The organism is uncultured Negativibacillus sp., assembly GCF_944388365.1.
Classification (GTDB): Bacteria; Bacillota; Clostridia; order Oscillospirales; family Ruminococcaceae; genus Negativibacillus.
The window spans coordinates 1-57,671 of sequence record NZ_CALXIN010000004.1; the positions used below are offsets into that span (position 1 = coordinate 1).

Here is a 57,671-nt window from a genome sequence, read left to right on the forward strand (position 1 = left end):
ATCACTTTCAGCGAGATACAGGAAGCCTCTAAAAGGGATGCTTCTGGTTCGGATTTGGAATGCTCACCGGCACCATAGAAGAAAAAGCCCTCCTGTTTATCAGGAGGGCTTTTTCTTCTATCATGAATACTCCAGGAGGAAGTATAGCGGTTTTGTCAAAGATAACGAAGCCAATTTGAACCAGAACCAACAAAAGTTTCGGAGCGCAGGAGGCTTTATTCCTGTATATACAATCCGCTTAGAGCGAGAACGGTTTCTCTTACACCTATTTATTCTACAAAAAGATATCTTCAACGATATTTTTCTACATTTTTTATATATTTTCGCTATTTTTTTACAAAATTTGCGAATATTTGATGATATACTACAACCAGGCTTTTCATCAAGGCCCAGCCCACCTTACGATATCAATGAACTGCAAAGGAGATGGTTCTATGAAAACAAACTGGATTGAAGATGTAAAAAACAACCCGCTGTTTGCCTATCAAGAGTATATGCCAAGTTCTCTGGATATTGCGGCTGATACGAAAATGCGTCCGGGATTTGCGGCTGTTCTCTATCAGGCTACCCGTGAGGACATCGCCAAGTTCCATCAGATCTTATCGGTAAACGCAGGAATTGATTCTGTGGAGGATATGGAGTGTGTACCGACCTACGCCATTTATCAGGACACTCGTGGACATATTCACCAGCTGTATTCTTATCTGGAAAAATCTGTCGATCAGCAAGACGGAGAAGGTTTGCCAGATCACGTTGCAACCTGGCTGGATCAGGGCAGAACACACACCGCTGAAGTCCTTCACCGACGACAGCAGCTCTCTGGAGATTTTGGTTCAGGCGCAGTGCAAGACCATCCAGTTCTCTCATACCCTGTCCAGGTCGGATTATTATGACAGCAGCAAATGCCCATCCAATCCTACTGCTACCTACACGATGTCCTATAAGGTTTACGCCGTCCACAACCTCGACGATGAAACTGATTATTACCTGGTGGAACAAGAGGGAATGTACCCCTTCAAAAATGTGTGCGCCTCTACCTATAAAAAGAGCGTGGGCGGTGCTTTGAGCAAAATCCAGGAATATTATGGCGGACATATTGTCGAAACATGTCGTCCGAAGAATATAATGAATGCTCAACACTGCCATATAGAGCGGACTTCGCCATCCACCACCACCACTTCTACTACAGTTAGTGTGGGACTTGATATCAACTTGGCTGGTTCTTACAGTTATTCTTCTGCTGATGGTCACACCGCTTCGGTTTCCGGCGGATTGAATATCAAAAACGACAGAAGCTACCAGATTTCAGATATTACGATAAGCAATCAGTCTGAGGGCAGCACACCTAAGGCGGAGTGGAATTATGACTTCAAACGTACCATCTCTCACTTCAATTTCTTTAGCTATGGTCAGGTGGAGATAGATGACTGTGCTCTGTCTGCCCGCAGTACTTTCGTTAGTGAGAGTGAATGGCTATTTCATGTGTCTAAGGATGGTATCTCAGGAGATGAGCTTCAGTTGGAGGCTTCCATCAGCGTGGATTTGGTTTCCAGCCGTGCTCGTTTGGACTATCCCTGCCACACTGGCTGTGTCCACAAAACCAATAACGCCCAGAAGAGCGTGGTTTTGTCGGTGAAACGGCCTCCGGTTATCTCTCAACAAAAATAAAAGCAGAACATCGGTGAAAGATTATTTTTAGGATTTTCACCGCTTTCACATAAAAGGAAAAGCACCTCGTCTTTGACAGGGTGCTTTTCCTTTTATCCTGTTTTTGCCTGCTTCTATATTTAAATGAGCAGAGCACTTGACTTTATCAAGTAAGAGTGTTATACTTGACCAAGTCAAGAAAAGGAGTTGATTGTTGTATGTTCCAAACTCTGGCCTACTATGCTACCGTATTTCACCGAAGCTTTACTGCCTACACCACTCAGCAGCTGCAACAGCTGGGGCTTAATTTCGGCTCTCTGTTTCTGATTATTTATGTTGGAAAACATCCCGACTGTACGCAGGCGCAGCTGACCCAGGCGCTGGGTCTGGACTGGGGATATTCTCAGCGCAGCGTCACCAAGCTGGTGGAAGAAAATTTTCTGATACGGGAAAAATCAGGAAGAGCTTATCATTTGAATTTAAGTTCTAAGGGGCAGGAAGCCTTCCAAATCAGTCATCAGGTCTTTTTTGACTGGGATCGTCAGATGCTGGAAGGACTGACGGAGGAAGAACAGACGCAGTTGTTTGCCATCTTGGAAAAAGTTACCAGGAAAGAAGCGAATTTGCCATGTATGAGATGATTAACAGCCCCATCAATTATGGGGGGCTTCCTTTAAAAAACCGTATTATCTTTGCACCTACGACGTTGGGATTGCCGCAGGACGAACTGATGAAGCGGATGAAAAAGATCGCTGCCGGTGGTTGTGCGATGATCATTGTCGGTGATGTTCCGGTGCTGCCTCACGGCTTTGGACCTTCGCTGTATACCAAAAAAGGATTTCAATTTTACAAGGAGCTGGCCGATACAGTTCATCAGGAGGGATGCAAGCTGTGTGCGCAGCTGCATCAGTCTGATTCTAACCTGAAAGCGATGCTGAAATATATCCCTGGCGTCCTGACCAAACGCATCTCTATGGAGCAGCTGCGACCGCTGTTGAATCAACAGGTGGGACCCTATATCACAGAGCTGCCGGTAAAAAAGGTGAAGGAGATCACCGATGCCTTTGGAAAGGCAGCAGAACTAGCACTGCAGGCAGGCTTTGATATGGTGCAGGTCCATGGAGACCGAATGTGCGGCAGCTTCAGCTCGACACTGTTCAATCAGCGCACCGACTGCTATGGAGGAAGTCAGGAAAATCGGGCACGGTTTGCGGTGGAAGCGGTGTCGGCTATCCGCCGCCGTCTGCCGGATGTACCGATTGATTATAAGCTGGCCGTGCGACAGGAAGATCCCCACTATGGCAATGCCGGCGTGTTGGAATCGGAGCTGCCTGTCTTTGTACCGCTGCTGGAAAAAGCAGGTGTCACCAGCTTTCATGTGACGCTGGCAAACCATGGTGAATTAAGCGATACCATCCCTCCAAAGAATCACCCGGAGTTTGGAGCGGAAGGATGCTTTTTAAAGTTTTGTGACCAGGTGCGTGCGCTCACCAGCCTGCCCGTCTGCGGCGTAGGCGGACTTACAAACCCCGATTTTGTGGAGGAGCAGCTGAAGTCTGGGAGGATCGACTGTGCAGCAATGAGCCGTCAGCTCATTGCTGACCCAGAATGGCCAAATAAAGTCTGCTCGGGACACAGCGGAGAGATTCACCGCTGCGTTCGCTGCAACAAGGAGTGTCTGGGAGGCATGATGGCACATCGAGGCGTTCATTGTATTTATGAAAGGGAGGAAACAAAATGAGTTATGCAATCGTTTACAGCAGCCGTACAGGAAATACCGCTCAGTTGGCACAGGCCATCAAAGAAGCGCTTCCGCAGGAAGACTGTCTCTATTTTGGACAACCGGATGCAAAAGCATTGGCTGCCCAGACGATTTATGTGGGTTTCTGGACGGACAAAGGAACCTGTGATGAACCGACAGCCGAATTTTTAAAAACCCTGACAAATCAAAAGGTATTTCTGTTTGGTACCGCAGGTTTTGGAGGATCATCCGCCTATTTTGAGCAGATTCTCGACCGTGTACAGCAGAATCTGGGTCAGGAGGTAGAGGTCGTCGGAAGATATATGTGCCAGGGCAAGATGCCGCAGGCTGTTCGCGACCGTTATGCGTCGATGGAAGATAGTCCGCGCCGCACCTCGATGCTGGAAAACTTCGATAAAGCATTGAGCCACCCTGATGAGCAGGATCTGAAACAGCTCAAAGAAAAGGTTAGACCATAACCGGAAAGAAAAAAAGCAGCCATTTTGGATGGCTGCTTTTTGCTGTTTTATCCAGCAGGTGTGGGAGCGTCGGTAAATTCCTCTACAAAAGAGAAGTGAATGCCGTCGTCCGAGACAAAACGAGCTTTGAGCAGGTTGCCGTCTTTGGCGTAGTCGCCGTCCTCTCCTTGGCCGAGGACAAAGTAGATTTTTCCGTCCGCAAGGTAGACCTGCTCCAGGCTGTCATAGGGATTGAATCCCAGCGAAGCAATAAGCTCCTCATCCTGCGGCAGATCATACAGCTGGTAGCTGGCTCCGCCGTCGGTGGTCATGTAGTATTGTGCGCCCGAGCTGTAAAAGCCGGTGTTATCATCTGTCCAGGAGCAGCAACTTAGATTGGAAATAAAGCCGTTTGGAAGCTCTATCCGCTCCCAATGCTGAAGATCACTGCTGCGGAAGGTGCCGTAGTAATCGCTGCCGCCGGTGCGGTCGAGGGCAAAGGTGGCATAGCAAATGCTGTCGGTTTGGGAGAAAAAGGTGTTTGCACGAAATGCACCCTCGGTGTAGATGGGACTTTGCTGCCAGCTTGCACCTGCATCGGTGCTGTACAAAAGCAGCGCACTGCCATCGGAATAACCGACAAAGGCGGTCAGTTCAGGGGTGACCAGATAACTTGTACTAGGAAGATATTCGTCGTACTGATCGTTGGGAGTTGAGCACACCAGTTGATAGCCGTCTGGAACCTCGGTGAGATGCTCTCCGTAATCATAGGTGACATACAGCGTTTCGTCCTGTACAAGGTAGCTGCATTCCTCCTCCAGATTGGCGGCATAGTGTTCTGTTTGAGGAATCTGAGTTTCTTGCCAAAATTCCTTGCTTTGCAGCTGATACTGGACCGGACTCATTGAAGCGAGCAGCGTCCAGACACCATCTTTCTGCCGCCATTGCAGTACCCATTGTCCTTGATAGCAGTTTTCCTCATCGGTGGAGCTCAGTTCCAGATTGCTGACGACCTCCTTGTTCCAACCGGAGATGGCAGTGGTGTAGTGAATCTCGATCATCTCCGGTTCCAACACCTCCAAACTGGTGATGGAAGCTGTTTTGATGCGCTGCGACGGCGGCACCTTCCAGCCCTGGTGCTGCTGCGACCACTGTTGGAACCAGCGCTCGGTGACGCTCTCGAGCGATTCATATTCGGATTTTGCCTCCAGCTGTGCGCCCACAATCTCTGGCGGCTGATACTGCGACCAGATGAGCAGGAGAAGGCCGGTACAGACTGCCAGCAGAAGAAGGACGGCGAGGATGATTTTGGTGCGGATTTTCACAGAACCCCCTCCTTTCAGGGCGGATAAACAATGACAAAAAAGGCGCACCCCGTATGGAGTGCGCCTTTGGCGGGAACGTGTGGGAATTGAACCCACCTATGCAGCTACTAACTACAATTACTGGTTTTGAAGACCAGAGGGCACACCAGCACCCATCCGCTCCCAGATACCCAAATATTATAGCACAAACAAAAGGAGTTGACAAGCTGTTTTTTGGATTATAAAAGAGGATTAGTAGGTTGCACAAAATAAAGCGGGCAAGCCGCATGATTCTTGGGAAGATAGAAACCCCCGCACGAAAAATCCGCGCGAGGGTTGTTCTGAGAAATTTACTCATTGTATCATAGAAGAACAGTCTCCATCTTCAAACGGCTCAAGCTTCAAGGTAATGCCGTCAAAAATCATCCACCGGATAATTTTTGAGGACAATAACCTACAAGTCGGCAGTCTTCGAGAACTTTTTTTCTTGTAAAAAGTTCTCGAGCTTTCAAAAATACGCCTTACGATAAGGTTTTCGCTCACTGCGGTGAGCGACCAGAGTTTCACTCTGGACTGGACAATTTTTTGAAAAAAATTGAGTAAAACTTTTGTTCTTATCCTTTTGCTACCCGTCTTTGCGACGTAGCCGAACTGCTTTGGTACTTTCTCAGAAAGTACTATCTAGCTACTTCAACACGCGGGCGTCGCCGACCTTTTTGGTGATGTTGCGGCGGTCCCAATATTCCAGTACAGCGACTGCAAACTTTCGGGAAGCACCCATCAGGTCGCGCATCTCGGCAAGAGTGATCTGTCCGTTTTTGGCGATGTGCTCCTTGGCCATCTCCAGCGCCTTGTTGTAGTAGTCGACGTGCAGCAGGATCTTGTCCTCCACACGAACCAGCTTGCCGGAGTTGACCAGTGCTTCCAGCACCGCCTTGAAGTTTTTGATCTTCGGGAAGCGGGCAGCGATCTGATCTGGAGATTCCGGCGAGAAACCGCCCTCATAGAAGGCTTTCTCGATCAGCTCCTGATTGTTGTCGGTCTGCGCCTCAAAGTCGTACAGGGCGACACAGCCATTGACAATCTTGAGTACTTTGCGGTTGACCAGCGAATCGGTAATCTTGTCAACCACTGCCATGTCCTCATATTTGATGAACTTGCCGCGGAACTCGTCGCGCTTCATACCGTCGCGCAGAGGATTTTCTGCATGGTAGGCGGTGAGCATTTTGACGGCGACATCCTTGAGGTGGTTGAGGTAGTCAACATGGATGACCACATTGTCGCTGATGCGGAAAGCGATTTTATCCTTGATGAGCTTCTGAATCTGCTGGTCGAACTGCTCCTTTGGAATGGCAGTCTGTACCTGCAAGAAGTCCAGCGTTTCAAAGCGGGAGGAGTAATCCTTCAGAGCAGCGCTGATCTTTTCCTTGTCCGAACCATTTTCCTTGATATTCAAAGATTCCAGCACCTGTGGGTCGTTGCGCTTGTGCTTGAACGGATTGGAGTCGAGGACGACACCGCCGCCGATCGTTTCCAGCGGAGAATAGAAACGCAGAACAAAGCGGTCGCCGGTCTTGACGGCGATTTCCTCCTCCAGACGCAGCTGAGCATAGCAGCTTTCACCGGCGCTGATGCTGTCGCGGTCAAGCAGGACGATTTTACACAGCACGTCCCTTGCACCGTGGTACAGATGCAGACGGGTGGCATTGAGAATTTCTCGCTCGCAGTCCTTGAGGACGGTCAGTTTGATGTCGATCATCATGGTGGTGTGCATCGAGTTTGGAGCAGCGACGACGTCGCCCTTGTTGAGGTCGGTCTTTTTTAGACCTGCAAGGTTGACCGCCACACGCTGACCGGCGTAGGCTTCCTCCACATCGTGGGAGTGTACCTGCAGGTTACGGATGCGGCTTTCCAGACGGGAAGGATAGATGGTGACCGGATCGCCGACCTTCATCTTGCCTTCGATCAAGGTGCCGGTGATGACAGTGCCGAAGCCCTCGACCGAGAAGATACGGTCGATCGGAATACGGAACGGGATATCCAGATTTTTGATCTGGGTTTTCTGGTCGATGAGCTGGAAGATGGCCTGTCTTAATTCCTCGATGCCTTCGCCAGTGTAAGAAGAAACAGCGATCATCTGTGCATTTTCCAGGAAGGTGCCCTTGACCTCGTTGCGGATATCCTCGCAGACGACCTCCAGCCAGTCCTCGTCCACCATATCCTTTTTGGTGATGACGATGATGCCTTCGGGGATGTTCAGCAGCGACAGGATTCCCAGATGCTCACGGGTCTGCGGCATAAAGCCCTCGTCCGCAGCGATGACCAGCAGGGCAAGGTCGATGCCGCCGGCACCTGCCAGCATGTTTTTGACAAATTTTTCGTGGCCAGGCACATCGATGATGCCGGCCTTTTCTCCGTCGGGCAGGTCGAGGTAAGCAAAGCCCAGCTCGATGGTGATACCGCGTTTTTTCTCTTCTTTGATGCGGTCGGTTTCAATGCCGGTCAGCGCCTTGATCAGGGCGGTTTTTCCGTGGTCGACATGGCCGGCAGTTCCGATGATAATATTTTTCATGTTCGATCCTTCTTTAAATCAATCAATAGGGTTGGACAGCGTTATTGACAGCATTCTTTGATGCTCTGTGCTACATACTCAAAGTGATGTTCCTCGATGGTGCGCACATCCAGCAGCAGGCGCTCCTTGGAGATGCGGGCGATAATTGGGAGCGACAGCTCGCGCAGACGTTTTTCCAGCTCGTCGAGCGATACATGGTCCGGCTCAATGGCGACGACCGAGCTGCGGATCATCTGGGTCGGCACCGAACCACCGCCGACCTGTCCGAAGTCCTCGGTCAGGCTGACACGGAAACTGCCGTCGCAGACCTTCTGCATGCAGGCAAGCAGGCGTTCGCCCTTTGGCTGAAGGGTCTCCATGGTAGCGGTAATCATGCGCAGGGTTGGATTGTGCTCCAGTGCATCGGCAGGATCGAGGTACTCGCGCAGAGTGGCTTCCAGCGCTGCCAGTGTCAGCTTGTCGATACGGAAAGCACGAGTCAGCGGATTTTTCTTCATCGCCTCGATATACTGGCGTTTGCCGATGATGATACCGGCCTGTGGACCGCCCAGCAGCTTGTCACCGGAGAAGCTGATGACGTCTGCGCCGGATTTCATCGCATCCAGAACATTTGGTTCATCCAGAATACCGTAGTCCTCCAGTCGAACCATCGCGCCGGAGCCCAAGTCGTAAATGACAGGGATGTTTCTTTCGTGTCCAAGGGTGACCATCTCATCCAGAGAAACTTCTTCGAAGAAGCCCATAATTTTAAAGTTGCTGGTGTGAACCTTCAGGAAGGCACCGGTATTTTCGGTGACAGCGCGGACATAATCGGAAGGATGGGTTTTGTTGGTGGTGCCGACTTCGACCAGAGTGCCGCCCGACTGTGCCATGATCTCCGGTACACGGAAGGCACCGCCGATTTCAACCAGCTCGCCGCGGGAGACGACAACCTCTTTGCCTTTTGCCATGGTGCTCAGGACCAACATGACGGCAGCGGCGTTGTTGTTGACAACCATGGCATCCTCAGCACCGGTCAGCTTGGAGATGAGGCTTTCCACATGGGCGTAGCGGCTGCCGCGGCTGCCCTTTTCCAGATTGTATTCGAGGGTGTTGTAGTCCTGCGCAACGCTCTGGATCGCGCGGACAGCAGCATCGCTGAGTTTGGCACGACCGAGGTTGGTGTGCAGCACGATGCCGGTGGCATTGATGACAGGGCGCAGGCTCATGGTTGTTTTTTTGGTGACACAGCGGATGACCTCATTGCAGATGCTGTCGATCTCCATCGAAGGTTCCTCACCAGCCAGAATCTGCTGGCGCAGTGAGTCGATGACTTCGCGGACCGCTTCGGTCAGAACGGTGTGCTGACAGGACAGGGAAGAAAGCTGTTCGTGGCGCAGCAGCTCATCCACCTTTGGAATCTTTCTTAACAGTTGGGAATTGACGCTCATATTGTCGACCATACCTTTCACGGCTTGAAAACAAGCACAGTTTATGTTTGGATTTGATGGTTCTGCAAGGTGCAGAGGAGGTGGGAAAAGGATGGGCTGCTTTGTGCGGCATGATCAATTTCCCAAAATAGTTTTCAGCAGGATTGCTGTATGCCATTATTGTATCAAAAAATCACCGAAGGCGCAATGAGGAGAGCTTTTGTTTCTTGTAAGAAAGTTTGGGTTTTGATTGAGTAATATCGCCAAAGATGGTATAATAAGTTCAAATCAAGGTGTGGATTTGAAGGGAAAACAAACTGTTGAAAAAGGAATGATAGCTATGTTGAACCGCCTGATGACCTCCAGAAAGGTGAGAGGCTTTCTGCTGATTCTGCTGATTGTGTCGGCGCTTGTAGCTGTGGTTTCGGTGGCAGTGCCGCTCAACCGGAAAAAGGAAGCCATCACGACCCTGGGAACACAATCCCTTTCGGAGGCAACCTCGCTTGCTCTGTCGCTTGAATATTACAATGGAACCCGCATCGAAGCGCTGGTTTCTTATCCCGATACGACCGCCTTTTATCAGAATCTGTGCGCGTTTTTGTCCCGTGCAAAGGATACGCTGTCCTACGATCGGGTGTATCTTTTGTACCGAGGCCTGGAGGGAAGAATCGCCTATCTGGCGGATGCTGATTATGGAGAATCGCTGCAGGCGGAGGTGGATTATCGGGAAATCGGCGCTGATTATGACGATGAACGCTACACCAACCGCTGCACCTCCATTCTGGAAAACCAGTTTTCCAGCCGTCAGGGTGCTGTGTATGTGCCGGAAATTCTGGACAGCAATTATATCACCACCTATCTGCCGATCAAAAATTCATCCGGTCAGGTGATTGCAGTGCTGGGCGTGGATGCCAAGCTCAAGTATTCCGACTTTACCAAGTACGGCCCGATCAACTTTGAACGCCTGACCACCGTCAGCGGAATTTTGTTTGTTGTCAGCCTGGTGCTGTTTGTTGTCTGCATGGACAAGGGACTCAGCGAAGAAGAGAAGGAAAACCGCTGGAGAAAGCGCCGCGGTTTGCCGCCAAAACCGGTGAAGAAGGATAAAATTGTCGTGGACCCGTTGGACGACATCGATCCAAACGACTATCTGTAACAAGGAAAGGTGGAAGGAACCATGGATGAGCAAGCGGACAAACTGATTCAGGAAACAGTAGATAAGATTGTGGAGCTGTTTTCGCCGAGCAAGGTCATCGAATACAACACAAAGTATGGGATGGATGGACGATTGCTCTCCTTTAAGCTGTGCATCGTCGGAAAAATTACGGATAAACGCCGGATGCTGACCAGAATTTTTGATGAGGTGGACAGCGATATCCCTTACGACGTTTTGCTGTATACCGACGAACAGTTCGAACAGCTCAAAGACAGCAGTGATGCGTTTGCGTCCCGCGTCAATCAGAGGGGCAGGGTGCGCTATGGGAAATAGAAGCCGGATGCACAATGGAAAGGACAGCCGACGATACTATGACTGGCTGGAACATTCCAGCCAGGACCTGATTGCTGCCAAGATCCTCTCGGAGGATGACCGCTGTTATCGTCTGGCGGCATTTCACTGCCAGCAGGCGATCGAAAAGGCGCTCAAGGCGTATATTCTCCTCAAATCGGATGTACTGGTGGATGGTCACAACCTGACCTGGCTGTGCCGGCAGGCAAAAAAATATGACAAGGGCTTCCACCAGTGGTTTGATGAAAGTGCCGACCTCAACCAGTGCTACATCGAAACCCGATACCCTGCCGATATTGAAAAAGAATATACATACAAGATGGTCAAAAACTTCTATCGCATGGCAAAGGAGATGTATCAATACATCTTTGCAGAGATTGATAAGGAGTTTGAACGGCGGGAAAAAGCCGAGGAAGATGCCCCGTTTTACGGAAGATGATAAAAAGCGTTCTGCGGTCAAAGAACCGCAGAACGCTTTTTTGACGTGGTATATACATCCGGTGAAACAAGAAAAGGGTTTTGTGCATTGTCTTTTTGCTTGACTTTCCGAATGCTTCAGGATACAATAAGAGGGCAAAATTGTACCATTTGGAACAATTTTAAGGACAGAGATGGAGGGAAATAGCATGACAGCGTCGGATGCAGCCTTCAAAGCAGCCTGTGGCTGTATGTTGTTTGCCCAGCTGCCAGTGCAGCAGGCAGAGGAAATTTTGCGAGGGGAATCCAGCCAAAAGCAGTTTTCCCGAGGGGAGATCATCTATTCCCCAGAAAATTACCAGCGTGCGCTGGGAATCATCGCACGCGGAACAGCCATCGTGGAAAAGGAAAATGGTGTGCTGCTCAACCGTCTGGAAGCAGGAAGCTGTTTTGGAGCAGCGGCGCTGTTTGCTCAGGAAGAGCGGTATGTGACCACCATCCGCGCCAAAAGCGAATGCACGGTGCTGTTTTTGCCCGCTGCATCCATGGAGCGTATTTTGATGAACTATCCACAGATTGCACTCAATTACATCCGTTTTCTGTCCGGCAGGATCCAGTTTTTAAACCGCAGGATCGACAGTTTTGTCGCGCCAAACGTCGAGGAAACACTGCTTTCCTACCTTCGTCAGCAGCCACAGGGAAAACTTGACCGTGTACCGATGGCGAAACTGGCGGAGATTCTCAACGTGGGACGAACCTCACTGTATCGTGCGGTGCAGCATCTGGAGCAATGCAATATGATTACAAGGGAAGGAAAAACGATCTGTTTGACCTCATCAGAGGATAGACAGGACAACTTCCCTGGAAAAGAGGAGATTGTATGAAAAGCATGAAGATCAGCAAGCTGCTGGCAATGCTGATGGCATTTACAATGACCGTTTCGCTGGCAGCTTGTGGAACAACCACACAGACAGGGGAATCTACCGAGTCTCAGCAGACCGAAGAAACCACCGAGGAAACCAAACCGGAGGAAGAAACCACCGAAACACCGGCAGAGGAGACCGAGGAAACAGCAGAAGAAACAGCTTCGGCTGAAAAAACCGAGATCAATCTGGGAATCATCAGCGGTCCAACCGGTCTGGGTATGCTGGACCTTTTGGAAAAGAATGAAAACGGTGAAGCTGCCAACAGCTATAATGTGACTCTGGCAAGCGCACCAGACGAGATTACCGGCAAGGTCATCTCGGGTGAGCTGGATATTGCGGCGGTTCCAACCAACGTTGCTTCCACCCTCTACAACAAGACCGAAGGCGGCGTTCAGATCGCTGCACTCAATACCATGGGTGTTCTGTATGTGCTGGAAACCGGCGACACCATCCAGTCGGTAGCGGATCTGGCAGGCAAGACCATCTACGCCACCGGACAAGGCTCCACACCGGAATACGCTCTCAACCTGGTACTGGAGAAAAACGGTCTGACACCAGGCGAGGATGTCACTATCGTATACAAGGATGAAAATGCAGAGATCGCACCGCTGCTTGCTTCGGGAGAAGCTGAGGTTGCTCTGCTGCCACAGCCATTTGTTACCTCGGTCACCATGCAGAATGAAAATGTCCGTGTTGCACTGGACCTGACCGAAGAGTGGGACAAGGCAGTGGAAGGACAGAGCGGTCTGACCATGGGCTGTGTTGTTGTCCGCACCGAGTTTGCACAGAACAACAAGGAGGCACTGGACAGTTTCCTGGAGGAGTACAAAGCTTCGGTAGAAACAGTTACCAGCGAAGAAGGCCTTGCCCATGCAGCAGAACTGGCTGAACATTATGACATCCTCAAGGCAGCTGTTGCACAGAAAGCGATCCCAGAATGCAACATTGTCTTTGTAGAAGGCGATGAGATGCAGCAGATTGCCAGTGGATTCTTGCAGGTATTGTACGATGCAAACCCACAGTCGGTAGGAGGAAATCTCCCGAATGATGACTTCTATTACAAGAGATAGAGCCAACAAAACAAAACAGAAGCGTCCTCGATGGATGCAGGTGTGTGCGGTGCTGGTCTGGCTGCTGTTGTGGCAGGCTGCTGCCGCCGCCGTTTCGCTGCCCCTGCTTTTGCCGTCGCCGGTTTCGGTGGCGGCACGGCTGGGGCAGCTGTGCATTACGCTGGAGTTCTGGAGTACGGTGGCAAACTCGCTGTGGCGCATTTTGCAGGGATTTGTGCTGGGAATGCTGATAGGCACCTTGCTTGCCTGGATGGGATGGCGATGGGCGTTTGCACAGGCGATGATCCGCCCGATGATCGGCGTGCTCAAGGCGACGCCGGTGGCTTCGTTTATCATTCTGGCGCTGGTGTGGATCAAAACCGAACAGCTGGCGATGGTCATCTCGTTTATCATGGTGCTGCCGCTGGTGTACAACAATATGCGCGCGGGCATCGACGCTGCGGACCAAAAGCTGTTGGAGATGGCGCAGGTGTTCGGACTTTCCCGCCGCAAGGTGTTTCGATACTGCTATCTGCCGGCGATCTGGCCGTTTTTCCTCTCGGCGCTGACCAGTGCCTTGGGTTTTGCCTGGAAATCCGGCATCGCCGCCGAGGTGCTGGCACGTCCCACCAAAGCGATCGGCAAGATGATCTATGATTCGAAAATCTATCTGGAAACAACCGACCTGTTTGCCTGGACACTGGTGGTGATTCTGATGTCGGTGCTGCTGGAAAAGGTGGTGGTCCGGCTGGTACAGTGGGCAGGAAAACGGTCGATGAGGGTGAACAGCAGATGAAACTGGAACATTTGACAGTGAACTATGATGGTTTGACCGTTGCACAGGATTTGACGCTGGAACTGCCGGACCGCGGGATGATCTGCTTTTTTGCACCGTCAGGCACCGGAAAAACCACCTTGCTCAACGTGCTGTGCGGGCTGCACAAGCCACAGAGCGGGCAGGTGCTGGGATTGGAGGGCAAGCGCTTTGCCTTTGTCTTTCAGGAGGACCGGCTGATTCCAGAGCTGTCGGCGCGGGATAACGTTGGCTTGGTGCTGGAAAAGAACCGTCAGGAGCTGGCGGAAACATTTCTTACGCGGCTGGGACTTGGCGGCTGGGAAAAGGCGTATCCTGACGAACTGTCGGGCGGAATGCAGCGGCGGGTCGCCATTGCTCGGGCGCTTGCCTATGGAGAACAGCACCGCGGCGAGGTGGTCTATCTGTTCGATGAGCCGCTCAAAGGCTTGGACGAGCAGACCGCAGGAGAGGTGTTGGAAGTTATCCGTACCCAGACAGCGGGAAGTTTGAGCTTTTTTATCACCCATGACCGTGAGGAGGCACAACGGCTTTCGGATGTGATTGTCTGTTTTGCAGGACCTCCGCTGCAGGTCACGCAGGTGATTGACAATCGAAAATAACCGTAAAGAAGGAAGGACTGTAAAAAAACAGCCCTTCCTTCTTTACTTTGCGGATAAAACTTGCTATAATCATAAAAATTTAGAACTGAAAGAGGTGGCAAGATGTTATTACAGGAATATGACCCCAATAAGGATGCCGTTATCAATCCCGAAATGCTGGTGGAGAAGGTCGAGAATTTCCCCGATGTGACCGTCTCCTGTTTCTCCAAAAAGCTGTTTGAAAGCGTCCTTGCATTTTTTGAGCCGAAGAAAATTGTGGAGGTGCGCTCAGCGGTCGGAGGCAATCCCATTTACGAGGTGGAGTATAAAGGAGAACGCTTTGCGTTTTTCCAGTCCTATGTCGGAGAACCAAAGTGTGTGGGCGATTATGAGGATATTCTGGCGATGGGCAGCCAGTGCCTGATTTTACTGGGCAACTGCGGTGTATTGGACAAAACCATCGAGGACTGTGGTATCATTATTCCCACCCAGGCCATCCGCGACGAGGGATGCAGCTACCACTATGCGCCGCCCAGTGATATGCTGGATGTCAACAAAAAGTATGTGGAGCTGTTCTGTCAGGTGCTGGAACAGTACGGCTATCCCTATGTCAAGGGAATCACCTGGACGACCGACGCCTGCTATCGGGAAACAAGAGAAAAGGTGGAGCGTCGAAAAGCTCAGGGCGCCATCTGTGTCGAGATGGAATGTGCAGGAATGCAGGCGCTGTGCGACTTTCGCGGAAGCGATTTTTTCCAGTTTTTCTATGCCGGAGATAACCTCGACCACTCCGAGTGGCAGCCGAGAAGCCTTTCAGGGGAGGCACGTCTGGACGACAAGAGCAAAATCGCATTGCTGGCCTTTGAGCTGGGTTTAAAAATCAAGGAACAGCGCAGAAAAGAACAGGGATAAACAAAAGGAGATGCTGTAAAAACAGCATCTCCTTTTTATGATAGCTGGTATTTTGAAAGCAGGGTTTGATGCGCTGTCATCCGGCTGGAAATACACATCGACAAAATCAGCCCAAGAACAGAAAAGCCTGCAAGATAGTTGCTGTAGATTCCCAAGATAAAATAATAGAGGTATGTTGGGAGCTTGCCAGGTAAAAACGGAGCAAAGTAGTGGATGGTAAGAAGAATACCCGTTCCAAAAAAGACTGCCAGAAGGGCGATGACAAGAATCAGCGCCGCTCTTTCAATCGTCTTGTGCAGAGACAGTCTGGCTTTAAACAGCATCAGCTGCCCGATCAGATAACCGCCCAGCAGGTAGGCAATAGGGAAGAAATAAAACCAGTAGAACAAAACTTTGTCGTAGGTATAGGTGGTGAATTGATGCTCCTGTGCCTGTCCGTAAGTGAGCAAAATGAGCAGGTCGATCACAAACAAAGCCAACAGAAATAGGTTTATCTTCTTCATAATAACCCTCTTTTCGCCAGGAATTTTGATATGCTAAGGCCAGAGTATCAGGCAATCCATTCCCAGGGCTGCACCTTGTCAAAATAGATGCTGTCGCCCGCCTGTTCAAATTGATAGACAGCCTCGATGGTGTGCTGCTCATTTTCTCCGCCAGAAAGGTAGATGAAAAAGGAAATCGGCGTATTGTTGACAAAGCGGGCACTGCGCTGGGACAGACAGTCCCGATAAAGTCCGCGAAGAAACGGGTCGGAGTCGAGCAAGGAGGATATATCCTCATAGGCCTGTTGAAACTGTTCGGTGCGGGCAGAGCGTTTCAGCTGGCAGTCGACCGAAAGCCCGCTGCCGCCGATAAACAGGCGAACCTTTTGCAGGTCGGAGTTTTGGTCGTGCAGCTGGTGGATGGCCGACAGGGAGTGCATACTCCAATAGGGTCGTCGGTCGGAAGGAAGCAGCAGGTTGAGAAGGTCCGACCCATAGCCCCACAGCAGAACAACCAGCAGAATCAGCAGGAATTTTTGCAGGAAGGAACTTTCGCCGCGGCTGAGATATTGTTTCATCGACCTCACCTCCGGTGACGGGAAAACAAGGGCAGAAAAAATGCCCGTCCTTTCTATCAGTATAACACATAGAAAGGGCGGGCTGCAATTATTTCTGTAAGAATTCCAGCAGCTGCGGGAAGGCGGCTTTGGCATCGTCATATCCCTGCGCATAGAGGGCACGCAGCGATGCTTCGTCGGCGCGCATCGAGCTTAATTGCAGCGGCTGTTTTGGCTGAAGGACAAACGCCTGACCGGTTTTTGCCAGCAGCGCACAGGTCTTGCGCTGACGGTGGTCGATGATGTGGCGGTTTTCCTCGGTCTGGATAAAGTTGGGGTATTTGCGGTAAACCCGACGGATCAGCGGCAGATTGGCAGCGGATTTTCGCACAAAGGAAGGATTGCGGGTCAGAATGACAATCTGTTTCTGACTGCCGTCGCGCATCGCCTCAAAGATAGGAATCGGGCAGGAAATACCGCCGTCAAGATAAGGAGTGTTTCCCAGGTAATAAATGTAGGAGAACAGCGGAAGTGCCGCAGAAGCGCGGACAGGGAACATCCGCTTGTCCATCTGTTCTTTTCCAAAGAATTCACACTTGCCGGTGAGAAGATTGGTGGCTCCAACGTGGACTTGCACCTCGGAGGAAAAGAAGGTATCATAGTCGAAAGGAAGATATTTTTGGGGGACAGTATCAAAGATAAATTCCAGATTGAATGCACAGTGATATTTGAGCATGTTGCGTGCACTGATGTAGCGTTTATCCGAGCAGAAACGGAAGTTGACCTGGGCGTTGCGTCCTGGCTGCTTGGCCGCATAGCCGATGGCGTTGAGTGCGCCGGCAGAAACACCATAGACATGGGGAAGATACAGGCCCTGCTCCATGAAATAATCGAGGACGCCGGTGGTATAGATGCCGCGGAATCCACCGCCTTCCAGAACCAGCGAGGTTGTGCTGAGATCAGGTAAATTCATAAAACCCATCCTTTCTTTTCATCATCATTTTGTATCATACCATGCAGAACATGGGGAATTTTGGAATCTTGTGACGATTGGTCACTTTTTATTTTAGACACTTTGCAGGAGAAAATCAAAGAACCAAATGTAAATTTTAAAGACAGTGATTTCCACACTTTCCATAGAGGATTGTGGAAAACAGAGGGAGGCGGGACGATGGAGCGAAACTTTTGGGAAAACAACAATTTCATCCAGCAGGTGCGCTTTGAACTGCCGGAAGGAAAGGAAGGAAAACAATACCCCTTTTCGATTCCGGCAGTGCGCGCCTGTCAGGAAATGAACCTGGAGGCACCGGTGACCATCTTCACCGGAGAGAACGGCAGCGGCAAATCGACCATTCTGGAGGCAATCGCCGTCGCAGCCGGATTAAACGCAGAAGGCGGCTCACAGAACTTTACCTTTTCGACCGAGGCAAGCCACTCTGTTTTGCATGAGTACACTCAGTTGGTACGGGGAATCTATCGACCGAAGGACAGCTATTTTCTGCGCGCCGAAAGCTTTTATAATGTGGCGACCGACATCGACCATATGGACCGTGATGTAAAGAGAGGACCAAGGCTGATCACTTCCTATGGAGGAGTGTCGCTGCACCATCAGTCGCACGGGGAGTCCTTTCTGGCACTGGTGGAAAATCGGTTTGGCGGCAATGGATTGTATGTCTTTGACGAGCCGGAGGCAGCTTTATCTCCGACCAATCAGCTGGTGCTGGTGCGGCTGATCTGTCAGCTGGCAGAGAGAAAGTCCCAGTTTTTGATCTCCACCCATTCGCCGATCCTGCTGTGTATTCCAGGAGCGCAGGTGTATGAGCTAAGCCGCGAAGAGGACCCATTGCGGCAGGTAAACTATCGGGAAACCCAGCTGTTTCGGCTGTACAGCGGCTTTCTGCGCTCGCCGGAGCGGGTCATGCGGGAGCTGCTCAAATAAACAAACAGGAGGTACTGGATATGAAAAATAAGAAATTACCTGTGATAATAGCAGCAATAGGTGTACTAATGGTATCTTTTGTGATTGGAACAGGATTTACAAAACGGACAGATGTGATTTTAACAGATTATTCTGTTTCAGAGGATGGAGCGGAAATCATTCTAAAAACCTCGGTTGCATCCTCTGCGGGATATATCAGAGGTTTTAAAAATGACGGCGGAGGTGTGAAGCCGCATTATCTGACTTTTTACGCAACATTTGGTGGACTTAACAGTACGTTTGGTGCTAAAAATGAGTTTGTGTTAGAAGTCGATGAAGATGGCAGCGAGATTTACTTCAACCGAACTGATGGCGGATATGAACTTGTTTTGCAAAAGGATGCACAAACGGGTGTGTGGGGAAAAACACCGTAAATAAATACATGCTTAACAGATTCAAAATAAAAAGACCTGCCCATTTTTTCGAGCAGGTCTTTTTATTATTTATCCAGTGTTTGTGCCGAAGCCAGCATGACGTCCACGCTGTCCGAAATCCCTTCGATTGGGGAAAGGGAAGCGGCAAAATGATTTTTGCCCAGCGGACGCAGGTAAATTTCCGGTTCATGACCGGCTTCCCACTGACCCTTGCCGTTGGCAATCAGCCATTTGCCGATGATGCCGCTGCGCAGCTCTCTGCCGCGGGTCCAGAAGGCGTCGGTGTTGATGGCAAGCTCCGCCGGTTTTTCCCAGCCTTCCAGCTCCAGGACGACCGATGCCCATTCGACATCGAGGTATTCGTCCTTGAAGTAGTTGGTCAGCCAGACGCCGTATCCGCCGCCGTTGGGCAGAAACTTGCCGTTGTTCCATGCTTTTGCCAAAACGATGTGTGACATGGTGGTATCTCCTTTACTCTCTTTACAAACCTTATTATCCAATATCACAGTATGGAAGCTGTGATTATTTATCATAGAACATTTTGACGTAGTTTAAGAACACCTCACCGGCAAAGGGCAGAGGGTTGCTCTTGTGGGTGACGACATACAGATGACGGTCCATCGAGATGCCGTTGAGGTCGAAGCTCAAAATCAGTCCGAAATTTTCGTAGTCCTCGATGGCAGCCTTGGAGATGATAGAAATGCCCATTCCCTGACTGACCGAATGTTTGATGCTGTCGGGATCATTAAATTGGGCGGCAATTTTCAGCTCTCCGATGTCGATGCCTGCGCGGCTGAGAAAATGTTCCATCTCTTTGCGGGTACCGGAACCTTCCTCACGGATGATGATCGGTTCCTTTTTGAGCAGATCGGATTTCATTCCTCCGGCCTGCATCTGATGGAAGCGTTCATTATTGGGCGTGATAACGACCAGATGGTCTTCGGTAAAGCTCTCAAATACGCAGTCGGGACTGTGGGTATCGGTGCCGCAGAAGCCAATGTCAGCCAGGCCTTTGGAGATGCTGTCGACCACCTGCTCACTGTCCTGACGCTGGATGTTGAAGGTGACATTGGGGTATTCCTCCCGAAAAGCCGAGATGACCTTGGGCAGAATGTACTGGGAAGGAACGGTCGAAGCACAGATGGTCAGTGTACCTTTGAGCTCCTTGTTGTAGTTTCGTACCGAACAGCAGGCATCATCGCGCAGATTGAGCATCTTGACCGCGTATTGATACAGAATGCTGCCTGGTTTGGTGGGATAGACATACTTGGTGCCGCGCTCGATCAGCTTGGTATCCAGCTCTTTTTCCAAAGAGTTGATGTGTGCGCTGATGGTCGGCTGAGTCAGATAGATGCGCTGTGCTGCCTTGGAAAAGCTTTTGAGCTTGACGACATACACAAACGCTTCCAGCTGTTTAAAATCCATAATGCGACCTCATTTCCTTAAGATAACGCAAGTAATAGATAAAACAAATAAGAACATGTTAATTATAGCAGATTTCGATAGAAATTAAAAGAAAATTGGCGAGAAATCCTATTGTTTTTGGATATAAATCGGGGTAGAATATATACAGATTATCTATAAGAATACGATAAGATGAAAAAAATCAGATAGACTACCTACAGTGAAAAAAGGGAATGGAGGAAGTCCATGGCAACCACAAAACGCCTGACTGAAATGACAAAGGGTGCTGGCTGAGGCGCAAAAATAGGCCCTGATGCCCTGGCGCAGGTTCTGCACCAGTTACCCAAATTTACCGATGAAAATTTGATTGTTGGCTTTGATACCAGCGATGATGCTCTGGTCTACAAGGTGCGCGACGATTTGGCTGTTGTCCAGACAGTCGATTTCTTCCCGCCTATTGTGGACGATCCATATACCTTTGGACAGATTGCAGCGGCAAACTCCCTCAGCGACATCTATGCGATGGGCGGAGATCCGACGCTGTCGATGAACCTGATCTGCTTCCCGACCTGCCTGCCGATGGATGTCATGGCAAAGATCATGCAGGGCGGAGCCAGCAAGGTCAAGGAGGCCGGCGCTATCATTGCCGGCGGCCACACCATCGAGGACTCTGAACCAAAGTATGGCCTGTGCGTCACCGGATTTATTCATCCCGACAAGGTCATGCAGAACAGCAACTGCAAAGAAGGCGACCTGCTGGTATTGACAAAACCGCTGGGAATCGGTGTACTGACTACCGCCAACAAAGCGCAGCTGCTCGACCAAAAGACCTATGATGAGATGGTTGAGGCGATGGCAACGCTGAACAAATATGCCAAAGATGTGATGATGGAGGTGGGCGCCAATGCCTGCACCGACGTCACCGGATTTGGTATGATCGGTCATGCTTCCGAGATGGCAAAGGGAAGCAATCTGACCATCGAGCTGTACAGCCGCGAGATGCCGATTATCGAGGCGGCAATCGACTTTGCAAAGATGGGAATTATTCCGTCCGGTGCATACCACAACATGGCTTTTGTACAGGACGATGTCCGCTTTGCTGAGGATGTGCCGCAGTACATGCAGGATCTGCTGGTCGACCCGATCACTTCGGGCGGTCTGCTCATTTCGCTGCCAGAGGAAAAAGCGCACGAACTAGTCAAAAAGCTCGAAGGTGTCACCATCTGCAACAAGATTGTCGGACGGGTCACCGCAAAACAGGACAAAGCGATCATTGTTCTGTAGGAATATGAGAATTATAAAATCCCCTGCTGTCATTTGTCAAATGGCAGCAGGGGATTTTTCTGTTGTTGAGAGCTGGCGGATAAATAGAGATGGAGTAAAGCAGGGTGAATGATGCAATCAAACAAGAGAAGAGCCGCCTGTTATAGGCGGCTCTTCTGCAAGGAAAAAGTTATAAGAGGTTGTCGTTAGTTTGCATTGGAGCGGATAAAGACATAGTAGTCGGTGTCAAAGCCGCCCCAGCGGTAGTCGCCGCTCTTCCATTCGATGAACAGATATTCTTTGTCCGCAATGGTGCGAAGCTCATACGCGCAGGCACAGTGGTTAAACCGGCGGAGAAGGGATCCCTTGGTCCAGCCTACCTCCTGGTTGCCGAAGATGGTCTCCTCTCCATAGACAAGGGTACAGCTGCCGTTTGGCAAGAAGCGGACCTTTTTCCAGAACAGGTTGAAAACAGGAGCTGCAGTTGGGTCAAACAGTTCTTTGGACTGACAAACGCTGTATGCTTTCCACTCACCTAAGATGGCATCGTCCGGCACAAAGGGAAGGTCGATGTCATCCTTGCGGGAGAGGGCATCGGCGGAGTAGACCTCATGGTCGAGCTGGTGCAGCACCAAAATGGTAGGCTTGCCGCCGCGGCAGTAGTCGTAGGACTTAAAGTCGACAAACAGATACTGCTCTCCGTCGATTTTCTCTTTGGTATAGGGATTGCAGCTGGTGGACAAACCGTCGTCGATGAGCAGTGCACCTTTGGTCCAGCCGTAGCACCAGTAGCGCTGGCCGTCGGGCAGGAAGTAGATTTCCCGATGAGTGTCTCCGATGTCGGAGGTTGGTTTTCCAAACTGCGGATGCTGCAAAAATTCTTCTTTGTCGGTAAATTCTCCGATGACCTCCCAGCGACCGACGATGTCGTCTGCGACAAAGGGAAGTTCAATGTTGTCGTGCAGCTGGATGGCGCTGTCGTTTAAGCGCAGGACATCACAGCAGATGCTGTCCGCGGAAGAACGAAAGCCTGAAGTGCGCTGATAACCCAGCGAGCAAAGCTGGCTTTGCAGCTCCTGACACAGAGCGTCAAAATTGTCCTGTGCTGCCTTGGGAATGGATGCGGTAATTGGATGGTTCGATGGATCAATATGGATAGATGACATGGCTTTTCCTCCTAACATCATTTGTCTGGCTTGTTCCAGATCCTCTAAAGCTTGCTGCAGCAACTCTCTTTTTCGGTCAAAATGCCGGAGCAGCTGCTGATCGCTGGGGGATGAAGCAAGGATGGTGTGGATTTCTTCCAAAGAGAATCCAGCCTGTTTTAAACACTGAATGCGAAAAAAGATGGGGAGCTGTTGTGGGGAGTAGTAGCGATAGCCGGTAAAGCGATCGACGTGATCGGGCAGCAGAAGCCCTCGTTTTTCGTAGTGGCGCAGCACCGATACACGGGTGCAGCATGCTTTGGCAAATTCACCGATTTTCATAGATTGCCTCCTGTTGATCGTCATTCGATTGCCGGATGTTGAGGTACCTTTGTATCTGACAAGGCCAGTATAAACCTGAACTTTGGTTGAGAGTCAATAGCAAAAACAAAAAATATTGGCAAAGAGGAAAGGGCACGACAAAAAGCTGTCGTGCCCTTTCTTTATGGATGAATCAAAATAGGGGATGTCATGTTAATCCATCATGGAAGCATAGTTGGAATAGAGAGGAAAGCCTTCTCCTGGCTCATAAAAGGCCGTCTGTTCCATGGCGTTGAGCTGCTCAGGCGTTTTGCCGCTGAACCAGTCCAGATCATTCTGGCGTGCGTACTCGGCGACGCTCCAATAGGTCTGGGTATCGAACACCTCGTCCTGTTCCATCCAGTGCGCATAGTTCCAGTTGGATTCTGTCAGAGGAGAGAGAATATCATTGAGCTCAGAGCTGGAAAGCAGGTACGGCAGCTGGACATCCTTGAGGATGGAGAGTAGCGTACTGTTTTCGATGTAGAGCCGATGAGAAACTTCCTCGCCAGACTCGTTGGTAAAGTTGAGGTAGAGCGGATGGCAGGCAACCGAGGTGCGGATCGGTGAAGCGGCAGCAACAACCTGTTCGATCTGCTGCGGGTCGCTCAGCTGCCATTTGATCTGGTCTTCGTTCTTAATGTAGGAAGGATAGTACTCATTGGAGTAGGCCAGACCGAGGTTGAGAGAAACATCGCTGTATTCCGGCATCAAGATCGAAACGGAATCAATTTTCGAGAGCTGTTCGGTGCTTTCCACCTCAAAGCCCCACTGGGAGAGCAGTGCGAGGGTGGTTTTATAAGAGGACCGGATGACCAGGGTGCTTCTGTCGTACGGCAGCTCCTTCAGGAGCACTTCTATTTCAGGGTCGGTGGTCTTCTGTTTGATGTTCCAGTTGAGATAGCCGACGGCAGGGTCTGCGGTGTAATCCAAAAGACGATCCGAGGTCATGGTCAGCAGGTCGGTGCGCACCGCATCAAGCAGCTGTGCATAATTTTCCTGCTTGATGCTGCCGGCAGGGAAGGTCGTGCAGTCGGATACGGTGACCGAGCCGAGCACCTCAGGCTGATAGAAAAAGACCGGCTGGGTCTGCTGTAAAAATTCCGGCTGGCAGTATAACTCCAGCAGCAGCGGCAGATCGCTCTCGGCAAAGGAATAATTGCGGGTGATCTCGCCGTGGGAAGTCTCATAGGTAAACTCAATATTGTTTCCCTTTAAACCCTGATAGTCCTGTTCCTCCAGAGCATTTTGATGCAGCTGACGGATTAGTTCAATGCCTTCCGGCGTCGTCAGCACCGGATTCTCTCTGGCGGAAACATAGGTATAGCTACCGTTGTCATAATAGTAGCGGGCATAAACAATGATATCGGAATAGTGGTTAATCTCGACCGATTCTACATCCTTGGCTTCGGGAACCTTGCTGACCATACCAAAGCCGTCTGTTGCGAGGAAAAGCGGACAGATCATACAGACCAGAATGGCCAGCGGGATGAACTTGGCGCTTTTGTACAGCGAGGAAAAGCCCTTGCCGGTGGCGCCTTCTACCAGCAGAAAGCCCAGAGGTGCACCGATCAATGCCGATACGATGGTGAGCAGCACACGATTGTCAAAGACAGGCTCCAGGACGCTGCTTCCAAGGATAAAGGCCATCAGGAATCCGGCCAGCAGCTTCATAATCTGGGAAAAGATACTCTGACGTCCCCATTGCTGTGCCCATTCGCTGTGATAGCGGCGGTACAGCCAGATGCAAGCGAAGACACCAAGAATCGCCAGCACCAGCCATACGAGCGAAACGACCAGAGAGCGGGTGTTGTAAACGTCATCAATAATGCGGGCAATGACACCATAAGGGGAAAGCATAAAGGTGGGGTCAGCCGACACCCTGATTCCGTACAGGGTGTTTGAATAGCTGATAAAGATGACACCGATGCCGGTGACAGCGCCGTTGATCGCAGCCGAGTAGACAAGCGACTCGATGACATTGGAGGAGGTGACGGCCACCATACAGGAGAAGGTGAACACGGCGGTGTACATCATCAGCCAGATTCCCAGGTTGCCAAGACCTTCCTGCCAGATGGTTGCGGCAGAGAGAAGCGGCACATAAAGGAACTGCTGACAGAGGATACACAGCAGGCTGGACAGTGCCAATGGCGCCAGTAGAAAGGTTAGTCCTGCAAAGTAGCGGGACAGGAACAGTTTGGTTCTGGACACCGGCATGGAGTGATAGAAATCGACCGACAGCCGATTGTGCAGGTAGTGAAACAGCATGGTGGATACCAGCACAGGGATGATAAAGCAGAGGATAGCATAGACATAGTTGACGGTGTTCAGCTCAGAAGCGGAGACTGAATAAGAATATGGATCGTATGGATCGACAGAATTTCCCTGACTGAAGGTTGGGAAGACGGTGACCAGCAAGAGGCAAACGGTATAAATCAACATCGGCAGGATGTTCTGCCGCAGGGTATTGACGTACAGGCGCAGCATCTGTCGGTCAAACAGTTTTTCACTGTTGGTTGGATTAGAAGAGGACGTTGTTGTAGTCATAGCCGACAGCCTCCATTTCTGTGATAAAGATTTCTTCCAGAGTCAGCGGAACGCTTTCGCACAGCAGCGGATGCAGCCGTTCCAGCTTCTGCTGGATTTCGTGCGGGTTGCCGCGGACCACCATCTCCGCGATGCTGCCGCTGGTCTTAAACGAGATGATGTCCAGCTGTTTTGCAAATTCCTCGCGTGCCGGCAGCGGCTTTGCGACAAACTGAATCTTGGCAAAGCCCTGCTGCAGCTCACTGAGCTCACGTTGGAACAGGATCTTTCCGCCGTGCAGCAGTCCCACATGGTCGCACATGTCCTCCAGCTCCCGCAGGTTGTGCGAGGCAATCAGCACGGTGGTTCCGCGCTGGAGAATATCGTCGGCGATCAGCTTGCGCACCGCCACACGGATGACAGGGTCAAGTCCGTCGAAGGCCTCATCGAGCAGCAGATATTTTGGCATACAGCTCAGACCCAGAATAATGGCGATCTGGCGGCGCATTCCTTTGGAGCAGGCGGACAGCTTGCGCTCCGGCTGGATAGGAAAGCGCTTGATGAGTTCGGTATAGCGCTCGGTCGACCAGTTGGAATACAGACTGGAATAGATGCGCGCCATGCTGTCCATCGAGCCGCCAGGCATCTGGTAGATTTCGTCGGGAATAAAGAAGATATCCTGTTTTAACTTCGAATTTTCGTAGACAGGAGCATCGTTGATGGTCAGGCTGCCTTCGGTTGGGCGGTAGATGCCGGCCAGCAAGCGCAGAAAGGTGGATTTTCCTGCTCCATTGGAACCGACCAGCCCATAGATGCAACCTTCTTCGATGCTGGTGGACAGATGATCCAGAGCGGTTGTCTGTCCAAATCGTTTGGTGAGAGCTTCGGATTTAATCATCGCTGCATCCTCCTTGTTCTGTGTTGAGATGGCGCCGGATCTCCTCCATCAGCTGCTGAGCGCTGATACCGCGGGAGATGGCTTTGTCCACCGCTGCAAATACTTCCTGAAGAGCGGCTTTGCGCGGGTGCTCCAGCGAGAGCACATCGGGACAGACAAAGCTGCCTTTGCCGGTGACGGTGTAGATGATGCCCTGACGTTCCAATTCCTGATAGGCTTTGGCTACCGTATTGGGATTGACGCCCACCTCCCGAGCCAGTGCGCGCACCGAGGGAAGCTGCTGGTGCTCATCCAGAACCCCGAGCAGCGACAGGCGGATGATCTGTTCCTCCAGCTGTTCATAGAGAGGTACCCTGCTTTGCAGGTCTAGTTTTATCATCAAATTACCTCCAGTCGGATGTGTATGAAGTGTACTAGTCTATATAATACACTTGCATTATAGCAGGTTTATGACGGCTGTCAATAGATGTGCAGAAAAATTTTACCCTTGTCTGTGCAGCAGTAATGTTTAAAAGCTTGTGTACATTCTGTGGAATCAGGTGGAAAGGCGATCTGTGGTTGAAATTTAGGCAAAAAAGTGCAAAAAGAACAGCTTTTCCCGCACAAAATTGCTTGCAATTTTGCTTTTTCTGTGATAATATGTATTTTGCTATCCTATGATTTTCAGAAAGAGGTGACTAGCTAAGATGAAACAGGGAATCCATCCAAAGTATGAGCCAACCGTTATCAAATGTGCTTGCGGAGCAGAATTTGTAACTCGTTCTACCAAAAAGGATCTGCGCGTTGAAATTTGTTCAAAGTGTCATCCTTTCTTCACAGGCAGACAGAAACTGGTTGATACCGGCGGTCGTGTTGATCGTTTCAACAAACGTTTCGGTCTTACCAAATAAGGTTCAGACTAGCCTAAGGCAATGCGTCAGACAAATGAACTGGTGCATTGCCTTTTTGCTATGCCATGATTTTTTGCAGCAAACAGCATAACATCTGACGACAACGGGGAGGCAAGAAAAGATGATGCAGGAATATACGACGATTCTGGGACCGGCACAGGACGAATTTGTGGAGCGCAAGTCGCGGTTTATCGGATACATTGCACCGGTGGAAACCGAAGAGGAGGCAATGGCCTTTATCGCGCAGATCAAGCAGCAGAACCGCGATGCCACCCATAACACCTATGCCTATATCCTGAAAAACGGAGTCAAACGCTATTCCGACGACGGAGAGCCGCAGGGAACTGCCGGTGTACCGATGCTCGACTGCATCGAGAAGGAAGGACTGGTCGATGTAGCGGTGGTGGTCACCCGTTATTTCGGCGGAATTCTGCTGGGAGCCGGTGGACTGGTGCGTGCCTATTCCCACGGCGCCAAGATCGCGGTGGATGCCGCTCAGCGCAAACTGATGACCACCTGCACGCTGCTGGGAATGGAGCTGGATTACTCCTTCTATGGCAAGCTCAATTATATCCTGCCCAAATATGTTTGTCGTGTCGAGCAGCTTGACTTTGGCGCAGTGGTCAGCATGAAGGTGCTTTTTAAACAGGATCAATGCGAAGCCTTCATCAAGGAAGTGACCGAGATGAGTGCCGCGCTGGTGGTTCCACAGGTGCTGGAGGAGCGGTTTGACTATTTTGCATAGAAAAATCGCTGCCTAAAAAGTTGATTTTTGGCGGCAATTTGGCGATAAAAAAGAAATAAATTTAATTTTTGTGCAGGAAAATTGACTTTTTTTAAGTATATATATTATATAGGGAAAAATACTTCCCTTTGAAAATGAATAACAGTTTACATCAGGGGGTGGTCGTGATGAATATTCGCCAGACGACACAGCAGTTTGAACGGATGACCCTGTCCAAGTATGCCGTGCTGTCCGAGAACACCGCCGGCCGGCAGCGACCGGAACAGGAGTGCGATATCCGCACACCTTTCCAGCGCGACCGCGACCGCATCATCCACAGCAAAGCCTACCGCCGTCTGATGCACAAAACGCAGATGTTTTTCTATCCGGTGGGAGATCACTACCGTACTCGTTTGACTCATACGCTGGAAGTCAGCCAGATTGCACGCACCATTGCGCGGGCACTGCGATTGAACGAGGACTTGACCGAGGCGATTGCCCAGGGACATGATCTGGGACACACTCCGTTTGGACATTCGGGAGAAGCGGTGCTCAACGACATCCTCGGTCACTTTGCCCACAACGAGCAGAGCTTGCGGGTGGTGGATGTGCTGGAAAAAAACGGCAAAGGACTCAATCTCTGCCAGGAAGTGCGGGATGGAATCCTGTGCCATCGCAGCGGCATGAAGCCGTCCACATTGGAGGGCGCTGTGGTGCGCTATGCGGATAAAATCGCTTATTTAAACCATGATATAGAGGATGCAGTGCGCGGCGATATTCTGGATGAGCAATCCATTCCGATGTCGATTCAGCAGGTGCTGGGCAGCAATCGCTCTCAACGGTTTCAGGTGCTGCTGGGTGATCTGATCGAACACTCGCTGGATCAGGACACGGTGCAGATGTCTCAGCCGGTACAGAAGGCATACGAACAACTGCGGGCATTTATGTTTACCGAAGTTTACCTCAACAGCAGAGCCAAAGCGGAGGAGAAAAAGGTCAAGCACGTTTTGGAGGAGCTGTATATGCACTACATGGCCCATCCCGACGTCATGCCGGAGGAGTATCGGCATATTCTGGAGCGGGAAGGCAAGGCCAGAGCAGTGTGCGATTATATCTCGGGAATGAGCGACCGCTTTGCGGTGGCTCAGTTCGAGGAATTGTTCATCCCCAAGAGCTGGAACGTATATTAAAAATAAAGACGAAAGAAAGGAGGGGGTCGGATGCTTTCGGAATCGTTTATTCAGCAGCTCAAACAATACAGTGACATTGAACACATCGTGTCAGGGTATGTGCAGCTGAAAAAGAAAGGAAGATACCTCTCGGGTCTGTGCCCCTTTCATTCGGAAAAATCCCCGTCCTTCTTTGTCTATCCCCAGACACAGTCCTTTTATTGTTTTGGATGCGGTGCAGGCGGAGATGTGATTACCTTCATCCGGCAGATTGAAAACCTGGAGTATATGGAGGCGGTACGATTTCTGGCCGACCGCTGCGGCATGACGGTGCCGCAGGACAGCGAGGACGACGGACGTGCCCGCTTAAAGAAACGGGTTCTGGAAATTAACCGCGAAACCGCCCGCTATTTTCACGATTGCCTGATGTCCGAACAGGGCAAGGATGCCTACGCATATCTGATCCGGCGCGGACGTGACCGCAAAACGATCCGCCATTTTGGACTGGGCTATGCACCGGACAGCTGGCATGGGTTGGTCGAACATCTGCGGACCAAGGGCTTTTCCGAAAAAGAGATGATCGAGGCAAACGTCGCGGTGCAGAGCCAGAAGGGCGGCGCCTATGACCGGTTTCGCAACCGCGTGATGTTTCCAATCATCGATGTGCGCGGCAATGTGATCGCCTTTGGAGGGCGTGCGCTGGATGATAAAGGGGCCAAGTACCTCAATTCCAGCGACACCATCGTCTTTAAGAAGAGCAAAAATTTGTTTGCATTAAACTTTGCAAAGACCTCCAAACTGCCAGGTTTGATTCTGGCGGAAGGCTACATGGATGTCATTGCAATCCATCAGGCGGGATTTGACAACGCCGTCGCCACGCTGGGAACCTCGTTGACCGAGGAACAGGCGCGGCTGATTTCGCAGTATGCGGACAAGGTGGTGCTGGCCTACGATTCGGATGGACCTGGACAGGCAGCCACCAAACGAGCGCTGAACATCTTTGATGAGGTGGGGGTCAAGGTAACCGTACTTTCAATGACCGGCGCCAAGGACCCCGATGAGTATATCCAAAAATATGGCAGGGAACGGTTTGCCATGCTGATCGACGGAAGCCGCAACGCGATTGAATTTGAGCTGTCCCGTCTGCGGAACAATCACGATGTTCAGACTGCGGACGGAAAGGTCAATTTCCTCAAGGAAGCGTGCAAGCTGTTTGCGGGAATCCGCAATCCTGTCGAACGGGAGGTCTATATCACCCAGGTGGCAAACGAGCTGGAAATCTCTCCGCAGGCAATCAAGGCACAGATTCAGAGTCTGGACAAGCGGGAGCAAAGCCGGCAGCGCCGCCAGCAGAAGGCAGACACCAACATTTATATCGGACGAATGGCAGCGGCAAAGAACGATGTGTCGCGGCAGGTCAATCTGCGTTATGCCATGGCCGAGGAAGGGATTCTTTATTGTCTGATGAAGAATCCGGATTTTTATCAAACCGTCCGTGAGAAGATTGCACCCGAGGACTTTGTCACCGAGGTCAATCGGGAGTTGTACACCGCGATGGTCAAAAGGCTGGAGTCAGGACAGCCCATCGAGATGCTCGATCTGTCCTCCGAACTGTCGCCGCAGGCGATGGGACGGGTATCCGCCATTTTGGCAACGGCGCCGGTACAGCGATGCGATCTTGCAGAGCTTGACGATTATATACAGCGATTGAGCGAGCACAGAAATGTAAAAACAGAAAAGGAAGTCGCACAGATGGATGACGATGCTTTGGAAGCGTATGTCAAACAACTGGCGGCAAAGAAAAACAGGAGGAGTTAGTTTGGCAGTAAAAGACAAGAAGGCGGTCATCCGCAGTTTGATCGAAAGTGGTAAGGCAAACGGCAAGCTGACCACACGGGAGATCAATGATGCGTTGGAACAGCTGGATTTTGATGTAGAAAAGGTGGACAAGCTGTACGACACCTTGGAATCACTCAACATCGACATCGTAGACGATATTGATTTAAGCGAGCTGGACGGCAAAGATCTGGACGGAGACAAGGACGACGATGCACTGCTGTCGGTGGACGGCATCAGCATTGACGACCCTGTCAAGGTCTACCTGAAGGAGATCGGCCGCGTTCCGCTGCTGACTCCTGAGGAGGAGATTGAGCTGGCAGAGCGCATGGCACAGGGCGATCCTTATGCCAGAAAGCGTCTGTCTGAGGCAAACCTGCGTCTGGTTGTCAGCATTGCAAAACGTTATGTTGGCCGCGGCATGCAGTTTTTGGATCTGATTCAGGAAGGAAACCTGGGCCTGATCAAAGCGGTCGAGAAGTTTGACCACACCAAGGGCTTTAAATTCTCGACCTATGCGACCTGGTGGATTCGTCAGGCGATTACCCGTGCGATTGCTGACCAGGCAAGAACCATCCGTATTCCAGTGCACATGGTGGAAACAATCAACAAGGTCAAAAAGGTTTCCAGCCAGCTGCTGCATAAAAATGGACACGATCCGACAGCAGAGGAAATTGCAGAGGAACTGGATATGCCGATCGACAAGGTCCGCGAGATCATGCGCGTAGCGCAGGAACCGGTTTCGCTGGAAACACCAATCGGTGAGGAAGAAGACAGCCATCTGGGCGACTTCATCGAGGACTCGGATGCACCTGCTCCGGCGGATGCAGCATCCCATACCCTGCTCAAAGAGCAGCTGGAGGACGTATTGTCCACCCTGACTCCAAGAGAGAAGAAGGTATTGGAACTGCGCTTTGGTCTGGAGGACGGAAGAAACCGTACCCTTGAGGAAGTTGGCAAGGAGTTTAACGTCACCCGTGAGCGTATCCGCCAGATTGAGGCAAAGGCGCTGCGCAAACTGCGTCACCCAAGCAGAAGCAAACGCCTCAAAGATTTTCTGGACTAATAAAAAAAGCGATAGAAAAAGGGAGGATGCCAGACGGCATCCTCCCTTTTTGCAAAGTTTGACGGCAGTATTACTCATCAATAAAGTCGGAAAAATGATAGGAGTACAACTTTTTACGTACATCCTCAGAGATCTCTCGGAAGATCTTCTGGAACTGGCAGCATTTTCCTTTGTGTCTGGTACAGATATATCCTCCGCCGACACAACGATTGAGGGTGTATTTTCCCTCAATGGTTTCGATTACTTCGCCCAGCGAGATTTCCTCCAGCGGGCGTCCAATTTCGTAGCCGCCCTGTGTTCCTTTAAAGGATTTGATAATTCCGGCAGCTACCAGCTTGCGCAAAATTTTCAGAGAAAAACGCAAAGTAACTCCCGTCATTTCTGAAATGGTTTTTGCATCCAGGCGGCGGTTACTTTTTGCCAGCACATGGACGATCCTGACTGCATAATCGGCTTCTAAAGTAATATGCATCCTTTCACCTCCAAGACCTGCATCCGCAATGCGGAAATAACTTACCTTTTTAGTATACGATACCCTCCGTCGGATGTCAAGAAAAAATCAAAACAAAGGGAAAAACTTCCTTTTCTGACGATAGAGATGTTGGTTTGCCGCTGCGAACATCCATCTTTAGGGCGGTTGCTTTTTTGGAGCGGCTGTGATAAAATCGGTGCAGAAATATCAGAAAAGGAGATTTATTGCATGGCGGTATTTTGTCCGCTTTACAGCGGAAGCAGCGGAAACAGCGTCTATCTGGATGGAGGCGAAAGTGCGCTGCTGATTGATCTTGGTGTCAGCTGCCGCGCAGCGGTGACGGCACTGCAATCGCTGGGAGCAGATTTTCAAAAGTTGAAAGGGATATTGATTACCCACGAACATTCGGACCACATCAAGGGACTGCCGGTCTTTTTGAAAAAGTATCCACTGCCGCTGTTTGGTTCCAGAGCCGTGCTGGACTATCTTCAGGAGAATGTTCAGCTGCCGGAAAACGTACAGCTGTGTGAGGCGCAGGAAGATGGTTTTGCAGTAGGCAGCATGAAGGTGCGTCCCTTCCATACCAGCCACGACAGTGTGGGCAGCTTGGGTTATCGAATCACGCTGGATGACGGCAATGAAGTCGGAGTTGCAACCGACCTGGGCCAGTATACACCGGAGGTGGACGAGGGCTTAAAGGGATGCCAGGTGGTCATGCTGGAATCCAACTACGACGATGGCATGATTCTGGCTTCGAATTATCCGTATTACCTCAAACGCCGCATCCAGTCGATCAACGGTCATCTTTCCAACAGCGATTGCTCGATGGCGCTTCCGGCATTGGCAAACAGTGGAACCAGACATTTTATTCTGGGACATTTAAGCCAGAACAACAATATGGGTCTGTTGGCACATCAGGCTGCCCAGCAGGCGCTGGAGCAGGCGGGATTTGTGCAGGAGAAGGATTTCACCCTGCAGGTGGCAAAACGCAAGGAGCCAAGTATTCCCGTACAGATTTAGAAGCAAAGAAAAAGGACTCGCGGCTGCGAGTCCTTTTCTTTTTGGGTTTTATATGGTGTTTTATGGATAGAATAAAAGGCTAACGAATATAGGAGCGGGTGGTGTATAAGACCAGAATAGGTCCAACCAGCGGAATGATCGACAGAATGGTGAACAGGTATTTTTTCTGCGGGCAGTACTGCTGGAAGATAAACAGGTAGATCAGCAGCTGCAGCAGATAGAGGACCACCTGACAGAGAAAATACAGCAATCCGCCAATGATAGGGAGGACGTTGAGCAGTCCGGTGACCAGCGCCAAAATTGGCAGCAGGTAGGCCAGCGGTACATCGGCCAGATAACGATTGAAGGGAGAGGAGTTAAACTTGAGAGTATCTCCGATGCTTCCCATCTGGTAGAGATTAAAGAATGGAATAAAGGCAAGCCATGGATAGGCCAGTCCGCGAAGACGAGCCAGATGATAAAATGCAAGTGCAGTCAGTATATACAGAGCAAGCTGGTAGATGATGCGAAGAAAAGAAAAAGATAAAAAAGCAATGCTGAACAATAGAACCGGCTCCCTTCATGAGGATTTTAAATTCTAAACGTATTATATCATTTTACAAAAGAAAATCCTAGATAGAAAGCAAAATTCACAGGTAAAACTTTAAACAAGTTTGCACTATTTTTTCAACTATTTTATACAAAAGAGGTGCGTAAAAAGACAAAGTTTGACCAAATTCGAGCCAATATAGCGTCTTAGCGTTAAAAGAGAGTGAAAAAGAGCGGATTTTTGGTGAAAATCACTTGCTTTTTGGTGGAGAATTGGATATAATAAGGCTGTCATAAAAGTTTATGGCGAAAAACGGCTTTTCGATTTTTTCCTGTATCGAAAAGCCGTTTTTCTTTTGCTTTGGACTGTTCTGTCAGACACCAAAATGCTATAATAAATCCAGAGAATGAATCGAGGAGGAAGTGCCGTGTACAGCAGTGTCAAAAGTTATGGAATCAATGGAATTGACGCATATGCCGTAACAGCGGAGGCGACCATTACGCGGGCCATGCCTGGATTTGATATTGTCGGTCTGCCGGATGCAGCGGTCAAGGAGTCTCGCTCCAGAGTGCAGTCAGCAATCAGTCAGGGAGGGTATGAGCTGCCGGTGGCAAAGATTATCGTCAATCTGGCGCCGGCCAGCCAGAAAAAATCGGGGCCGGTGTTTGACCTGCCCGTCTTTTTGGCAGTGATGACCGCATCGGGACAGTTTGACCCACTGCCGGAAGATGCCGCTTTTGTAGGTGAATTGAGCTTATCCGGTCAGCTGCGCCCGATTCATGGTGCCTTATCCATTGCAATACAAGCGAAGGCAGATGGAATACACTCGCTCTATCTGCCGGCACAGAACGCAAAGGAAGCCTCGATTGTCGAAGGACTGGACGTATATCCGGTGGAGGACCTGCAGCAGCTCCAGTGCCATCTGGATGGGCTGGTATCCATCCCGCCGCAGCAGTTTGATCCGATGCTGATTTTGTCCGACGGCGATCTGCCGCAGGCAGATCTGTCGGAGGTTCGTGGACAGGCATTTGCCAAGCGCGCCTTGGAAATTGCAGCGGCAGGCGGACACAATTTGCTGCTCATCGGACCGCCTGGCACCGGAAAAAGTATGCTGGCAAAACGACTGCCCTCCATCCTGCCCAAGCTCAGTTTTGCCGAAGCTATCGAGACGACCCGCATCTATTCGGTGGCAGGGATGCTGCCCAGCGATCACCCGATGATGAACCGACGTCCGTTTCGGTCGCCGCATCATACCGTTTCGGCGGCAGGATTGACCGGCGGTGGCTCCAATCCGATGCCTGGCGAAATCTCACTGGCGCACAACGGAGTACTGTTTTTGGATGAGCTGCCGGAGTTTCAGCGGCAGGCGCTGGAAGTCCTCCGTCAGCCGATTGAGGACAGCTGTGTCACCATCTCCAGAGCTTCCTCCCGCGTGACCTACCCGTGTTCGATGATGTTTGTTGCCGCGATGAATCCCTGTCCCTGTGGCTATCGAGGCCATCCGAAGATCGCCTGCCACTGCTCGGAAAAGGCGGTGGAGAAGTACATCTCCCGCGTATCCGGTCCGCTGCTCGACCGCATCGACCTGCATGTGGAGGTGGCGCCGGTGGAGTTTTCTGCGCTGACAGGAGAAAACCACGAAGAAACGTCGGCACAGGTGCGCAAACGGGTAGAAGCAGCGCGCCAGCTGCAGCAGCGCCGCTTTGAAGGAACAGGCATCCACTGCAACGCACACATTCCGGCGGGAAAGCTGCAGGAGCTGTGTCCGTTGGAGCCGGAGGCGCTGTCCTTTTTGCAGACTTCCTTTGAACGGCTGGGAATGTCTGCCCGTGCCTATGACCGCGTAGTCAAGGTGGCGCGAACCATTGCCGATTTGGCACAAAGCCCGCAGATTCAAAAGGCACACATCGCGGAGGCGCTGGCTTATCGGGCGCTGGATCAAAAATACTGGTATGAAAGCTATGCAAGATAAAGGAGAACAACCATGCTGAAACTGGATGTCATCACGGTAGGGAAATTAAAAGAGGATTACCTGAAAAAGGCCTGTGAAGAATATCTCAAGCGCCTGGGAGCCTTTGCGCGCACACAGGTGATTGAGCTGCCGGAGTACAAGATGCCGCAGAATCCCTCCGAGGCACAGATTTCCGCCTGTATTCAGGCGGAGGGAGAGAGCATCCTCGCAAAAATTCCCGCACAAAGCTACGTTGTTGCTATGTGCATCGAAGGAAAGATGCTTTCCTCCGAGGAGCTGGCACAGACCATGATGCAGGTGCAGAACCGCGGCATGAGCCAGATCAGCCTGCTGATCGGTGGTTCCTGGGGATTGTCCGATTCGGTCAAGGCGCGGGCAGATTTGAAATTGTCGATGTCGCGGATGACCTTCCCGCACCAGCTGGCACGGGTGATGCTGCTCGAGCAGCTGTATCGTGCCTGCAGCATCAATAACCACAGCAAGTATCATAAGTAAAAAAAGATGGTGTTCTGCAAATGAACACCATCTTTTTTTAAATCGTTTTTTCGTTTAAGAGCACAGCAAAGCTGTGGTCTGTTTTTTACAGACCACAGAAAAAAGGAGAAAATCAGCAAGATTTATGCGTTTTTAGCGAAAGCTGCATCAGGAATGGTCACCTTTTTGATGTCAGCGCCCAGTTTTTGCAGCTTGCCAATCAAATCTTCGTAACCGCGTTCTACCCAGTGGATGTCCTCGATTTCCGAGGTGCCTTTTGCACTGAGTGCAGCCTGTACCAGAGCGACGCCGGCGCGGAGATCCAGCGCTTTCACCTGTGCGCCGGAGAGCTGTTCCACACCTTCGACGACGGCGACCTTGCCGTCTACCTGAATCTTGGCGCCCATGCGGTGCAGCTCATCGACATATTTAAAGCGATTGTCCCAGACGCCCTCGGTGACGATGCTGGTGCCCTGTGCAATGGCAAGCAGGGTGGTCATCTGTGGCTGCATATCGGTCGGGAAGCCTGGATGAGGGAGGGTTTTGACGTTGGTTTTTAAAAGTTTGCCGGTACGGCGAACCAGAATGGAGTCGTCAAACTCCTGAATCTCACATCCAGCCTGAATCAGCTTGTCGGTGATCGCTTCCAGATGTTTTGGAATGACATTTTTAATCAGCACCTCGCCGCCAGTTGCAGCGGTGATGGTCATGTAGGTTCCTGCTTCGATCTGGTCAGGAATGATAGGGTAATTGGTGCCGTGCATAATATCTACACCGTGGATTTTGATGACATCGGTTCCGGCACCGCGGATGTCCGCGCCCATCGAGTTGAGGAAGTTTGCAAGGTCGACGATGTGCGGCTCCTTGGCGGCATTTTCCAGAATAGTCAGTCCTTTGGCGCGGACGGCAGCCAGCATGATATTGACGGTGGCACCGACAGAAACGACATCCAGATAGATGTGCGAACCGAACATCTCCTCGCTGGTGGCATTGATAAAGCCAAAGTCGGTGGTGACGGTGGCGCCCAGTGCTTCAAAGCCCTTGATGTGCTGGTCGATCGGACGGACGCCGAAGTTGCAGCCTCCAGGAGGAGAAACGTGAGCTTCTCCAAAGCGTCCCAAAAAGGCACCGAGGAAATAATAGGACGCACGAAGATGACGCGCCCACTCATAAGGAACCACCGGTTCGGTGATGTGGCGTGTATCAATTTCGACAGTGTTTTTTTCAAGGTAGCGCACCTTTGCGCCCAAATCGGTCAATATCTGAAACAGGATGGTAACATCACTGATGTTTGGTACGTTTTCGATGACACAGACGTCCTGTGCAAGAACAGTTGCAGGGATGATTGCAACCGCAGCATTTTTTGCTCCGCTGATCTCCACCTCACCGTGGAGGGCTTTTCCGCCGTTAATTACGTATTTTTCCAAGGCTGACTCCCCTTAATCTTGTTTTTGATCGCTGTGATAAACACGAACGACTCCGGCAAATGTTAGTATGGCTCAAAAAGAGCCGAATACAACTGCCGCCTTTTTCTATCTGATCGAAATGCTGCCAAAAAGACAGCCGAAATTTTCAGCTTTTCCGTAAAAATACGGGAAATAATAAATGTTTTCCCGCCTGTGACAACAGGCAGGCGAAGGCGTTATCAATGTTTTAAAAGCAAACTGCAGCGCGCCGGAAATAAACTGGCAAAGCCAGCAGTTTTTTGCACTTACACAAGGAAAATTACCTGAACATGTCTTTTTTCCAAAGGATAACGACGCACAGCAGAACCAATGCGCCTGCGACTGCCATGGAAAACCAGAAGTGCGGAAAGGGCAGACCATCCACGTTCATTCCGTAAAGGCCAAACACCATGTTGGGGATGGCCATAACAATGGTCAGGGCGGTCAACACCTTCATAACAATATTCAGATTGTTGGAGATGATAGAGGCAAAGGCATCCATCGTGTTGGAAAGGACGTTGGAATAGATGGAACACATCTCGATAGCCTGCTTGACCTCGATGATGACATCTTCCAGAAGCTCTTCATCCTCGTCATAGAGCTTGATAATGCGTCCGCGCAGGATTTTTTCCAGCGTCACCTCGTTGGATTTGAGTGACGTAGAAAAATAAACCAGCGATTTTTCCAATCCAAGAATCTGAATCAGTTCCTTGTTTCGCATCGTTTTGTGCAGAAGATTTTCGGTTGTGTAGGAAATTTTATCAATCTGTTTTAAGTACTGCAAAAATCGTGTGGCGATCCGCAGCAAAATACTCAATAGAAAATGTGTCCGCATGTGGGTGTGAATATTCTTCACAAGTCCCTGGCTGATTTCGGAAATGACAGCGTTTTCACGCAGACAGACGGTGGTGATAAAACGGTTGTTGGAAATGATTGCCATTGGCATGGTCGAATAGACAATCGTTTTTTCTTCGTCTTGCTTTTCGGCTGTTGGCACGTCCACAATGACCAGCGTCTGATCATCCTCCGACTCGACACGGGAGCTTTCCTCCTCGTCGAGTGCGGCACGGACAAAATCCTGTTCCAATCCCAGAATGTCCACCAGATAGCGAACTTCCTGTTCGGTCGGACAGATTGCACATACCCAGCAGCCGTCTTCGACAGCGTGAATCTCTTTGACACGGTTGTCGATTGTTTTATAATAATTGAGCATGGCCGCTCCCTCCCAATTTCAGGGCAGGATGACCTTGAAACCTGCCCTCTGGTTTGTTTTGTTGCTGCATAATCGACAGCCTAACGGGTCAGGCTTCAAAAACACTCACCTCTTTTTGAAGATGCATTTTGACAAAGCTTACAAAAATACTGATAACAGTCTTATTATATCATAATCCCCCTCGATTGCAAGCAAAAAAAGGCGCGAAGACGGCACACGCTAATGAAGAAAATCAGCTAATTCAGAAAAGCTCTTTTGTGCAATTTTTGATAAATCATATGCCCCGAAATGGCGTGGAAAGCTCGACGGGCAAAGAGGTGTTGAAGATGTTCAGAGATTGACACCGTTATAACAAGAGGGTATACTGTAATGTAACAGATTTTTCCATTTTTGTCAGCAACATGCAGAAAACAGAAGGAGAGAGATCATCATGGCAATTTTAATAACAGGCGGTACCGGCTTTATCGGCAGTCATACTGTGGTTGAGATGATTCAGGCGGGCAAGGAGGTCGTCATTGTCGACAACTTCTCCAATTCCAAGCCGGAGGTATTAAACCGGATTGAGAAGATCACCGGCGTGCGTCCGACCTTTTATGAGGCGGATCTGCTGGATAAGCCAGCCATCGACCGTATCTTTGAGGAACAGAAGATCGACGCAGTTGTTCACTTTGCTGGATTTAAGGCGGTCGGTGAATCGGTGGAAAAACCGCTGGAATATTATCACAACAATCTGACCGGTACGCTGCTGCTCTGCCAGAGCATGAAGGAGCACAACTGCAAAAAAATCGTCTTTTCTTCTTCTGCAACTGTCTACGGCATGAACAATCCGGTGCCTTTTAAAGAAGGAATGCCGACCTCGGCGACCAATCCTTACGGATACACCAAGGTGATGATCGAGCAGATCCTGTCCGATCTGTACGTTGCCGACAAGGAGTGGAGCGTCATCCTGCTGCGCTACTTTAATCCGATTGGCGCCCATCAGAGCGGTCTGATCGGCGAAGACCCGAACGGCATCCCGAACAATCTGCTGCCGTATGTTTCGCAGGTGGCGATCGGTAAGCTGCCATGCCTGAATGTTTTTGGCGATGACTATGATACTGTGGATGGAACCGGCGTTCGCGACTATATCCATGTGGTCGATCTGGCGCTGGGTCACCTCAAAGCGATTGATTACAGCATGACCCACACCGGCGTCGAAGCCATCAACCTGGGAACCGGCCATGGAACCAGTGTGCTGCAGATCGTCCATGCCTTTGAAAAGGCGTGCGGACACGAGATTGCTTATAAAATTGCGCCGCGCCGTGCAGGAGATATTGCCTCCTGCTATGCTGATGCCAGCAAGGCAAAGGAACTGCTTCATTGGGAAGCAACCAGAACCATCGAGGAGATGTGTCAGAGCAGCTGGAACTTTATTTCTAAAAACCCAAACGGCCTGGAATAATACGAGCAAAGAGGGAGGGAGATACCCTCCCTCTTTTATCAAAGATGGGAAGTTTTGGAACAGGTTATTTCGTTTTATCAGACAGGGAATTCTTCTGAAAAAGTTAGCATGAGAGAAACAGAACAATGAGAGAGGGTGATTTTCTGCGGGCACATATTCAAGATAGAGTACCCACCCGACGCTCCCACAGGAAAAGACTGCTGAAGATTTTAACCAGCCGGCTTTTTATCGTGGGCGTTTTGATTTTGCTGCAGCTGTTGCTGCTGATTTTTGTACTGATCCAGGTGGGCACCATGCGCTATTGGATCAGTGTGGTTTTTAATATTGTCAGCTTTCTGATGGTGCTGTGTATCCTCCCGAGGGAGGATAACCCTTCCTATAAGATATCCTGGATCATCCTGATTATGGCGGTACCGCTGGTAGGCGGAATTTTTTACCTGATCTTTGGCCGAAAAGTCAATGGAAAACGGATGGCACGCCAGATTGAGGAGTACACCAGAGCACTGCTGCATAAGGATCATGGAGCACTGCCGCGGTGCAGCGGCAGTACCTGTGGGGATTGTCTGGACGAGCTGCGCAAAAATCATCCGATGCTTGCCCGCCAGGCCGATTATATCAGCAATGTTTCGGGTTTTGAACTGTATCAGAATACCGAGGTGGAATACTTTCCCATCGGCGAAAAGTTTTACGAGCGGCTGTTGGAAGAACTGCGTGCAGCCAAAAAGTTTATCCTGCTCGAATATTTTATTATTCAGCACGGCAAGATGTGGGACAGCATCCTCAAGGTGCTGGAGCAGCGCCACGAGCACGGTGTGGAAATACGCATCCTGTACGACGATGTAGGCTGTGTGGCGACGCTGCCGGCGCTTTACGGAGATTATCTCCGTGCAAAGGGCTTCCAGGTCGGCGTTTTTAACCCGTTTCATCCGCGCCTGAGTTCCGCCACCAACTACCGTGACCACCGCAAAATCTGTGTCATCGACGGCAATGTCGGTTTTACCGGCGGCATCAATCTGGCGGACGAATATATCAATGCACGGGAGCGGTTTGGACACTGGAAAGATACGGCGGTCATGCTGCGTGGAGAAGCGGTACAGAGTCTGACCGAGATGTTTTTGGAACTGTGGCAGTTTTCCTGTCGGGAAAGCCTGCGCCTGTCTGACTTTCTGCCGACCCAGCCGTGCAGCTGTGCAGGTTTTGTGCAGCCGTACGGCGACAGTCCGCTGGATTCCTTCAATGTGGCGGAGAATGTATATATGCAGATTCTCAACCATGCGCAGAACTATGTGTATATCACCACACCGTACCTTATTTTAGACAACGAGATGGTGACGGCACTCTGTCTGGCGGCGCAGAGCGGAGTGGATGTGCGGATCATGACACCGCATGTCCCTGACAAGTGGTATGTGCATCTGGTGACCCGTTCGCATTACCGTCAGCTGCTGGAAGCAGGCGTGCGCATCTTTGAGTACACGCCTGGGTTTATCCATGCAAAGATGTTTGTCTCGGATGATGACACGGCGATTGTGGGAACGACCAACGTCGATTTTCGCAGCTTTTATCTGCATTTTGAGTGCGGAGTGGCTTTTTATCTTTCGCCGGTGGTAGCTCAGGTCAAGGAGGATTTTCTGCGGACGCAGAACATCTGCGAGGAAATCACACTGGAAAAGGAGCGTGCCATCAAGGCGCCGGTGCGTATTTTGCGCTCGCTGCTGCGGGCATTTGCTCCATTGATGTAAAAAATATGCAAAGGGCTGTCCTTTTTGGACAGCCCTTTTCTTTCTGAAAAGCCGGTTTGCGGATTTTTGTAAAAAAGGAAAAAGATTAGGGATGGTAATTTTTCTTGGAATATGAGATAATAGAGCGTGTTTGGGTATAAAACAAGGATAAAAAATAGAGGAAAGGAGGAGATTTTCCGTGATTGTCATGGATTTGGAATGGAACTATGGGACAACAGAACAATCGGCACCCGCAGAAAAGAGTTTGAAATTTGAGATCATTCAGATTGGGGCGGCAAAGGTGGATGCACAGGGAAAAATCCTCAAAACCTTTGACCGTTTGGTGGGACCTAGTGTCTATCCCAAAATGGCATCTCATGTGGAAAAGCTGACCGGCATCACTGCACAGCGTTTGAGCGGCGCACAAAAATTCCCGACGGTGTGGAAGGCGTTTTGTGACTGGAGCGGTGGAGAACAACAGATCATCTTTTGGGGAAACTGCGATGGAGCGGTGCTGCTGTCAAATCTCTTGTACCACGGCTTTTCCGGTGGAGAGGATCTGGAACTGTATGACCTTCAGGCGCTGTACGACTGCGCCTTTGTCAAAAGCGGACAGCAGACGGCGCTGGGCGGAGCGCTCGGTGCATTGGAGCTGACTCCGTATGGTCAGTATCATTCGGCACTGGCAGATGCAGTCAATGCGGCCAGCATTTTCAAAAGCCTGGGCGGAGAAGAATTTATCCGTCAGAATCAGCCAAAGCTGATGCAGCTGCTGGCACGACGTCATCGCAAGAAAGTCCAGCGGGAGGAACCTGGGGAGCTGTTGATGGAAAAAACGCTGGAAAACATCACCGACATCGACCAGGTGCAGCCACAGTTTGAACCGCAGCTTCATCGGTATATGAATGCGGCGCCAAAACAGCTGATCGAAGGATTTTACCGCAATCACAAAAAGATCTGGGCATACCAGTGCGAGGACCGGTTTGTCAAGGTAACCAGTCGAAGCCGTCCGGCACGCAGCGGCAGGGGCAAGGATTTTATTGTGCGGTTTTATCAGATCGACCGCGCGCAGCTGGATGCATTGCGCCGGTTGAAGGTGCGCCAGGAAACACAGGTGCGCCGTCGCAGAAGGTAATGGGCTCTACATAAAAAATGGATCTGCCAGGAATCTTTTCGGGATTTCTGCATATACTGACAAGGTGAATTTTTTTGTGAAGGAGAATCCCAGTTGAAGCAGCCTTGTCCGGCGCGGAATTTGGAACAGACCGACAACGATCCGCGCAGTTATCTGTCGGAAAGCTGTCGCCAATGGCTGGAGACAGCAGGCGACATCGACGATTTTATTTTCTATCAAACAGAACAGAAAATCAGTCAGCGATAAACATAAAAGAACAGAGCCTCGGTTTTTTGCCGAGGCTCTGTTCTTTTATACATGATTATTGATATGCCTGAGGATAAGCCTGCTGTGCCATCGCTTCCAGAGCAGAAATCATCGGCAGACCACGCAGTCGGATTGCGGAAAAATCAACCGCAAAAACGTTTCCGTTCTGCACCGCGGTGCAGTTTCCATAGATTTCGCTCTGTTCAATCTCCTCCAAAGAGATGGTGTTGCTGTCATAGAACAAAATCTGTGGGTCAAGGAATTCCGCCTCAACTTCGGGATAGTTCCATCGGGAACCAAGTTCGCCGAGGTTTTGCAGTCCCATGGCATCCAGCAGCTGTCCTTCAAAGGTTTCTCCGGTGGCCATGGTCAGATCCAGCTGTGCAAGATAGACAACGGTTTTGGACCCGCTCAGTTTGGCGTATTCGGCAGCCGGATTGATGGCTGCTTCCAATCGAGCCTGAAAATCATTCAGAAACTCGGTGGATTTAGATGTGCCTTCCAGACCATAGCAGAGAGTAAACAGCTGACGATAACGGTCGTAAATCTCCTCCAGTGTCTGCGGCTGTGAGAAGGTGATGACTTCGATCTGCTGCTCCTTCAGCGCATCCACCTGACTTTGGCGCAGAGGAGAGGAGGTGATTACCCAATCGGGTTTGGAGGCGATAATCTGGTCAAGGTCGGGATCGAGGCTGGTTCCGCAGGATTTGGCACCGGAGACAGCGACATCCTGTGGAGCGTCGTCGCACACGCCGCTGATGAGGCTGGCGGCACCCATGTCGCCCAAAGCCTGTACCAAATCAGCGGACAGAACGGTCAGACGCCGTGGACGGGTGGAGATGAGGTAACTGTTGTCCGAAAGCTCCAGACGGACGGGGAAGGACTCGGTTTGTGTCAGCTCGGAAAGATATTCGCCGGAATCCTGGCTCTCTGGTGAGGAGCAGGCTCCGAATGACAGAACCATCACCAGACCGAGCAGCATCGAGCAGAGGTGTTTGATGAAAATGTTCATTCCAAGGTCCTTTCTGTGGAGAATACATAATCCTTACAAATCTATTTTAGCGTTTGTCCTCTGCAATGTCAACGTTTGCAAAGGGTCGGTTTTTGCCGTAAAAAAAGGAAAGTCTTTCCATTTTGGATGGAAAGACTTTCCCTGTCTGTTTAACGAATGTGGTTTTCAAACACAGGAGTGTACTCCTCGTTTTCCACCAGATAGACGGTGTCGACATCCTCATCAAAAATGTCCGAATGGACAAATTCCTGGATGTCTCCATCGTACAGGAATTTGACACAGGTGCCGCAGGAAGAACTGAGCTTTCTGGGAACCGGCATCAGCATCGGCTTTTTGTCGGTGCCTTTGAGCTGGCGGGAGAAGTTCACCGCCGCAAAGTGGGTGAAAAAGGTTGCAATATAGGTCAATGTTACCATCCTTCTTTTGACAGCGTCAAACGCGCAGAATCACGCCAGCGAAAACAACTATTTGCTCAGGGTCAGGTGATAGTCGTCTCCATCCTCGGTGACCTTGACCTGGAAGCCTGCATTCTGTGCAAAACGGGTGACGTTTTCTTTTGCAGTGCCGTTGTCAACGATGACCTCATAGCTCTTGCCGCCTTTTTCAACGGCTTTTTTGGTCATCAGAACCGGCTGTGGACAGGAAAGTCCGCGTGCATCTACGATCTGTTTTTCTGCCATATATTTTCAGCTCCTTTAATAAAAATAGAGGTATCTTATGAACTTAGGCGTCTTTTCTTGCTTTTGCGGTGTTGAGTGCTGCAATCGCCAGCATAACAACCAGACCGATGATGACAGCAACTTTACCGTTGATGGAAGGACCACCGATCGAATCAGCAGAAGCGGCAGAACCGGCAAGGCTGAAGTTGTGAGCAAAAGCAGCGCCGGCAATGTAGCCCAGTACGGTAACTGCCGAGTCGGTGTTGCCTTCACCGGTGAGGATCAGCTGACGCAGCGGGCATCCGCCGAGCAGAACAGAGCCAAAACCAACGATGAGCATACCCATAAAGTTCCAAAGATGTACCGAATGTGCAACCGGCTGACCAGCAAAACCGAGGTTGAAGTTTCCGGTCACGAGGTTGCCGATGAGAGCTGCGATAATAATTGTAACAAATCCGAGCAGCAATTTCCAGTCCTTAAACAAAACCAGGTCGCGGATACCTGCAACCATGCACATACGGGACTTCTGGCAGAGTGCTCCAACAACCAGACCGGCGATCAGAGCGATGATAACTGGTGCATGCATCGATCCAGGACCGGATTCGCTGAAAACGAACAGCGAAGGAACGATCAGGAACAGTGCGAACAGCAGAACCAGACCGGCAGGGAAAACAAATGCTTCGGAAACAGGCAGCTTATAGGTGCGTTTGAGAGAGAAGCCTTTGTTGAGGAAGAAGATGCCGACCAGAATGCCAGCAGCAAAACCGATAAGACCGACAACAGCGTTGAGGTCACCGCCGCCGATACGCAGAACCATACGCAGAGGGCAGCCCAGGAATACCAGAGCGCCGATCATGACAAAAGCGCCCAGGAAGAAACGGGTAACCGGAGCAGAACCGCCTTTTGGTGAAAACTCCTTGCCGATCAATGCCATTGCCATAGCACCGATGACCAGGCCAACGATTTCGGGACGGAAATACTGAACGATTGGAGCGGTGTGAAGTTTGGTAGAACCGGCAATGTCACGCAGGAAGCAGGCAATACAGAAGCCCATGTTTTTTGGGTTGCCTAAAACAACCAGGGCGACGGCAATCAATCCGATGACTGCGCCGGTGGCAATAATGCCAACATACGTTTTTTTGTCCTTCATAAATACATCTCCCTTTTTGAGTTGTGATGACGATCTTTGCTGGATTTTGGTAAAAATCGTCAAGTTTGGATCAAGTTAAGTGTATAACAAGTGAGAAAGAAAGGAAAATTGTTTTTATCAATTAAAACAAAAAAATAGATAGATAATACAAATAGTGCTGGAAGAAAAAAAGAGAGATGATATAATAAAGTTATAAGGAAAATGGGGAATTAGCGGGCAGGCGATGCACGGAACTCCCTGGCAAAAGGCAGGACGGAGGATATATATAATGAAAAGAGTATATCTTGATAACGGCAGCACCTCTTATCCAAAGGCACCTGGTGTCAGCGATGCAGTCAAGAATTTTATGGACAACATCGGCACCAACGTCAATCGCGGTGGTTATGAGGAAGCATATGCAGCGGAAGATATTATCATTGAAACCAGAGAGAAGCTTTGCAAGCTGTTTCATTTTGACAAGCTGCGCAATGTGATTTTTACTCCGAGCATCACCTATTCGCTCAACTATATTATAAAAGGATATCTTCGTGCAGGAGATCATGTGCTGGTTTCTTCGCTGGAACACAACGCCATGATGCGCCCGCTCAACCAGATGGTCGACTGCGGCGTCACCTTTGACCGTATTCCATGTACCCGCGACGGCGAAATGATGGTCGAAAAAATTGAAGAGATGATCCGTCCAAACACCAAAGCAATTATGATTCTGCACGCTTCCAATGTTTGCGGCACATTGATGCCGTTGGAAGAGGTTGGAGAAATCTGTGTCAAACACGGTATCAAGTTTATCGTGGATGCGGCACAGACTGCCGGCTCTTTCCCGATTGATATGGAGAAGATGCACATTGATGTACTGGCTTTCACCGGACACAAGAGTCTGCTGGGTCCACAGGGAATCGGTGGATTTTTGGTCAGCGATGAGGTTGCACACGAGATGGTTCCGCTGGTTACCGGTGGTACTGGAAGCATCTCCGATCAGGAGGTTCAGCCGGAATTTCTGCCTGACAAGTTTGAATCGGGCACCCAGAACATCCCAGGTATCTATGGACTGCATGCAGCGCTGTGTTATCTGGAGAAAACCGGCATTGAAAACATCCATGCACATGAGATGGAGCTGTGCAAAGCCTTTATCGACAAGGTAGATGCACTTGAGAATGAAAATATTCGTCTGGTAGGTGTCCGCGATATGTCAAAACGCGGCCCAGTGGTTTCGTTTGACTTTATTGGTCACGACAATGCAGAAGTTTCCTTCCGCTTGGACAGTGAGTACGGTATCAGCACCCGCTGTGGTATGCACTGCGCACCAAACGCACACAAGACTTTGGAAACCTATCCGCAGGGAACCGTTCGATTTGCTTTTGGTTTTAAGAACACGATGGAAGATGTCGATTATGCGGTAAATGCCATCAGAGAAATCCTCCAAAAATAGGGTTACTTCTCGTTAAAAAAGTGACATGATGTCCTTTTTGTTCAAAGAACGACAAAGAAATTGTGACATACTGTCTGTTGAACTATAAAATAGTGTACAAATTGAATAAAAAAGTCCAAAGAAAACTTACTCTTCCTCCAATGCAAAACCTCTTGAAAAATGAAAGGAAATCAGCTATAATAAAGCCAGTGAAATCGGAAATATCTATTGTAACTGAAAGGCACGATAGATAAAGTCGATATAACGGCAAATGGCCGTATCACGGGGAAAATAAAATAGTTTTTGGATGAGAATCATGGGAGAATCTCCGTTCCGATCAAGGAAGGAGTGCCGTAGGGAATAAGCAAAAGGCTGCCAAACCTTTTGTAAAAATCTCAGGCTCAACACTGTGGTTTGACAAATCTCTGGAAGCGCAAGCAGCCCTGCCATGAGGGTTAAAACAGAGCAAAAGGCACGATTGTTGTTTTTTGCTCTTTTTTTGTATCAACAGACAAATCAGATTTGCGGGAGCCGGAGAAAAAGATGAAATTTGTAATTGTAACCAACAATCCAAGGGTAAGAGATGAACTTGGTAAAGAATTTGAAGTGGACTTTGCGGATATTACCTACCGCGAAGTGCTTTGTAAAGTCCGGGATATGATTTATGGAGGACACAAGCTGCTGACACATCCGCTTTCCGGATCTGTAAAGCCGAATGAAACTCCTTACAAATCCATTCTCGTCGACAAGCGGTGGGGCAAGATGGATCCGCAGGATGCATCTATTATTGAAAACAGCATCATCACCGCCGACAAATTCAGCGTCAAGTTCCCGGAAATGCCGGACAGCGTCAGAGAAGATTTTCAGCTGATTGATACAACGCTGATTAAGAGTGCGCTGATGAGCATTCCGGAAATTTTCTAAGCGCTTACGTTAAATCTTCAAAGTAAGGTTTAATTTAAGAAAGATAAAGGGTTTTATATTAACAAGGAGGTGTTCGCTTTGAAAAAGTTGGAACTCGGTAATATTCTCATTCACGATGTTCAGTTTTCAAACGAAGGTTCAAAAGTAGAAAACGGCGTTTTGTACGTTAACAAAGAAGAAATCTGCAAAATCGCTCTCGAAGATGAAAACATCGCTTCTTGCGAAGTTTTCCTCGCTCGTCCAGGTGAAAGCGTAAGAATCACCCCAGTTAAAGACGTTATCGAGCCTCGCGTAAAAGTTGAAGGCAAAGGCGGCATTTTCCCAGGATGGATTGCTAAAGTTGACACCGTTGGCGAAGGCAGAACCCACGTTCTCAAAGGCGCTGCTGTTGTTACCACCGGTAAGATCGTTGGCTTCCAGGAAGGTATCATCGATATGTCCGGCCCTGGCGCTGACTACACCCCATTCTCCAAGACTTACAACGTTGTTGTAAAGATGGAGCCAGTAGAAGGCCTCAAACAGCACGAGCATGAGTACGCTCTGAGAATCGCAGGCTTCAAGATCGCTTGCTTCCTCGGCGAACTGGGCAGAAATGTAACTCCAGATGAAGTTAAAACTTACGAGTTTGACAACATCGTTGAGTCCGCTGCTAAATATCCAAACCTGCCAAGAGTTGCATATGTTCAGATGCTTCAGTCCCAGGGTCTGCTGCACGATACATATGTATACGGCGTAGATGCTAAGAAAACTCTGACCACCATCATCACCCCAACCGAAGTTATGGATGGTGCTATCGTTTCCGGTAACTGCGTATCTTCCTGCGATAAGAACCCAACCTACGTTCATATGAACAACCCAGTTGTTACCGACCTGTTTGAGCAGCACGGTAAAACTCTGAACTTCGTTGGTATGATCATCACCAACGAAAACGTATACCTCGCAGATAAAGAGCGTTCCTCCAACTGGTCCGCTAAACTGGCTAAATACCTCGGCTGCGACGGTGTTATCATCTCCCAGGAAGGCTTTGGTAACCCAGATACCGACCTGATCATGAACACCAAGAAGATCGAAGCTGAAGGCATCAAGACCGTAATCATCACTGATGAGTACGCTGGCCGCGATGGTAAGTCCCAGTCTCTGGCTGACGCTGACCCATCCGCTGACGCAGTTGTAACCGGCGGTAACGCTAACCAGGTAATCGTTCTGCCTCCAATGGAGACTGTATACGGTCACCTCGAGTTCGTAGACACCATCGCTGGTGGTTCTGCTAACAACATCGATGCTCACGGCAACATCACTGTTGAGATTCAGGCAATCACCGGTGCTACCAACGAAACAGGCTTCAACTACCTGTCCGCTAGATAATAGGAAGGGGAAGAAATACGATGAGCAAAATCAGAGTAGTACAGTATATTAACCAGTTCTTCGCTCAGATCGGTGGCGAGGAAAAAGCTGACATCCCAGCTGAACTGCGTGAAGGCCCAGTAGGTCCTGGTCTTGCACTCAATCAGGCTTGGGGCGACGAAGCAGAAGTTGTTGCAACCATCATCTGCGGTGACTCCTACTTCAACGAAAACCTTGAAAAAGCTCAGGCTGAGGTTCTTGAGATGGTTAAATCCCAGAACCCAGATATGTTCATTGCTGGTCCTGCATTCAACGCTGGTCGTTACGGCGTAGCTTGCGGTACTATCGCAAAAGCAGTTCAGGACAACCTGAACATCCCAGTTCTGACTGGTATGTACGAAGAGAACCCAGGCGCTGATATGTTCAAGAAAGATGTTTACATCGTTGCTACAAAGAACAGCGCTGCTGGTATGAGAGATGCTATCAAGAAAATGGCTCCTCTCGCTCTCAAACTTGCTAGACATGAAGCAATCGGCGCTTCCTGCGAAGAAGGCTACATGCCAAACGGCGTTCGTGTAAACCTGTTCGAGAAAGAAAGAGGTTCTGCACGTGCTGTTAAGATGCTGATCGCTAAACTCAACGGCAAACCATTCACCACAGAGTTCCCAATGCCAACCTTTGACCGTGTTGCTCCAAACCCAGCTGTTAAAGATATGGCTCATGCAACCGTTGCTCTGTGTACTTCTGGTGGTATCGTTCCTCTGGGCAACCCAGATCACATCGAGTCCTCTTCCGCTTCTCACTACGGTGAGTACGACATCACTGGCGTTATGGACCTGGATGCTGCTCATTGGGCAACAGCTCACGGCGGTTACGACCCAGTATACGCTAACGAAGACGCTGACCGCGTTCTGCCAGTCGATATCCTCCGCGAGATGGAAAAAGAAGGCAGAATCGGCAAACTCCACAATAAATTCTACACCACCGTTGGTAACGGTACTGCAGTTGCTTCCTCTAAAGCATTCGCTGCTGAGTACGCTCAGAAGCTGAAAGCAGATGGAGTGGATTGCGTAATCATGACCTCCACGTGAGGAACCTGCACACGTTGCGGCGCAACGATGGTAAAAGAAATTGAACGCGCTGGTCTGCCAGTAGTTCACATCTGCACAGTTACCCCAATTTCCATGACTGTTGGTGCTAACAGAATCGTACCAGCTATCGCAATTCCTCACCCACTGGGCAACCCAGCTCTGACAATGGAAGAGGAAAAAGCAATCAGAAGAAAGATCGTTGAAACCGCTCTCGAAGCTCTCGAGACCGAAGTTGACGATCAGACAATCTTCGACGTTAAATATTAATCTGTTTTAAAAGATTCGGTCGGGGAGGTATCTCCCCTCCCTGACCGTCTTTTAAAAAATAAATTAAGGGAGACGAAAACAATGGATAAAGTTTATGACATTATCGTTTTAGGTGCAGGCCCTGCAGGTTTGACCGCTGCTTCTTATGCTGGCCGTGCAAGAATGGACACACTTCTTATTGAAGGAACAAAAGATGGCGGACAGATCGTTATCACCAACGAAATCGAAAACTATCCAGGCTCCCTGGAGGAAGAATCCGGCCCGTCCCTGATTGCCAGAATGACAAAACAGGTAGAAAAATTCGGTGCTGACCGCGTTACAGATACTATCGTAGACGTTGAGCTCGAAGGTAAGGTAAAACACCTCAAAGGTAATCATGGTGATTACTATGCAAAAGCTGTTGTTATCGCTACCGGCGCTTCTCCACGTCCGATCGGCTGCCCAGGTGAGAAAGAATTCACCGGTAAAGGTGTTTCCTACTGTGCAACTTGTGACGCTAACTTCTTCGAAGATTTTGAAGTATACGTAGTAGGCGGCGGTGACTCCGCTGTTGAAGAAGCTATGTACCTCACCAAATTCGCAAGAAAAGTAACTCTGATCCACAGACGTGACGAGCTCAGAGCTGCTAAATCCATCCAGGAAAAAGCATTTGCTAATCCAAAGATGGCATTCATGTGGAACACCACAATCGAAGAGATCAAAGGTGACGGTGTTGTAACATCCATGATCGTAAAAGACACCAAAACCGGCGAGACCAGAGAGATTGAGGCTGATGAGGAAGATGGAACATTCGGTATCTTCGTATTCGTAGGTTTCGATCCTAAATCCCAGCTGTTCGAGGGCAAACTCGAAATGGAAAATAGATACATCGTTACCGATAAATACATGCATACTTCTGTTCCAGGCGTATTCGCAGCTGGTGACGTTATCGTTAAACATCTGCGTCAGGTAGTTACTGCTTGCGGCGATGGCGCTGTTGCAGCTACCGAAGCTCAGCACTACGTAGAAAACCTGGCTGACTAATCTCAGCAAGGGGATTCAATTTCGAATCTAGGGGACTTTTTGGAAGTTCGGTTTTTATGTGAGAGTTTAGACCGGCGGCTTTTCAAAGTTCCAAACATAAAATCTAAATAAAGAAGGTCCTGCAAACCTTTTACGGTAATGAACCCTCTTTAGCAGAAGGAGATCATGTTATTATGTTAGAAGTAACAAAAGAAACATTTGAGCCTGAAGTACTGCAGGCTGAAGGTTATGTATTCGTAGACTTCTTCGGCGATGGTTGTGTACCATGTGCTGCTCTGATGCCACATGTACATGCTCTGGCAGACAAATATGCTGACAGCAAGCTGAAATTCTGCTGCATGAACACAACAAAAGCTAGACGTCTGGCTATCAAACAGGGTATCATGGGTCTGCCTGTAATGGCTATCTACAAAGATGGCGCTCAGGTTGAGGCTCTGGTTAAGGAAGACTGCACTCAGGATTCCATCACCGCTCTGGTTGAGAAATACGTTAACATGTAATTTTTGACCTGATGGTCAAAAACGATGTTTGCAGCGACGAGATGTCCGCTCTGACCTGCAAAGCAAAACATCATGAAAAATAGACGCAATTTATTTGCGACTGTTTTGATAAATCGATGACGCAAGTCATCAAGAAAGAAATAAGGAGGATAAGTCATGAGCCTTTTGAATGGTAAAAAAGTTATCATCATCGGCGACAGAGACGGCGTTCCAGGCCCAGCTATCGAAGAATGTGTTAAGACTGCTGGCGCTGAAGTAGTGTACTCCTCTACAGAATGCTTTGTCTGAACTGCCGCTGGCGCAATGGATTTGGAAAATCAGAAGAGAGTTAAAGAATTCGCAGAACAGTATGGTCCAGAAAACATCGTTGTTGTTCTGGGTGCTGCTGAGGGCGAAGGTGCAGGTCTTGCTGCTGAAACAGTAACCGCTGGTGACCCTACTTTTGCAGGTCCATTGACAGGAGTTCAGTTAGGACTCACAGTATATCACGTATGCGAACCAGAAATCAAAAACGAAGTTGACCCAACTGTTTACGATGAGCAGGTAGGTATGATGGAAATGGTTCTGGATGTAGATGACATCATCTCTGAGATGAGCTCTATCCGCAACGAATACTGCAAATACCTCTAAACCAAAACAACAGGTGGTGCGGTGGTCTGGTGATGTATCACCAGCTTGCCGCACCACCTCTTTTTACTCTTTGCTGTTTTCACATGAAGTGGAATTTTTTCTTGTGAAAAATAGCAGAATTCATAAAATCCCCATGACAATTTGAAAAAAGTAGTGTATACTATTTTTATGGGAGTTGTCCAAAAAAATGGACAGCTTTTCATGGGATGCCCTAAAGGGCAAGCCTAAAAAAGGTAGGAGATCGGGCAACCGATTGACAAAGATTCATAATCAATGAATGAGAGGCGTGACTACAATGAACAGTGTAATCAAAGGCGCAAGCTACATTCTTGCCCATACACCAGACATGGTAATGGAAAATGGTACAACTCAGACCACCGAGAAAATCGTAAATCCTAACTCTGAGTACCTGAAAGAACTGCCAAACCACATCAGAACATACGAGCAGGCTCTTGCTTACCTGCCAAACCAGACCTACATCGGCAACATGCATCCAGATGAGCTGGCTAAATACGATCAGCCATGGGTTGACACCACCGTTGAAGGTATGAACCAGAGAACTGGTAAATACGGCGAAATCATGCCAGAGGACGAGTTCTACATGCTGATGCAGTGCGTAGACGTTTTCGAGCTGGTTATGCTGGAAAAGAGCTTTGTTGCTGCAACAAAAGAGAAATTCGTTGCTAACCCAGTTATCGACGAGAGCATCGTTGCAAGAATCCATGAAGGTGTTGACGCTTCCGAAGTTGAGCACTTTGTAAACGAAGAGCATGCAGAACCACTGGTATTTGCTGGCAAGACTGTTGGTTTCGTTAAGAGAGCTCATGACGTTGACCCGAACCTGTCCGCTCACACCATGCTCGAAAACATGGTTACCAAAGCATCCGCAGTTCTGTCCCTGCTGCACCTGATCCGCGTAACCGGTATCAACAAAGAAGATATCGACTACGTTATCGACTGCTGCGAGGAGGCTTGCGGTGATATGAACCAGCGCGGCGGCGGTAACTTCGCTAAAGCTGCTGCTGAGATCGCAGGTCTTGTTAATGCAACCGGTTGTGACGTCCGCGGCTTCTGCGCTGGCCCAACTCATGCATTCATCAACGCTGCTTCCCTGGTAAAAGCTGGCACCCACAAACACGTAGTTATCGTTGCTGGTGGTTGTACCGCTAAACTGGGTATGAACGGTAAAGACCATGTTAAGAAAGGTCTGCCAATCCTCGAAGATATGATCGGCGGTTTTGCTGTTCTGCTGGGCGAAAACGATGGTATTAACCCAGAAGTTGACACCGAGCACACCGGCAAACATACCGTTGGAACCGGTTCCGCTCCTCAGAACGTAATCTCCTCCCTGGTAACCAATCCTCTGGATGCTGCTGGTCTGAAGATTACTGACGTTGACAAATACTCTGCTGAGATGCAGAACCCAGATATCACCAAACCTGCTGGTGCTGGTGACGTTCCGCTTGCTAACTACAAGATGATCGCTGCTCTGGGTGTTAAGAGAGGCGACCTCGAGAAGAAAGACCTGGCTACCTTCCCAGCTGTACATGGTATGGTTGGTTGGGCTCCAACACAGGGTCATATTCCATCCGGCGTTCCATACATCGGTGTTTGCCGCGATGATATCCTCGAAGGCAAAGTAAACAGAGCTATGATCATCGGTAAAGGTTCTCTGTTCCTTGGCCGTATGACCAACCTGTTCGATGGCGTATCCGTAATGATCACCAAGAACTCCGGCAAGACAGAAGAAGCTGCAGTTTCCGAAGAGCACATCAAGGGCCTCATCGGCAAAGCTATGAAAGACTTTGCTGCATCCCTGCTGGCTGCTGCTGAAGAAGAATAATTTTTGCAGGTTCGCTGTATCTGAAAACTGAAAGGAATGAGGAGATCATTATGGCACAGATCGAAAAAATGATTGCCAAAACTTTCATGGACATCGCTACAGGTCTTGAAACTGGCTCCTTTGGTGCCAGACCAAGAATCGCTGTAACCGGTCTTGGAAGTGAACACGGCGAAGCAAACTCTGTTGAAGCAGCTGTTCTGGCTGCTGACAGAGGTGTTGATGTTACCCTCATCGGCACTGCTGAAAACGAAAAATTCAACACCGTTAAGGTTTCTGATGAAGACGAAATGTACAAAGAGATGGAAAAAATGCTGGACAGCGGCGACATTGATGGCTGTGTAACCATGCATTATCCATTCCCGATTGGCGTTTCCACTGTTGGCCGCGTTGTTACCCCAGGTAAAGGCAAACAGATGTTCATCGCTAACACAACCGGTACTTCCGCTGCTGAAAGAATTGAAGCAATGATCCGCAACACCATCGCTGGTATCATTACTGCAAAAGCTTGCGGCGTTAAAAACCCAACCGTTGGTATTCTGAACGTTGATGGCGCTAGACAGTGTGAAGGCGCTCTGAAAGAGCTTCAGGCTAACGGCTATGACATCCACTTTGCAGAGTCTTCCCGTGCAGACGGCGGCTGCGTTATGAGAGGTAACGACCTTCTCGTTGGCGCTTGCGACGTTATGGTAACTGATTCTCTGACAGGTAACATCCTGATGAAGATGATGTCTTCCTACTGCACTGGCGGCAGCTACGAAGCTGTTGGCTACGGCTACGGCCCAGGTATCGGCGAAGGCTACGACAGACTGGTTCTGATCGTATCCCGTGCTTCCGGTGCTCCTGTTCTGGCTAACGCTATGGAATACGCTGCACAGCTGGTAAAAGGCAATTACAGAGAAATTGCTGCTAAAGAATATGCTGCTGCTAAGAAAGCTGGTCTGGAGAAAGTTATCGCTGCTCGCAAACCAGTGAAGAAAGAAGCTTCCGAAGAAGTCGTAGAGTGCCCACCAAAAGAGGTTGTAACCGCTTCCGTTGCTGGTATCGAGGTTATGGACCTGGAGGATGCTGTACAGGCTCTGTGGAAAGCTAAGATCTACGCAGAGAGCGGCATGGGCTGCACCGGACCTCTGGTTATGATGTCCGAAGCTAACCATGACAAAGCTGTTGAGATCCTCAAAGCAGCTGGCTACATTTCCTAGTCGTCATAATAGCTTTACAAAAAGGCTCCCGAATTTTCGGGAGCCTTTTTTCACCTTTTCTTTAGCAGAAAGAAAAGGTGAAGCCAAAAGAAAGCATTACGCTTCGCGTTGAAAGGATGGGTAGCTTGAGCAAAAAGTTTGGCAGAGCGAAACAAAAGTTTTTTGTCAACGGCGCTTTGCTCGGTTGCCGAAGACAATTTTGCCCAATCTTTCATGGGCAAAAAGAGTAAGCTCCAGATTGAAAACTTGTTTTCAATCCTCTTTTCTGCAAGAGAAAAAGTTTTCACAAACTGCCAAATTATACAAGCTACCCCCGAAAAATTCCCAGTGGGAAGTTTTCGGCAGTGCCAGCTTGAAGTTGGACATTATTTAGCACTTATGTAAAAAGCTCCCAAACTGGGAGCTTTTTTCTTACTTTTTATTTTGATCTAGAGAATTTTCCTGTAATTTCTTTACGGCTTTCTGTGCAGATAAACTCCCATGTTTTACACCCATTCGGATAATAAAATAAAGCAGAAATGAATAGATCAGCAAGGTTGTATTTGGATTTAAATCAAAGAATGGCATCAATAAAAACCTCTATCAATCGATTGTTATTTTGATTTTTTCCCGCAGGCGCTAAGGTAGCTCAGGCTATGAACACCCCAGAAAATGGCAATCAGAATAAACGGAGCCAAGCCGATCGGGTAAAAAATCTGAATCATGCAGCAGATGGCAAATGCGATCAGAAAAACGTATCTCAGATTTTTATAGCTCTGGTAACCGGCGCGATACATCTCAAAGGTCTCTGCCTCATCGCTTTCCTTCTCCCAGTCTTTCATAAAGCGCATCGACATCGGGTCGGCATTTCTAAACTTTGGATTGATCTTTTTGATGAGGTTGACCTGACTGACCTCCACCCAGGTGTTAATCGACAGAAAAACAAGGGTTGCTGCTGCGCTGATGAAAAT

At 49.6% G+C, this 57,671-nt stretch carries 59 protein-coding genes and 1 tRNA gene (1 of these 60 running past the window's edge); 38 read left to right on the plus strand and 22 right to left on the minus strand.

Going from position 1 to position 57,671, the window contains the following annotated elements; translation table 11 throughout:
* From Q0L39_RS01075 to bilS, 6 genes are all read left to right on the plus strand, one after another.
* On the plus strand, positions 1-454 hold a 454-nt coding region (locus tag Q0L39_RS01075), incomplete at its 5' end, for a hypothetical protein (RefSeq protein WP_296626492.1).
* On the plus strand, positions 435-893 hold the full coding sequence (locus Q0L39_RS01080; RefSeq protein WP_296626493.1) for a hypothetical protein: 459 nt from the start codon (positions 435-437) through the stop codon (positions 891-893). The genes Q0L39_RS01075 and Q0L39_RS01080, both read left to right, overlap by 20 nt.
* Positions 829-1,668, plus strand: coding sequence for a hypothetical protein (locus Q0L39_RS01085; RefSeq protein WP_296626494.1), 840 nt, complete (start codon positions 829-831; stop codon positions 1,666-1,668). The genes Q0L39_RS01080 and Q0L39_RS01085 overlap by 65 nt, the downstream gene beginning before the upstream one ends.
* Before the next feature lie 197 nt (positions 1,669-1,865).
* Entirely contained in the window at positions 1,866-2,288 is a 423-nt protein-coding gene (gene bilQ / locus Q0L39_RS01090; RefSeq protein ID WP_296626495.1) for a bilirubin utilization transcriptional regulator BilQ, read from the plus strand.
* A complete protein-coding gene (bilR, locus tag Q0L39_RS01095) occupies positions 2,276-3,388 on the plus strand; it encodes a bilirubin reductase (RefSeq protein ID WP_296626496.1) in 1,113 nt (370 codons plus the stop codon). The genes bilQ and bilR overlap by 13 nt, the downstream gene beginning before the upstream one ends.
* Positions 3,385-3,867 carry a flavodoxin family protein BilS gene (gene bilS, locus Q0L39_RS01100; RefSeq protein ID WP_296626497.1) on the plus strand — a complete coding sequence of 161 codons (483 nt, stop codon included), beginning with the start codon at positions 3,385-3,387 and terminating at the stop codon, positions 3,865-3,867. Before bilR ends, bilS begins: the two co-directional genes overlap by 4 nt.
* A gap of 47 nt (positions 3,868-3,914) precedes the next feature.
* On the opposite strand, the gene Q0L39_RS01105 is transcribed toward bilS, so the two are convergent.
* The 4 genes from Q0L39_RS01105 to selA form a co-directional block, all read right to left on the minus strand.
* Entirely contained in the window at positions 3,915-5,171 is a 1,257-nt protein-coding gene (locus tag Q0L39_RS01105) for a hypothetical protein (RefSeq protein WP_296626498.1), read from the minus strand.
* 67 nt (positions 5,172-5,238) lie between these two features.
* Positions 5,239-5,335 (minus strand) — tRNA-Sec (locus Q0L39_RS01110).
* A gap of 500 nt (positions 5,336-5,835) precedes the next feature.
* Positions 5,836-7,722, minus strand: a complete 1,887-nt coding sequence (gene selB, locus Q0L39_RS01115) for a selenocysteine-specific translation elongation factor (protein WP_296626499.1) — start codon at positions 7,720-7,722, stop codon at positions 5,836-5,838.
* 41 nt (positions 7,723-7,763) lie between these two features.
* The gene (gene selA / locus Q0L39_RS01120) at positions 7,764-9,164 is read right to left on the minus strand and encodes an L-seryl-tRNA(Sec) selenium transferase (protein ID WP_296626500.1); all 1,401 of its coding nucleotides are present in this window, start codon (positions 9,162-9,164) and stop codon (positions 7,764-7,766) included.
* A gap of 307 nt (positions 9,165-9,471) precedes the next feature.
* Between selA and Q0L39_RS01125 the strand changes: the two genes are divergently transcribed.
* From Q0L39_RS01125 to Q0L39_RS01160, 8 genes are all read left to right on the plus strand, one after another.
* Positions 9,472-10,287, plus strand: a complete 816-nt coding sequence (locus tag Q0L39_RS01125; RefSeq protein ID WP_296626501.1) for a hypothetical protein — start codon at positions 9,472-9,474, stop codon at positions 10,285-10,287.
* Positions 10,288-10,308: 21 nt separating this feature from the next.
* On the plus strand, positions 10,309-10,620 hold the full coding sequence (locus tag Q0L39_RS01130; protein WP_296626502.1) for a hypothetical protein: 312 nt from the start codon (positions 10,309-10,311) through the stop codon (positions 10,618-10,620).
* Positions 10,610-11,077: a HEPN domain-containing protein gene (locus Q0L39_RS01135; protein WP_296626503.1), complete on the plus strand. Its 468-nt coding sequence runs from the start codon at positions 10,610-10,612 to the stop codon at positions 11,075-11,077. Before Q0L39_RS01130 ends, Q0L39_RS01135 begins: the two co-directional genes overlap by 11 nt.
* Positions 11,078-11,264: 187 nt before the next feature.
* The gene (locus Q0L39_RS01140; RefSeq protein WP_296626504.1) at positions 11,265-11,939 is read left to right on the plus strand and encodes a Crp/Fnr family transcriptional regulator; all 675 of its coding nucleotides are present in this window, start codon (positions 11,265-11,267) and stop codon (positions 11,937-11,939) included.
* Positions 11,936-13,051, plus strand: a complete 1,116-nt coding sequence (locus Q0L39_RS01145; RefSeq protein WP_296626505.1) for an MqnA/MqnD/SBP family protein — start codon at positions 11,936-11,938, stop codon at positions 13,049-13,051. Before Q0L39_RS01140 ends, Q0L39_RS01145 begins: the two co-directional genes overlap by 4 nt.
* Positions 13,026-13,826, plus strand: a complete 801-nt coding sequence (locus Q0L39_RS01150) for an ABC transporter permease subunit (protein WP_296626506.1) — start codon at positions 13,026-13,028, stop codon at positions 13,824-13,826. Before Q0L39_RS01145 ends, Q0L39_RS01150 begins: the two co-directional genes overlap by 26 nt.
* The gene (locus Q0L39_RS01155; protein ID WP_296626507.1) at positions 13,823-14,446 is read left to right on the plus strand and encodes an ATP-binding cassette domain-containing protein; all 624 of its coding nucleotides are present in this window, start codon (positions 13,823-13,825) and stop codon (positions 14,444-14,446) included. The genes Q0L39_RS01150 and Q0L39_RS01155 overlap by 4 nt, the downstream gene beginning before the upstream one ends.
* 102 nt (positions 14,447-14,548) lie before the next feature.
* The gene (locus Q0L39_RS01160; protein WP_296626508.1) at positions 14,549-15,337 is read left to right on the plus strand and encodes a nucleoside phosphorylase; all 789 of its coding nucleotides are present in this window, start codon (positions 14,549-14,551) and stop codon (positions 15,335-15,337) included.
* A gap of 35 nt (positions 15,338-15,372) precedes the next feature.
* On the opposite strand, the gene Q0L39_RS01165 is transcribed toward Q0L39_RS01160, so the two are convergent.
* From Q0L39_RS01165 to Q0L39_RS01175, 3 genes are all read right to left on the minus strand, one after another.
* Positions 15,373-15,840, minus strand: coding sequence for a hypothetical protein (locus Q0L39_RS01165; RefSeq protein ID WP_296626509.1), 468 nt, complete (start codon positions 15,838-15,840; stop codon positions 15,373-15,375).
* A 47-nt stretch (positions 15,841-15,887) separates the two neighbouring features.
* Entirely contained in the window at positions 15,888-16,397 is a 510-nt protein-coding gene (locus Q0L39_RS01170) for a hypothetical protein (protein WP_296626510.1), read from the minus strand.
* An 88-nt stretch (positions 16,398-16,485) separates the two neighbouring features.
* On the minus strand, positions 16,486-17,349 hold the full coding sequence (locus tag Q0L39_RS01175; RefSeq protein ID WP_296626511.1) for a patatin family protein: 864 nt from the start codon (positions 17,347-17,349) through the stop codon (positions 16,486-16,488).
* A gap of 198 nt (positions 17,350-17,547) precedes the next feature.
* Here Q0L39_RS01175 and Q0L39_RS01180 point away from each other — a divergent pair, with 198 nt between their 5' ends.
* Positions 17,548-18,315: an AAA family ATPase gene (locus Q0L39_RS01180; protein WP_296626512.1), complete on the plus strand. Its 768-nt coding sequence runs from the start codon at positions 17,548-17,550 to the stop codon at positions 18,313-18,315.
* A 20-nt stretch (positions 18,316-18,335) separates the two neighbouring features.
* A complete protein-coding gene (locus tag Q0L39_RS01185) occupies positions 18,336-18,728 on the plus strand; it encodes a hypothetical protein (protein ID WP_296626513.1) in 393 nt (130 codons plus the stop codon).
* Positions 18,729-18,793: 65 nt separating this feature from the next.
* Here Q0L39_RS01185 and Q0L39_RS01190 read toward each other — a convergent pair whose 3' ends face one another.
* Both Q0L39_RS01190 and Q0L39_RS01195 read right to left on the minus strand, forming a co-directional pair.
* Entirely contained in the window at positions 18,794-19,186 is a 393-nt protein-coding gene (locus Q0L39_RS01190; protein WP_296626514.1) for a hypothetical protein, read from the minus strand.
* A gap of 64 nt (positions 19,187-19,250) precedes the next feature.
* A complete protein-coding gene (locus Q0L39_RS01195) occupies positions 19,251-20,153 on the minus strand; it encodes a selenium metabolism-associated LysR family transcriptional regulator (RefSeq protein WP_296626515.1) in 903 nt (300 codons plus the stop codon).
* Between the two features lie 225 nt (positions 20,154-20,378).
* On the opposite strand from Q0L39_RS01195, the gene selD reads away from it, so the two are divergent.
* Positions 20,379-21,416, plus strand: a complete 1,038-nt coding sequence (selD, locus tag Q0L39_RS01200) for a selenide, water dikinase SelD (protein ID WP_296626516.1) — start codon at positions 20,379-20,381, stop codon at positions 21,414-21,416.
* A gap of 185 nt (positions 21,417-21,601) precedes the next feature.
* Here the strand turns inward: selD and Q0L39_RS01205 are convergent, their stop codons facing one another.
* From Q0L39_RS01205 to Q0L39_RS01220, 4 genes are all read right to left on the minus strand, one after another.
* Positions 21,602-22,882 (minus strand): MerR family transcriptional regulator, encoded by a 1,281-nt coding sequence (locus Q0L39_RS01205; RefSeq protein ID WP_296626517.1) that lies wholly within the window; start codon positions 22,880-22,882, stop codon positions 21,602-21,604.
* A gap of 192 nt (positions 22,883-23,074) precedes the next feature.
* The gene (locus tag Q0L39_RS01210; protein WP_296626518.1) at positions 23,075-25,447 is read right to left on the minus strand and encodes a hypothetical protein; all 2,373 of its coding nucleotides are present in this window, start codon (positions 25,445-25,447) and stop codon (positions 23,075-23,077) included.
* A complete protein-coding gene (locus tag Q0L39_RS01215) occupies positions 25,422-26,324 on the minus strand; it encodes an ABC transporter ATP-binding protein (RefSeq protein ID WP_296626519.1) in 903 nt (300 codons plus the stop codon). Before Q0L39_RS01215 ends, Q0L39_RS01210 begins: the two co-directional genes overlap by 26 nt.
* Positions 26,317-26,703: a GntR family transcriptional regulator gene (locus tag Q0L39_RS01220; protein ID WP_296626520.1), complete on the minus strand. Its 387-nt coding sequence runs from the start codon at positions 26,701-26,703 to the stop codon at positions 26,317-26,319. Before Q0L39_RS01220 ends, Q0L39_RS01215 begins: the two co-directional genes overlap by 8 nt.
* Positions 26,704-27,010: 307 nt before the next feature.
* On the opposite strand from Q0L39_RS01220, the gene rpmE reads away from it, so the two are divergent.
* The 5 genes from rpmE (at position 27,011) to rpoD (ending at position 32,009) form a co-directional block, all read left to right on the plus strand.
* Complete coding sequence (gene rpmE, locus Q0L39_RS01225) at positions 27,011-27,214, plus strand: 50S ribosomal protein L31 (protein ID WP_296626521.1); 204 nt, start codon at positions 27,011-27,013, stop codon at positions 27,212-27,214.
* Between the two features lie 121 nt (positions 27,215-27,335).
* On the plus strand, positions 27,336-27,959 hold the full coding sequence (locus tag Q0L39_RS01230; protein WP_296626522.1) for a YigZ family protein: 624 nt from the start codon (positions 27,336-27,338) through the stop codon (positions 27,957-27,959).
* Between the two features lie 167 nt (positions 27,960-28,126).
* Positions 28,127-29,128, plus strand: a complete 1,002-nt coding sequence (locus Q0L39_RS01235) for a deoxyguanosinetriphosphate triphosphohydrolase (RefSeq protein WP_296626523.1) — start codon at positions 28,127-28,129, stop codon at positions 29,126-29,128.
* 30 nt (positions 29,129-29,158) lie between these two features.
* Complete coding sequence (gene dnaG, locus Q0L39_RS01240) at positions 29,159-30,925, plus strand: DNA primase (RefSeq protein WP_296626524.1); 1,767 nt, start codon at positions 29,159-29,161, stop codon at positions 30,923-30,925.
* Between the two features lies 1 nt (position 30,926).
* Positions 30,927-32,009 carry an RNA polymerase sigma factor RpoD gene (gene rpoD / locus Q0L39_RS01245; protein WP_296626525.1) on the plus strand — a complete coding sequence of 361 codons (1,083 nt, stop codon included), beginning with the start codon at positions 30,927-30,929 and terminating at the stop codon, positions 32,007-32,009.
* 70 nt (positions 32,010-32,079) lie between these two features.
* On the opposite strand, the gene Q0L39_RS01250 is transcribed toward rpoD, so the two are convergent.
* The gene (locus Q0L39_RS01250) at positions 32,080-32,481 is read right to left on the minus strand and encodes an Rrf2 family transcriptional regulator (RefSeq protein WP_296626526.1); all 402 of its coding nucleotides are present in this window, start codon (positions 32,479-32,481) and stop codon (positions 32,080-32,082) included.
* 228 nt (positions 32,482-32,709) lie between these two features.
* Between Q0L39_RS01250 and Q0L39_RS01255 the strand changes: the two genes are divergently transcribed.
* The gene (locus Q0L39_RS01255; RefSeq protein WP_296626527.1) at positions 32,710-33,501 is read left to right on the plus strand and encodes an MBL fold metallo-hydrolase; all 792 of its coding nucleotides are present in this window, start codon (positions 32,710-32,712) and stop codon (positions 33,499-33,501) included.
* Between the two features lie 79 nt (positions 33,502-33,580).
* Here the strand turns inward: Q0L39_RS01255 and Q0L39_RS01260 are convergent, their stop codons facing one another.
* Complete coding sequence (locus Q0L39_RS01260) at positions 33,581-34,045, minus strand: hypothetical protein (protein ID WP_296626528.1); 465 nt, start codon at positions 34,043-34,045, stop codon at positions 33,581-33,583.
* 412 nt (positions 34,046-34,457) lie between these two features.
* Here Q0L39_RS01260 and Q0L39_RS01265 point away from each other — a divergent pair, with 412 nt between their 5' ends.
* A complete protein-coding gene (locus Q0L39_RS01265; RefSeq protein WP_296626529.1) occupies positions 34,458-36,002 on the plus strand; it encodes a YifB family Mg chelatase-like AAA ATPase in 1,545 nt (514 codons plus the stop codon).
* 12 nt (positions 36,003-36,014) lie between these two features.
* Entirely contained in the window at positions 36,015-36,497 is a 483-nt protein-coding gene (rlmH, locus tag Q0L39_RS01270; protein ID WP_296626530.1) for a 23S rRNA (pseudouridine(1915)-N(3))-methyltransferase RlmH, read from the plus strand.
* 122 nt (positions 36,498-36,619) lie between these two features.
* On the opposite strand, the gene Q0L39_RS01275 is transcribed toward rlmH, so the two are convergent.
* Both Q0L39_RS01275 and Q0L39_RS01280 read right to left on the minus strand, forming a co-directional pair.
* On the minus strand, positions 36,620-37,903 hold the full coding sequence (locus Q0L39_RS01275; RefSeq protein ID WP_296626531.1) for a UDP-N-acetylglucosamine 1-carboxyvinyltransferase: 1,284 nt from the start codon (positions 37,901-37,903) through the stop codon (positions 36,620-36,622).
* 298 nt (positions 37,904-38,201) lie between these two features.
* Positions 38,202-39,134: a magnesium transporter CorA family protein gene (locus Q0L39_RS01280; RefSeq protein ID WP_296626532.1), complete on the minus strand. Its 933-nt coding sequence runs from the start codon at positions 39,132-39,134 to the stop codon at positions 38,202-38,204.
* A 430-nt stretch (positions 39,135-39,564) separates the two neighbouring features.
* Between Q0L39_RS01280 and galE the strand changes: the two genes are divergently transcribed.
* From galE to Q0L39_RS01300, 4 genes are all read left to right on the plus strand, one after another.
* Positions 39,565-40,575: a UDP-glucose 4-epimerase GalE gene (galE, locus tag Q0L39_RS01285; RefSeq protein ID WP_296626533.1), complete on the plus strand. Its 1,011-nt coding sequence runs from the start codon at positions 39,565-39,567 to the stop codon at positions 40,573-40,575.
* A 230-nt stretch (positions 40,576-40,805) separates the two neighbouring features.
* The gene (gene cls, locus Q0L39_RS01290) at positions 40,806-42,314 is read left to right on the plus strand and encodes a cardiolipin synthase (RefSeq protein WP_296626534.1); all 1,509 of its coding nucleotides are present in this window, start codon (positions 40,806-40,808) and stop codon (positions 42,312-42,314) included.
* Between the two features lie 187 nt (positions 42,315-42,501).
* Complete coding sequence (locus Q0L39_RS01295; protein WP_296626552.1) at positions 42,502-43,428, plus strand: 3'-5' exonuclease; 927 nt, start codon at positions 42,502-42,504, stop codon at positions 43,426-43,428.
* Positions 43,429-43,521: 93 nt separating this feature from the next.
* Positions 43,522-43,674, plus strand: a complete 153-nt coding sequence (locus Q0L39_RS01300) for a hypothetical protein (protein ID WP_296626535.1) — start codon at positions 43,522-43,524, stop codon at positions 43,672-43,674.
* Between the two features lie 55 nt (positions 43,675-43,729).
* On the opposite strand, the gene Q0L39_RS01305 is transcribed toward Q0L39_RS01300, so the two are convergent.
* The 4 genes from Q0L39_RS01305 to yedE form a co-directional block, all read right to left on the minus strand.
* Positions 43,730-44,686, minus strand: a complete 957-nt coding sequence (locus Q0L39_RS01305) for an ABC transporter substrate-binding protein (RefSeq protein WP_296626536.1) — start codon at positions 44,684-44,686, stop codon at positions 43,730-43,732.
* 149 nt (positions 44,687-44,835) lie between these two features.
* The gene (locus tag Q0L39_RS01310) at positions 44,836-45,093 is read right to left on the minus strand and encodes a DUF3343 domain-containing protein (protein WP_296626537.1); all 258 of its coding nucleotides are present in this window, start codon (positions 45,091-45,093) and stop codon (positions 44,836-44,838) included.
* 57 nt (positions 45,094-45,150) lie between these two features.
* Positions 45,151-45,366: a sulfurtransferase TusA family protein gene (locus Q0L39_RS01315; RefSeq protein ID WP_296626538.1), complete on the minus strand. Its 216-nt coding sequence runs from the start codon at positions 45,364-45,366 to the stop codon at positions 45,151-45,153.
* A 43-nt stretch (positions 45,367-45,409) separates the two neighbouring features.
* Positions 45,410-46,495, minus strand: coding sequence for a YedE family putative selenium transporter (gene yedE / locus Q0L39_RS01320; RefSeq protein ID WP_296626539.1), 1,086 nt, complete (start codon positions 46,493-46,495; stop codon positions 45,410-45,412).
* A gap of 268 nt (positions 46,496-46,763) precedes the next feature.
* Here yedE and Q0L39_RS01325 point away from each other — a divergent pair, with 268 nt between their 5' ends.
* The 9 genes from Q0L39_RS01325 (at position 46,764) to grdD (ending at position 56,721) form a co-directional block, all read left to right on the plus strand.
* A complete protein-coding gene (locus Q0L39_RS01325) occupies positions 46,764-47,921 on the plus strand; it encodes an aminotransferase class V-fold PLP-dependent enzyme (protein ID WP_296626540.1) in 1,158 nt (385 codons plus the stop codon).
* A gap of 522 nt (positions 47,922-48,443) precedes the next feature.
* Entirely contained in the window at positions 48,444-48,824 is a 381-nt protein-coding gene (locus Q0L39_RS01330; RefSeq protein WP_296626541.1) for a GrdX family protein, read from the plus strand.
* A 78-nt stretch (positions 48,825-48,902) separates the two neighbouring features.
* The gene (locus Q0L39_RS01335) at positions 48,903-50,189 is read left to right on the plus strand and encodes a glycine/sarcosine/betaine reductase component B subunit (protein ID WP_296626542.1); all 1,287 of its coding nucleotides are present in this window, start codon (positions 48,903-48,905) and stop codon (positions 50,187-50,189) included.
* A 20-nt stretch (positions 50,190-50,209) separates the two neighbouring features.
* Positions 50,210-51,526 (plus strand): glycine reductase complex selenoprotein B, encoded by a 1,317-nt coding sequence (gene grdB, locus Q0L39_RS01340; RefSeq protein ID WP_296626543.1) that lies wholly within the window; start codon positions 50,210-50,212, stop codon positions 51,524-51,526.
* An 81-nt stretch (positions 51,527-51,607) separates the two neighbouring features.
* On the plus strand, positions 51,608-52,549 hold the full coding sequence (trxB, locus tag Q0L39_RS01345; RefSeq protein WP_277255780.1) for a thioredoxin-disulfide reductase: 942 nt from the start codon (positions 51,608-51,610) through the stop codon (positions 52,547-52,549).
* Positions 52,550-52,722: 173 nt separating this feature from the next.
* Complete coding sequence (locus Q0L39_RS01350; protein ID WP_296626544.1) at positions 52,723-53,049, plus strand: thioredoxin family protein; 327 nt, start codon at positions 52,723-52,725, stop codon at positions 53,047-53,049.
* 156 nt (positions 53,050-53,205) lie between these two features.
* Positions 53,206-53,679, plus strand: coding sequence for a glycine/sarcosine/betaine reductase complex selenoprotein A (gene grdA, locus Q0L39_RS01355; protein ID WP_296626545.1), 474 nt, complete (start codon positions 53,206-53,208; stop codon positions 53,677-53,679).
* Positions 53,680-53,974: 295 nt separating this feature from the next.
* Positions 53,975-55,522 (plus strand): glycine/sarcosine/betaine reductase complex component C subunit beta, encoded by a 1,548-nt coding sequence (grdC, locus tag Q0L39_RS01360; protein WP_296626546.1) that lies wholly within the window; start codon positions 53,975-53,977, stop codon positions 55,520-55,522.
* Positions 55,523-55,572: 50 nt separating this feature from the next.
* On the plus strand, positions 55,573-56,721 hold the full coding sequence (grdD, locus tag Q0L39_RS01365) for a glycine/sarcosine/betaine reductase complex component C subunit alpha (protein WP_296626547.1): 1,149 nt from the start codon (positions 55,573-55,575) through the stop codon (positions 56,719-56,721).
* Between the two features lie 593 nt (positions 56,722-57,314).
* Here grdD and Q0L39_RS01370 read toward each other — a convergent pair.
* Positions 57,315-57,671: the 3' portion of a DUF3169 family protein gene (locus Q0L39_RS01370; RefSeq protein WP_296626548.1), read on the minus strand. The gene runs 369 nt beyond the window's last position; 357 of the gene's 726 nt are visible here — the last part of the coding sequence; its start codon lies off the right edge, out of view — the gene reads right to left on this strand; it ends in the stop codon at positions 57,315-57,317.

Coding starts and splice junctions, on each gene's coding strand:
- Q0L39_RS01165 (WP_296626509.1), bottom strand. CDS start 15,840: ATGAAGAAGATAAACCTATTTCTGTTGGCTTTGTTTGTGATCGACCTG.
- Q0L39_RS01135 (WP_296626503.1), top strand. CDS start 10,610: ATGGGAAATAGAAGCCGGATGCACAATGGAAAGGACAGCCGACGATAC.
- bilQ (WP_296626495.1), top strand. CDS start 1,866: ATGTTCCAAACTCTGGCCTACTATGCTACCGTATTTCACCGAAGCTTT.
- Q0L39_RS01235 (WP_296626523.1), top strand. CDS start 28,127: ATGAATATTCGCCAGACGACACAGCAGTTTGAACGGATGACCCTGTCC.
- bilR (WP_296626496.1), top strand. CDS start 2,276: ATGTATGAGATGATTAACAGCCCCATCAATTATGGGGGGCTTCCTTTA.
- rlmH (WP_296626530.1), top strand. CDS start 36,015: ATGCTGAAACTGGATGTCATCACGGTAGGGAAATTAAAAGAGGATTAC.
- selB (WP_296626499.1), bottom strand. CDS start 7,722: ATGAAAAATATTATCATCGGAACTGCCGGCCATGTCGACCACGGAAAA.
- Q0L39_RS01330 (WP_296626541.1), top strand. CDS start 48,444: ATGAAATTTGTAATTGTAACCAACAATCCAAGGGTAAGAGATGAACTT.
- Q0L39_RS01190 (WP_296626514.1), bottom strand. CDS start 19,186: ATGTCACACATCGTTTTGGCAAAAGCATGGAACAACGGCAAGTTTCTG.
- Q0L39_RS01350 (WP_296626544.1), top strand. CDS start 52,723: ATGTTAGAAGTAACAAAAGAAACATTTGAGCCTGAAGTACTGCAGGCT.
- Q0L39_RS01180 (WP_296626512.1), top strand. CDS start 17,548: ATGGAGCGAAACTTTTGGGAAAACAACAATTTCATCCAGCAGGTGCGC.
- Q0L39_RS01145 (WP_296626505.1), top strand. CDS start 11,936: ATGAAAAGCATGAAGATCAGCAAGCTGCTGGCAATGCTGATGGCATTT.
- Q0L39_RS01150 (WP_296626506.1), top strand. CDS start 13,026: ATGATGACTTCTATTACAAGAGATAGAGCCAACAAAACAAAACAGAAG.
- Q0L39_RS01250 (WP_296626526.1), bottom strand. CDS start 32,481: ATGCATATTACTTTAGAAGCCGATTATGCAGTCAGGATCGTCCATGTG.
- Q0L39_RS01325 (WP_296626540.1), top strand. CDS start 46,764: ATGAAAAGAGTATATCTTGATAACGGCAGCACCTCTTATCCAAAGGCA.
- Q0L39_RS01305 (WP_296626536.1), bottom strand. CDS start 44,686: ATGAACATTTTCATCAAACACCTCTGCTCGATGCTGCTCGGTCTGGTG.
- Q0L39_RS01155 (WP_296626507.1), top strand. CDS start 13,823: ATGAAACTGGAACATTTGACAGTGAACTATGATGGTTTGACCGTTGCA.
- Q0L39_RS01140 (WP_296626504.1), top strand. CDS start 11,265: ATGACAGCGTCGGATGCAGCCTTCAAAGCAGCCTGTGGCTGTATGTTG.
- Q0L39_RS01160 (WP_296626508.1), top strand. CDS start 14,549: ATGTTATTACAGGAATATGACCCCAATAAGGATGCCGTTATCAATCCC.
- bilS (WP_296626497.1), top strand. CDS start 3,385: ATGAGTTATGCAATCGTTTACAGCAGCCGTACAGGAAATACCGCTCAG.
- galE (WP_296626533.1), top strand. CDS start 39,565: ATGGCAATTTTAATAACAGGCGGTACCGGCTTTATCGGCAGTCATACT.
- Q0L39_RS01195 (WP_296626515.1), bottom strand. CDS start 20,153: ATGGATTTTAAACAGCTGGAAGCGTTTGTGTATGTCGTCAAGCTCAAA.
- Q0L39_RS01255 (WP_296626527.1), top strand. CDS start 32,710: ATGGCGGTATTTTGTCCGCTTTACAGCGGAAGCAGCGGAAACAGCGTC.
- Q0L39_RS01185 (WP_296626513.1), top strand. CDS start 18,336: ATGAAAAATAAGAAATTACCTGTGATAATAGCAGCAATAGGTGTACTA.
- Q0L39_RS01215 (WP_296626519.1), bottom strand. CDS start 26,324: ATGATTAAATCCGAAGCTCTCACCAAACGATTTGGACAGACAACCGCT.
- Q0L39_RS01230 (WP_296626522.1), top strand. CDS start 27,336: ATGATGCAGGAATATACGACGATTCTGGGACCGGCACAGGACGAATTT.
- Q0L39_RS01175 (WP_296626511.1), bottom strand. CDS start 17,349: ATGAATTTACCTGATCTCAGCACAACCTCGCTGGTTCTGGAAGGCGGT.
- Q0L39_RS01315 (WP_296626538.1), bottom strand. CDS start 45,366: ATGGCAGAAAAACAGATCGTAGATGCACGCGGACTTTCCTGTCCACAG.
- dnaG (WP_296626524.1), top strand. CDS start 29,159: ATGCTTTCGGAATCGTTTATTCAGCAGCTCAAACAATACAGTGACATT.
- Q0L39_RS01205 (WP_296626517.1), bottom strand. CDS start 22,882: ATGAAAATCGGTGAATTTGCCAAAGCATGCTGCACCCGTGTATCGGTG.
- Q0L39_RS01280 (WP_296626532.1), bottom strand. CDS start 39,134: ATGCTCAATTATTATAAAACAATCGACAACCGTGTCAAAGAGATTCAC.
- Q0L39_RS01080 (WP_296626493.1), top strand. CDS start 435: ATGAAAACAAACTGGATTGAAGATGTAAAAAACAACCCGCTGTTTGCC.
- trxB (WP_277255780.1), top strand. CDS start 51,608: ATGGATAAAGTTTATGACATTATCGTTTTAGGTGCAGGCCCTGCAGGT.
- grdD (WP_296626547.1), top strand. CDS start 55,573: ATGGCACAGATCGAAAAAATGATTGCCAAAACTTTCATGGACATCGCT.
- yedE (WP_296626539.1), bottom strand. CDS start 46,495: ATGAAGGACAAAAAAACGTATGTTGGCATTATTGCCACCGGCGCAGTC.
- Q0L39_RS01220 (WP_296626520.1), bottom strand. CDS start 26,703: ATGATAAAACTAGACCTGCAAAGCAGGGTACCTCTCTATGAACAGCTG.
- rpmE (WP_296626521.1), top strand. CDS start 27,011: ATGAAACAGGGAATCCATCCAAAGTATGAGCCAACCGTTATCAAATGT.
- Q0L39_RS01125 (WP_296626501.1), top strand. CDS start 9,472: ATGTTGAACCGCCTGATGACCTCCAGAAAGGTGAGAGGCTTTCTGCTG.
- Q0L39_RS01170 (WP_296626510.1), bottom strand. CDS start 16,397: ATGAAACAATATCTCAGCCGCGGCGAAAGTTCCTTCCTGCAAAAATTC.
- Q0L39_RS01130 (WP_296626502.1), top strand. CDS start 10,309: ATGGATGAGCAAGCGGACAAACTGATTCAGGAAACAGTAGATAAGATT.
- selA (WP_296626500.1), bottom strand. CDS start 9,164: ATGGTCGACAATATGAGCGTCAATTCCCAACTGTTAAGAAAGATTCCA.
- Q0L39_RS01210 (WP_296626518.1), bottom strand. CDS start 25,447: ATGACTACAACAACGTCCTCTTCTAATCCAACCAACAGTGAAAAACTG.
- Q0L39_RS01295 (WP_296626552.1), top strand. CDS start 42,502: ATGGATTTGGAATGGAACTATGGGACAACAGAACAATCGGCACCCGCA.
- grdC (WP_296626546.1), top strand. CDS start 53,975: ATGAACAGTGTAATCAAAGGCGCAAGCTACATTCTTGCCCATACACCA.